This is a genomic window from Endozoicomonas sp. 2B-B, assembly GCF_053470045.1.
Genome location: NZ_JBLZMU010000001.1, coordinates 2,626,291 through 2,683,961 on the forward strand (window position 1 = coordinate 2,626,291; position 57,671 = coordinate 2,683,961).

The window sequence follows — 57,671 nt, forward strand, 5'->3', positions numbered from 1 at the left end:
ATAGTATGAGCCTTTCTGTACTTGGTTTTTGATGTTTTCGAAGGCCTTGGCCTTTGCTTCATTACTTTTGAAGTGTTCTATCTCCCGCTCAAGCTGATTCATGTGATCATTGTGAAAACGTCTTTCATAGCGCGCAAGCCACTCAGTGTAAGAGGAAGATTGCATCGCCATTTGGAGTGTTTCTCTCAAACGTCTGGTTTCTGTTTCATCCGGATGGATGAAAGCAGCATTTTCAGTCGGCGGTTGCTGCACTAATCCAAAATAGATCGCTGCCTGGAAATCTGTGTAGTATGAGTATTTGCTGGCATCTTTTCTATTGTCGATAAACTCACGGCGGCCTGTGGAAGTGGGCACTCTGTTTTTGGATCTGGCAGAGGCAGAACCATCCTGGTGTCTGTCACCGGCATACATCATTTCGACAAGGGCTGCAGCTGAATCCGTCGCGAGTCTGGGATCGGTCGAACGCTGCGAATTCTCAGCGACTACGGATTCGAACAACTGATCTGCGAACATGGATTCGGGAGTTTTAATGTCGGGTCTGGGATGAAACTCTTTATCAGGGTCAAGGGAGTCCAACCCGAACTTGGCTATGTAAGTAACGGTGTCGTCTTCATTCCGGGTAAAAACAATACGGTTGAGTTCAGGATCGGGCGCATCTCTTGAGGTTGACGGCCTGTTAGGATCATCACCGGTGGTTTGCCGTGGAACGCCTGCGGATAAGTATCCCCGAACTGCAACAGCAGAATTTGCACGGATACCTTTTTTGGCCAATTTTCTCAGAACTTCAGGTACAATATAATCTTTCTGGTCAGCATCCAATACACCCTCAGAATCTGGAATGCCTTGTGCAGAGTTATCAAAAGAGAATGCTATGTTTTGTACGGTGGTATTCTCGGGGATCACTGTGCTTAAGATTGTTGATAGCCTTTGCACTAAGGATTGGGAGTGAATAGAATAAAAGTTATCCGATTCGATATCAGGGAAATCAAGACTTCCAGTAATGAAGACTTTAGTGTCTTCGCCGATATTTTTGAATGGTGTTCCTAAAATTGTTCTAATTCCTAGTCTTTGCCTTTTAACAGAATAAAAAAAGTCATACAAGACGTTCTTGCCTGCTGGAGTGCGATACCTATAATATTTTGCATAACTCTGCATTGCCGACTTTCCATCGTCCTCAGTCGGGGGCATATTAATCATTATGAACTTGCCGTATGGTCGCCTGTGCGCCGGATCTGGCAGGTCAGAATCAGAGCTCATGCTATAGAAGGGGTTTTGCTCTGAGAAGCTCTTAATTCGGGAGATTAAAGGTTCTTCTCCGTAATCGGTGCTTTCTATTCTTTCAAAAGCGTCATAACCTAGTTTGGCGAGAATCCGGTGGTCAAGATCCCCGTTATTATATGAAAGCTCCGCTAACATGATTGCAATTTCATTGATTTTTTCGTTGTCGGCAGGATCTTCATATTTAAAGAATTCATTTAAAGTCTTGTTTATCTCCGTTACGCGTCTTTCTTTGCTTATTTCATTATTATTTTTAAATTTTTCTAAAACACTATGGAAAAATGTGGCTTCCTGGATTACTTTTTTGATCAGTGGGTTATTTGGGAAAGCTTCCACCATCATTGGTTTGACTGAATCATCGAGGTGTCCAGCTCTAATCTCGTCTTTAGGAGGTATAACTCTACCGAAAAATATTTTAGAATTACTAGCCCACTTCATATTTTGACGATTACTCAGTCTATGAAATAGATCGCTAATATTGGTTATTTCTACGACAGCTCTAATTCGATTTAATTGTTCTTGTGGCAGGTTTATATCGTCTGTGTTGAAATAACGGTCAGGATCAGGAATGATTCCACATTTGAACATATGTTGCACAATAGCATGTATCTTGGCTCTTTCTAGCTGCTCTCTCTCACTACTGTCCAATCCCCCTTCCGACACAGGCGCGTGCGAAATGCCCATTTGTTCAAAGGGCGCAAGCCTCAGTGCTGGTAGCAGTCCTTCATCAAAATACACCCCTCCATCAGAGAATAAATGAGAAAACCCTATAGCTCTTGCGGTTATCACAGGTTTTTTAAGGCTTAAGGTGTACTTAATATATTCACTGTGTTGTCGTTCAAAAGCAGAAGTATCTCCTCTAACATAAGCCCTGCTAATGGAATTTTGAATTTGATTTAACTCATTGATGGTTTTATTCCATTGGGTGGCAAACGACCTCTTTACACTGTCTGAAAAATCGGCTTTCATTATATCCAATTTTTCTATGTCATCGTTTTCACCCATAAAAGTATCGATTTTTTGCCAGATACTACGCCTCAACCGCGCAATATCAGCGGGGTAATCTGTTTCAATCGTTTGTTGCATTCTCTCAGAATACAGCAACGAATATAAAATTCTTTTGTATATCAAGGCTTTGGGAGCCCATACATAGATGTCATGGTTCGGGTTCGCCCAGGCCCATATTGACAGCCAAATACGCTCCCAACCTTCAGTAGCATCGACAATAGCAACATGTACCTTTTTGGTTATAGATGGCATGATAACTCCTGGTAGATTGAACTGCATGGTTTTCAGAGGGGGGTGATACTTGTCTTTTCACTGGCGTGCTCAGAGGACTTTAAATGTTCAAAGATTGCACCGTGCAGTGTAGTTCGTAATTGAGATGGTGACCTTCTTTTCAGTTATATAAAATAAAAGTGTCGTATTAAATTTTAATGATAGGGAATTTTTAATGTTGTTCAGCCCTGACCCATCGTCGTCAAATTTAGCGGAGTCGTCAGGCTTTGTATTGTTCCCCGATTTGCTGACGGAATAAACGACGGGCTCTCGACACTGTGATTGCCAGTCAGGGCACTGAGGTCCTGAACCAGTCGCTGGTAGTGCTGGTAAAGTTCCGTATTATTCAGGCTTGTTCCTACTGGCCGCTTACTCTCCGACCCAATGTTGTTTTTCTCACCTCCGGCCAGGCTGCACAGGTAATTCACCAGCCGTTGCCCTCTGCGAATGATTTTGTTCAGAAAGGTCACGGCTTCATTCTCTCTCCCGTCACTGCCGTCCATGGCTGACGTACTGTCATTCCTGGTGATTACAGCCATGGGGTTCAGGCTGACTTGTCCACCTTTAAAGTGCAGACTGGCCAGCACCTCCGGTTTCACCAGTGCCAGTGTCTGGTTGTTGCGGGTATTGATGATCCTGAAGGTTTGGCTATCCAATGGCAGGGAGTGGTTGTTGTGGGTGAGGTTCTGCGGGTTACACTGGCTGAACGCCACCTGTTCCGGGGTCAGGTCGGTAAAGAACAGTGCGGTGCTGTTATCACCCGACAAACGTCGTAAATCCGCCTTAGACCCGGACGACAGTAGAACATAATGCTTGCCACGGCTGTCGATTGTGCGGGCTGGCCTGCACGCCCGCAGGTCATAGACGTCATTGCCAACACCGCCGACCAGCGGGCGGGTCCAGTCCAGGATGGCTTGCCACAGGCTGGTGTTGCCGGGCGTATCCAGCCTCCGGTTGTCACACTGGTCGCCCCGGTTTGCCAGCACTTCTGGCCGTGCTGCGATGTTGCCTGAGGTTCCCAGCAGCAGCAGGTCATGACCGCCCCATCCACGGAGTGACCACTGTCGGGCGTCGGCGCCAAGGTACAGAATATTACTGCGGCTATTGCCCCAGAGTCTCGCTGTCCTGTTACCGACGGCGGACGAGCTGATTACGGAGGGTAGAAACGGCCATGACTGGTAACCGCTGTCGGGTTTCGGCCCGCTCACCTGAACACTGCCCGGCTCCCAGCCCCACTGTCCTGTGCCGGTAATAAACACCTGACGTCTGACGTATGTGGCGTTCAGGGGTTCCAGTGTCAGTTTAATCCCGTCCATCGCCTGGTAGGTGACGATTTTTACGGGTTGGTCCTGCTGGATGTACAGGGGGTTGCTGGCTGTGGCGTTGATGAATCGGAGGCGTTCCTTCCTGACGAGGCTGCTCACCGTGAGTGGCAGGACGACCCCCTGACCTGAGTCCGTCACCCGTGCTGCAAGGTCGGATAATGACAGCTCAAGGTCATTGAACACCAGCGTTGTGGGTTGCAGGAACTGGTCGTGCTGTCTGGCCCAGACCTGCTGAATCTCGATCTCGGCATCGCCGGTGGTAAACCGGTTGGACAGCACCAGGTTCTGACCCCGGCGCCAGACAAGGAAGAGGAAGGCCGATACATTCAGTTCAATGCGGGTTTGTGCCCTGTCGTGCTTGGTGATGCTTTCTTCAGCCAGGCCGGGATGGATGAGGATTCGGGTAAAAAATGACAAGTCTGTCTCATCCAGTTTAATCACGTCGGACCCACCCTGGCCCTCCACCATGATCCCGAACCGCTGTCGGGTACCGTTCCGGACAAAGGCCACCTGATGCTCTTGGTAGTAAGTGTCCAGCCGCAACGTTTCCAGTTCGATCTTGTCGGCTCCGGGGGTTCCTGACAGCAGCAGACCCTCGGCCATCACGGCGACCCTGCCAAAGGTGCCCAGTGATTGGTAACCCTTTTGGGTGACCCGGTACAGCGTCTGGTTGTTCCGGTTATAAACGACCGTGCTCGTTGACGGAGGGAACGAGAACTTCCGGACGCTGCCAATCACTTGCTGAACGCCGTGCTCCTTGCCAGGCAAACCGAACAACAGTCTTTGTTTACGGGAACTCTGGCCCTGGTAATCCATCCAGGCTACCTGGGTTGGGGAATAGCCAGGGCGCAGCGTGAGGGCGATCAGTTCGGTGTCAGCCTTCTGGCGTATGCCCGCTGGCAGAGATCCCATGGCCTGGTTAAAATCTTGCCGGGTCCAGTAGACCAGGCCGCCGGTGGTGTTTCTGGGTCCCATCAGGCTGAGGTCCAGCGCCACCAGGGCCAGATGCTCCCGGTTAGCCAGGTATTGGGCCGTCGGTGTCTGGATGCGCCACGCCCGGGCACCCTGTTCCCAGTGGTGGTTACCCCTCAAGTCGATACGCTTAGCCATGTAACGGCAGGGAACGGAGATTTGGTCATCGAACTCACTGGGCATCCCGGTCAGCGAAGCGGCGGCGGCCTCACCACAAAAGGGATGGCCTTTGGCGCCCTGATCAGGCTGTCGGAAAAACTCGAAAGCCTCCTCTTTGCGAGTGTCCGACAGGGCGAGCAGTTGGCCGTCGTCGTTCACCATGACTTCAAACTGGTCACGGGTGTTGGCTGCCAGCAGGGTGTCGCTGTCCAGGTTGTACCAGACGTCCAGTTGCCTGATCGCGCTGAACAGGGGGTGGTCGATGATTGCGGTGATGGGTCTCAGCGGCACCAGCCCCACCTTGGCCGAGAACCCCTCCCGGGCCCCTTTCAGCCGGTCTCGCAGCAGACTCTTGAGCTCACGGATGAAAAAACGGGCACTGGCGGTGGTCCAGGTTGTACCGGGGTGTTCTATGGTCAGTTTGGCGAAGATCAGGTTGACTACCTTGCCCAGGTTCAGGCTGTCCACCATCAGGCCAGACTGGGGGGTGAACTGGTGCACACTCAGGGTATCGTTCGACTTGGCGACGATCTGCCCGGTGGCTTCCACCTGCCAGTTCTTAAAAGGTCCTGACTCCACCGACAGGTTTTCGCTGACCACCCGGGTGTTATCCCAGGCCTTGTCCGGTATCCACAGCCGGTAGCCACCGTTGGTATCGGCCAGGAGGCTGCCGGAGTGCGCCTGCACATGCCTGAAGACGCCGACTCTGGCTATCTTTGCCTTTACTTTTGCCTTTTCCAGCGCTCGCTTCTCACCTGCAGGGCGGATCAAATGGAAACCGGAGCTCAGCCGCTGGATACCACCGGGGCGATTCACGTCGGTGCTGAAGTAATACAGTTTGCCGGAGTGCCGACTGAACAAAATGTAGTAAACAGTCTGGCCCCGAACCACCACCTTGTGGACCGGCAGGTGCTCTTCACGCAGTGCCCTCCGGACACGCTCATTGATCGTCTGTAAACGGCTTCCGTCGTTTCTATTGTTTGGCATGTCGCCATCCAGCAGGCTGCTCAGGAAGGTAATATAGGTTCGGGTGGCGTCGTCATAAAAACCGGTCCTAAGAAGACGACGACTGTCGTAGCTATCGACATCCCGCAAGGGAATCAGCCCATGGTCGGATGTCGTTGTGTCAGATGCCACTGCAGGTGGGGTAGGGGGTACACTGAGCTGGCCATCCAGGGTTTCTGCCGCAATCACCTGGTGAGCCAGCTGACCGGACGGGCTGGCCGTCAACAGGTAATAATAGGGGGCATCAAATACCAGCAATTGTGACTCATCTTTGTTCGGTACTATCTTTGAGACATGGCGGCCAAACGAGCGGGCACTCAACTCATCGAAGTGCCTGATTTCCCGGGTCAGTGCCTCTTTATTCTGAAATAACACCTGGCCGTTGGCGGAGTCAAAAAAATAGTAGCCGGTAGCCGGGTTTCCCTGGACCGGTTGCAGCTGGACCGGTTGCAGCTCGGCACTGGCAGCAATGAGCCGGATTACCTGACGGTTAAGGGTGTCGTACCAGAGTCGGATACGGTCTAATTGATTCCGGTTCGCTTCCGCCAATCCCAGCCTGTCAGGGAAGCAGCGGTAAGGTTTACTGAGATACTCATTGGCCTGTCGGTCACAGTCCTGCTTGTGTTGCAGCCAGGCCGGGTTCTGCTCGACCCGCGAGGGCCGATCGGGTCCCATAGGTGGCGGGTCAAAGGCACTGTTCATCGCCCATGGGTTCGGTTTTTCGGGCGCCAGCCAGATTGTGAGCCACTGCTCCGGCGCTCCGGCCATACAGCGTGCACGGATCTGAGGTGAGAAGTCGCAGTCTTTCAGCTCCAGCGGCAGGAACCGGCTGGCCGCATTGTAACGGCTCATGATTCTGTTCAGTTTCGACGCCCTTGATGGCCCGTCATTCAGTCCGCTATTGTCGTACAAGCGTTGAATCACTTTTTGATCCAGCAGCCGCCACTCAAACTGTGCGTTGGGATCCCGGGCCACTACTTTATACGAGGAAGCCTGTTCATACCAGGAGTGTGGTCTTGGTTCAGGAAATCGGAAAAGGGTCTCACCCAGCTTGAAGTCCCGGTTATCTTCATAGGACAGGCTCACCCAGGACCGACAGTTTTGTACCTGGTCATCCCGCTCAGTAATGCAGGCATAGGGGAGCTTGCCGTCGTAGTTCAACACCCAGGTAGAGGCCGTCTGCCCCTGGGGGTGAAGGTGGATAGTGTGTTTACCGTTGGATATCAGGGCGTAGGTTTTGTTGGCCCCTTCAGGACTATACACGTCATACTTCAGAAGTCGGGAGAATGTCGATGAGACCTCGCGAAAGAGGACGACGTGATCCTTGTTATCGAGATACAGTCTGCTGGTTGACTGACGGTATTTCAAACTGTCGGTATGGGTGAACATCTGGCCAAGGTATTTATAGTCGTAGCTGATGTCATCACATGAGCCAAGCCCGTCGCACTCGGTATACCGGGTGTCTTTCACTTTTTTCTGGTATAACCGTTTCAGCTTGCTGTCGCTGACAGCATCCAGAAGTTTCGCACCGGGGGAACTGTTGTCTGGCGCACTCCCTGGATCGCGCTGGTCAAAGGGAGAGTAGAGGAGCTTGACCTCCCACGGGGGTACAGAAGGCATGAAAATGACCTTTTTATCGCTCATCTGCCCCAGGTTGCGGAATACCCCGTCTGAGCATTGATACCCGGTTAAACGCGACTCCGTCCGGCACAATGTCGCCAGGGCATCGTCGATCAGGTTAAAGGTGTCAGGGGAGTATTCGATCCGGTTGATGTCGCTGGCGCAGTGCCGTAAAGGAGCCTTAGGTACATAGGGTATCTTCTCACAGTTTTTCTGTTTCCAGTTGTCTTTTTTCCCGGCGATTAAGGTGGGCTTGAATGAATAGACGCCACCGTAGGTCAGGGTCTGGTTCACCAGGTTGATAGACCGGATGTTCAGGGTCAGGAGACTTTTGCCATCCCCGCTCATCAAGGCATTGAGGGTCTGCTTGTTGGCCAGGAAGCTTTTGGGGTCCAGCTGGGCGTGGATCAGGTCAAAGATTTTGGCAGCCTCACCCGAGGCATCCTGCAACTTTTTGTAGGCCAGCTTTTCTAACTTCCTTTTATAGTTCTCCTGAAAAATACCCCTGACGTAGTGCATGATCCCGTCAATAAATGCCCCGACTGGCCCGAGGAACTCTGAAATGACGGAGACATAGGTATCCACCCACTCAAAGGTCACCATGGATTCCATGAGTTTCTTGACTTCCGGGTCCTCTTCGTTCTCGTACTCAATGAGGGTCAGGGTGAGACTGGCTCCCGGCACGGCGAGACCCAGTATGGGCACAAAACGACCGACTTTTTTACCCAGCCTGCCGACTTTTTTCAGACCGCCGGGCAACTTGCCCGACCCGGGAATATCGGGTAGCTTTGGTGGTTTCTGACCGGGGGGCAATGACGACCGGATGGCCGGGATGATTGTCTTGATCCCCTGTCGCCCGAGATTGATGATCTCAATCCCTTGCAATGCCACAGCCGTATAAAAAAGCGTCTGGCGCCCGGTATAAATCTGCTGTTGGGTGTCCGTCATATTCTGAGACGGGGGATTTTTGTAATGGTGTCCCACAGGGGAAAGCCCTGCTATCAGGTCGTAAAGGCCTATAAAAGACCTGAGCTTTTCCAGTCCGTTGGTGGAAGATTTTTTTCCTTTGACCCGGAATCCCTGACGACCCGTCCCCTGGAGAAAGCTCCGGAAGCGATCAAAGGCACCGGAGGTAAAGCGGATGTTCTTACGGGTCAGGGTATCGGGTTCCATAAAGTCCATGCGCCAGCCACGGCCATCCCGACGGAGGGTATCCAGTTGGGGAACCATGCTGTCGGCGAGTGAGTGCCGGGCTTTAATGTCCCCCAGGGCGGTGTCAAACTCCAGCAGCCGCTGCCTGAATTCGGCTCGTTCAGAGGCCACACCTGAGAGGCTGTCTTTAGTCCGGAGCGGCACCGGAACCGAAAGGTGGCTGGGCGGCAAATAGCGGAGCGGGGGATTTGAATCCGATGGCCGGGGCGACCTCAGCACAGTCTTTTCGCCAGGAAGCAGGCGGTACTCCGGTTGTCCGGTGCCGGGTGAGCGCAGCACAAGGCTTTCAATCGCCGGGCGGTCCTTCGGCATCAGATGCTGGATATCTTTCACCAGTCGTTTGAAAACCTGGGGGCTGCCACTTCTGGGTTCGACAATCAGCTTGCCCACCAGGGGTTTGCCATGGGTGGGCGAGCGGGTCATAAAGGTTTTCAGGGCGTTCAGGGCTGTGATTCCGCGGGACTGGTTGCTGCTGGCAAGATCGCTGACGGTCAGGGTGGCGATGTAGCGGTCCGGGGTAAAGTCGACCAGTGTCGTCAAAGCATGGGCAATCATTCTGGCTGGCCGACCGAGAACGGTGACGCGGTTGCCGTCTCCCCCGGCGATGGCCGACTGAACCCGGCCATCGGGTGTGAGCAGCGCATAACCGGCAGCGGGGGTAGCTTTCAGCAACAGGGGCTGACCACTCAGGGTCCCGTCTTTTATCTGCTGTTGCGCGCGGGTAAACGAATCTTCGTTCAGGGCAATGACCGAGTGCATGCCCCGGGTGTCAGCTAATGCGTCCTTGGCTTCGAGGCGACGAAACCGGGTGAAAAAATTTTGCAGCCAGCGCTCACCTTCGTTGGTGGGTTTGATCAGGGCAATATCGGTTTTTTTACCTTTGTTGTCTTTTTTGCCATCAAGATTGAGTTGGGTTTTGGGGCCGGAAAGTAACCAGAGCGCATACGCCAACTCTTTGCGTCGAGCGTCGCAGCTGCCGGTATTGGCCGCTCTTCGGCGCCGGTCACAATACAGCGGCAACTCACCTGAGAGAAGATTGAAGTTGGGGAATTCATTTTTGTATATTGCCCTAAGCATGGCAGCCCCCTCTTTAGTGAGGGGATTGAATTTGAAGATATCGAATGAATAGGTCTCTGCCTTTCTTTTGAAGGTTTTGAAGGCCTCGACCTTCTCTTCTTCACCCTGATATTGGTTCATTTCCTGCCGAAGCTGGGTGATGTAGTTGAACTCGGGGAAACGCCTTTCATAGCGGTCAAGCCATTCGGTGTAGGAGGAAGATTCCTTCGCCATGTCGATTGTGTCTTGCAAACGACGCGTTTCTCTCGAATTCGGATGGAAAAAAGCAACTTTTTCAGGGGTCGAGTCTTTGTCTAATCCGAAAAAAATCGCATCTTTGAACTGAGAGGCAAATGAGTATTGTTCAGCATCTCTTCTATAATCGACCTCATTGTGGACGGTGGAAGTGGGTACCCTGTTTTCCGGTCTGGCAGAGGCAGAGGCAGAGGCAGAGGCAGAACCATCCTGCTGCCTGTCACCGGCATACATTTTTTCGACCAGGGCTTCGGCTGCCTCCTTTCCGGGTCTGGGGTCGCCCGAATCCTGCGAATCCTCAACGACTATGGATTCGAACAACTGATCTGCAAACATGGATTCGCGAGTGTCAAGGCCGGTTGTGGGATAAAACTCATTATCAGGGTCAAGCGAGCTCAACCCGAACTTGGCTATATACGTAACGGTGTCGTCTTTATTCCGGGTAAAAACAATACGGTTGAGTTCAGAATCGGGCGCATCTCTCGAGGTTGACGGCCTGTCAGGATCATCACCGGTGGTTTGCCGTGGAACGCCTGCGGATAAGTATCCCCGAACTGCAACAGCTGAATTTGCATAGATACCTTCTTTAGCCAGCCCCCTCAGGACTTCAGGTATAACATAATCTCTCTGACCAGCATCCAAGACACCCTCAACACCTGGAATGTCTTGTGCGGAGTTATCAAAAGAGAATGCTATGTTTTGTATGGTGGTATCCTTGGGGATCACTTCAATTAAAGCTGATAATAGCTTTTTCACTAAGAATCGGGAGTTGATGTGATTAACGGCACTCGACTCGGTACTAGAGAAATCAAGACTTCCAGTGATGAAGACTTTAGTGTCTACGCCAATATTTTTGAATGATTCTCCTGCCATCACTCTAAGTGCTTGCTTTTGCACTGCATCAGATTCAACAAATTCGTACAAAACAGCGCTGCCATCTTGAGTGCGTAACTTATTATAAAGTTCGTAAGACTTTCTCAAAGATTCTTCCCTATTCTCTGGAATCTTAAAAACATTAATCATTATTAACTTTTTGTATGGTCGCTTGCGCTCAAATTCTGGCAGGTCAAAATCATTGTCATAAGAATTCATGTAATAGAAGGGATTGTACTCTAAGAAATTTTGATCATAATTAACTGTGGTCCTTACTCCGGATTGGCTATTTTTTAATCTTTCAAAAGCGTCATAACCTATTTTAGCGAGAATCCTGTGTTCAAAATCCCCATTATGATATGAAAGCTCTGTTAACATCATTGCAACTTTATCGACGTCATCGCTAGAGATATAGAATGCTTTCAAAGCCTCCTGTAACTTTGGTATACGCTCTTGCTTGCTTATTTCATTTTTTTTAAGATTTTCTAAAACCCTGTGGAAATATATGGTTTCTTCCATTATTTGTCCGATCAAGCGGTTATTTGGGGCAGCTTCGAACATTATTGGCTTGATTGAATCACTAAGGTATGAAGCTCTAGGCCGGCCTCTAGCTATAGTTTTACCGAAAAATATTTTATGAAAGGTAACTTTCGATAGTACACGATCACTTAGTTTTTTAAATAGTTTGTCAATACTGGTTTCTTTTACGACTCTTTGAATTCGATCGGAGTCTACTTTTGGCAGTTGTAGGTGTACCTTAAAATAAGGTCCAGGATCAGGAATAATTCCACTTTCAAACATTTTTATCAGAATAGCACGCACCTTAACTCTTTCTATCTCCTCCGTGTAAATAGGCTTACCGCTGCTTCTCGGTATAAGATTTTTCGAAACACCCCCTTTTTTAAAGGTCTCATCGTCCAGTGGTGGTAACAGTCCTTGATCAATATATACCCCTCCATCAGAGAATTGATGAGAAAACCCTATAGCTCTTTCGGCTATCACAGTTTTTTTAAGGCTTAAGGTGTACTTGATATATTCACTGTGTGTTTTTTCAAATTCAAACTCTAATTCGTTAACAGAAACCGTGCCAATTTCATTTCGGATTTGATTTAACAGATCGTTGGTTTTATTCCATTGGGTGGTAAACGACATCTTTACACTGTCTGAAAAATGGGATTTCATGATATCCAATCCTTCTACATCACCGTCCTCCCCCATAAAAGTATCGATTTTTTGCCAGATGCTATGCCTCAACCGCGCAATATCAATGGGATAATCTGTTTCAATAGTTTGATGTATTCTCTCAGAAAACAGCAACGAATATAGAATTCTTTTGTATCTCAAAGCTTTGGGAGACCATACATGGATTGTATGGTCCGGGTTCAAGCTGGCCCATATTTTTAGCCAAATAAACTCCCAACCTTCGACAGGACCGACAATAGCAACATGAACATCCTTGGGTACAGCTGGCATGATAACACCTCATGGATTGATCTAGATGGCTTTCAGAAGGGTTGTGATATCAGAACGGTTGTGATACTTGTCTTTTCACCGGCGTGGTCGGAGGACTCAGCCCTGACCCATCATCGTTAAATTTAGCGGATTCGTCAGGTTCTGCGCCATTCTTTGGCTTACCGATGGAATAAACGATGGGCTCTCACCACTGCGATTGCCTGACAGGGCGTTGAGTTCTTGAACCAGACGCTGGTAATTTCGGTTCAATTCGGTGTCATTCAGACTCGCTACCTCAGGTCGTTCACTCTCGGCTCCACCTGTGTCAGCGTCGTCTTTCTTACCTCCAGCCAGGCTGCCCAGGTAATTCACCAGCTGTTGCCCCTTGCGAATGATCCTGTCCAGTAAGGACTGGGTTCCGTTGCCTGCTTCCTCAGCGGCCAATGCACCTTCTTCACTGCTCTCACTCAGTGAGCGCCTGCCACGTGACTGTGGGCTGTCCACTTTTGCAAACACCTCGCTCATGCTGAGCACCTTGTTATTGACGATCAGGCGCTCTATGGTCTCGCCTCCCTCACTGAAAAAATTTTGCACCCGAAGGCTCTGGGTGGCATTGATCGGCCTGGTGCTATTTTCACTGTTTTTCAGCAGGTTATGATTAGGCCTGACAGTCAGGATAAGATCCTCGTCCGACTTTTGATAGCGCAATCTCTGGCAGTCATGGGTATTAATTTCGAGCTGGTCAGCCGTGCCTGTGGCGTTTGCCAGAAGCCATTGGTCAGTGTCAGAGAAGTCATCGCCAGCAAAGTGGTAAACGGTGCTTTTTTCATCTATCAGGTACTGATGTCCGGGGATGGTTTGCTTTGAAAGTGAATAACCCGACTCGAGTCGTTGAGCAATTTTTACCTTGTCATCGAGAATGCTGTCATCCAGTTCCAGGCTGTCTGGCCAGCCATTGGCGTAGATACGGTCAGGGTCCTGCCAAGTACCTATTCTCACCAGGGGATCGGCACCGGACGCCATCATTTTTATGCCTTCAGGCGACGGCAGACGCCGGTTGATGATGAGTTTGTCAGCGGCATAACAGTTCAGCGTCCGAATTTTCCTGGCTGGCTTGAAGGCCCGGGTTGCCAGAGCAATCTGGCCATTCCGGTAGATGGTTAGAAAACCACTGTCATTTATAGTCATGACCAGATGCAGGTTGGGGGAGGTAAAAAATGGCCTGACCCTTCGATGGAAGACGCTGGCAGCCTCCGTTAGCCTGATCTCCAGTTTCCCGGGTTTCAGACTCAGGCTGATGACATCAGAGCCGTCAGCCCCGGCAAAATGAATCAGTGTGCTTCCGGCCTGTGTTCGCCTACCCAGCGGCAGGCCCCGGCGAATCCAGGCTGCCAGGATAAAACTGCCGCCGGTGACCGGAGGAGGCACCAGGCGGGATAAGCCCGCTGGGCAGCGAGTCTGGTCACCGCTGTTAGGAGCATTGCGTAGATCCAGCGAACGCCAGCTGGCTGCCTGCACATCCGCAAGGCTGACACCAGCCATTCGAACACGGTTAAACGAAAAGGGAGCAAAAAACAGCTTCACGGCGCGGTTTTCCCAGCCGCTTTCCCTGCCACTATCCCTGCCACTATCCTTTAAATCCCCCAGCTCCAGACTGACAAGGTTATTGCCAGGACCGGGGTGAACACTGGCACCACTGCTTTTGAGGTGGAAAATATCATTTCCCGACTCCCCGAACAGCCCAGCTCCCGGCTTGACAGCACCCGAGAAGAAAAACACGTCATCACCTGGCCCGCCATGCACCGGTGCGGTGATATTGCCAAGCTGATAAGTGCTATCCAGTCGTTTATCCACAGTCAGCTCGGCGTGATAGTAGTCTCGAAGGTTTTTGCCGTTAAGCAGCCTGCTTTCGTTGTTGGCCGGATCAATGGTTGTCAGGCGCCAGATATGCCGTTCCAGGCTGTTGATAAAGTGCCCGGTGACCAAACTGCCATCTTCGCGCACACAGTGGGGAACGTGCCCTAAATCGATGCTGAAAAAGAAATGTCCGTCGTTGTTCACTTCCAGATGGGTATAATTCCCGGTCAGTCGCCAGTCCAGCTTTTCGGGTTGGACTCCGTGCAATATCAGGCTATTTCCGTTGTCCCGGTCGACGATCCGGGTGCCATTGGCCTGTGGATAAATAACGTAAATATCCGGGCCCAGGTTGCCGGAAAGCAGGTCAGGCCCCAGGTTTGCCACCATTCGGTCAGCCTCCCGGCTGCCATAATGCCTGTTGTATCCGGGTCCCCCTATAGTGGAGGAGATTGAACTGTTGCTCTTGATGCGGGGAGAGGAAATTCTGAAAGTATCATTGCCACCTCCGCCATCAACGGTAATACCGGCAAGGGCCGGAATGTTGAACATATCGCCGGAATCGGGGCCCTTGAAAATCTCAAAATTACTGATAGCTGTCGACCATGTTTCGAAAATGCCCTTGGATTTGGGTTTGGGTTTGGGCGACCTTTCCGTAAAAGACATATGACCTTTGACGTTTTTATCAGGAGGGCAGGATCCCGAATCGCTTGCATAACAGGCAAAGCTCACTGCTTTTTTTCTTAAAGACAGATTGAGCCGGACAAAATGCGGCTCGATGGTCATCTGGCTGAAATCTATCGTGTCGGTGCCCGGACCACCGTTTAAATGGGTGACCTTCGGCTGCTCCAGAAGAAAAAGGTAGTCATCTCCTCCCCTGCCATTAAAACTGTACAGAGAACCTCTGGACACATAAATGTTATCTTTATCGTCACCGGAAAATTTTATCCTGCCCTTCCCGGTGTCCTCCAGGATAAAGTTCCTGACCGTTAAACTATTTCTCAGGTCGACAGATACACGACGACTGCTGGGCAAATCAAAGAGCAGTGTATTGGCACCGCTGCCGCCGTCCAGGGTAGTACCATTTTGCCAGCGGGCGTTAATGATGACCCGGTCGTTTCCGCCCCCCATGTGCACCTTGTCCAAACCGCCCCCGGTGCTGAAAATATCCGTACCATTGCTGCCAAAGTAGGTATCATCTCCCGAAGTCCCGTCAATCTGGCTGATGCCATTGAATAGGGTCTGGTGATAACGCCAGCTGTCCGTTTCCTTATTTCGCCATCGGGTCTGTGCGATCCCCCCCGTGACATTGACGCTCATCCCATCCAGCTCATACGTTGAGACGACCTTGATACTGAGATTCCTGGCGCTTTTGTGCAGGAGCCGGGCACCATAAAGTACGGCAGACTTGTCGTGTATTAGCCGATTGTGTCCCTTTCCGGCAGCCATCACGGTGGTATTGCCCATGCCGACAATAAACTGATTATTGCCACCCATATCCTTCAAAATGTCGCGCCCTCCCTTGCCAAGCAATATGTTATCCGTGGCGGGATTACCTGTTAGCCGATCATTGCCCGGACCACCGATAATGATAGGAACGCCAGAGTGTGAGTCTGAAGACAGGTCAAGGTGAGCACCCGGTAGGATCGCAGAGCTGGTAAACGGCCTGGAGGCTTCGCATAGCTTAAGAAAAGTCGTATTCCTGTGAAAGGTATGATGTATCTCCAACATGCTCAAGGCTTTCGCCACTGGCTGACCGGGAAACATTTCGTCCCATTGTTTTGAGACCGGTTTTATTTCTGATACCTTATGGCGGCCAAGATGCTGCCTGCGACCGTCTGCACGGGTGTTAACCAATTTTAAAGTCAGTGTGTGATTTGCTTTAAAAGCGATAATGGCATCTTCGTTCATGAAGGACATGACCCGCTTCTTCACTTCCGGGATTACGCCTTCAAAGAGCACCTGTTGTTGGTTCGGCTTCAGGGTCAGCTTGCGTAAAGGACCAGTACGCGGGTTGCAACTGGGAGAGTCGAAACGAAACTCAATACCCAGGCTGATATTATTACTTTCCTCACTGCTAATGCGGTGCAGGCCGACGCCCAGGTTTTTTCCTTCGTTAGCCAGGCTCTCCAGCTCAGTCTTGTCAGGCCACTGGAATTCACCTAAAGGTTTTCCGGGGTAGCGATTCAAAAATGCCAGCATCTGTGCTCTGGAAAAGGTATGGGTGTCCACTTCCCTGGTGACCTTGCAAACATCTTTTCCTGAATCAAAACCAGTTAGGGTCGTGTTGCCCAGCTTCATCACATCCCCGTCAATGAACTGCCAGCGGCCCGTTTTGGCCAAATCCTCCCGGTACCAGTGGGTATTAACCTGGCTGACTGTGACAGACGGGATATTGGGGGTGTTAAAGTCCAGAGTGACGTTAGCATTGGGGTTCTGTTTGCTGAAAACCAGATCCATGCGCTCGCTGAACGGGTTGACTGTCAGGCTGGCCAGCTGTTTGTGCTGCCGGATGCACCCGGCACCAAATCGTCCCCAGCGGATGACCAGGACCGGCCATTTTCCTGTCGAAGGTTCCTGAGGTTTGTGGACGTAAAATTGTTGGTTAACAAGGTTGTTGCCACTCACCCTGATTGAGTCGGCATGAATGCCCGTGTGAACCTTGTGGTGACCATCGCCCAGTAGCACGGAGTTAAAACCGCTTCTCAGCCAGACAGACGTCTTTCCGCCGTTAGTGATGACCGTGTCGTTACCAGCTCCGGCGTCCAGGATATTGGTGCCACCGGTGGTCATGAAAACCGTATTCTCATGGTTTCCTTTGATCCTGTCATCCTGGGGGGAGTCCTGTATGACCTCGACACCGGTCACCACCTCTCCCGATGACGGATCCCGGTTGGTCATATCCAGCCAAAGATTTTCCTTTCGAACCACGTAGGAAATGGTGTCTGTGCCGGGGCCACCGTGCACCGCATTTTGATCGCTCAACACCGCCCGGTCATTGCCCGCCCCCAGTTTTATTACGTCTGTGCCATTGCTGGCATAGACAAAATCGTCACCACCTCGCGCATTCACTATGTTGTTACTATTTTCATCGCCCCTGAGATAAATGTTATTGCGCTGGTCAGTCCCGTAAACTTCTGAGCCGTCTTCGGAACCCACCAGATTTTCCATACCCTGAACAAGGCCCCCGGTCACCAGGCAGTCCAGGAGGGTGGCGAAGAATTTAATGGCTTTGTTACTTTCACTGGCCCTGAGCAGGCTGTCCTTTTTGAAAAACAACAGGGAACGGTCGGCTTTCATCACGAAAACGCCTTTGAGCGAAAAATAGAGGTGAACTTGCTCTCGCGCGCTGCCGTACGGAACTTTGCCGAGGTAAAAGTAAGGCTGCCTACCGTAAATATCAGAAATTCGATTGATGCCTGTGTGACTGGCGTCGGGTCTGAGCTGGTTCATCAATTCCTTAGTCATCGATGACTTAGCGAAAGGCCATACATGAAAAACATCGAAAACGGATTTTTTGCCTGTTTCCTGGCTATCCGGGTGGTCGCGGTCCAACCCCTGAAAGTCGAGATAACGATAAAAACGGTTAAGCCAGTTTCCGTTTTTCAAGTCAACCCAGACTAATGGCTTAGAGTAATCATGACGGTAGTGAAACTTGATACCCGAGGTTTTAGATGATTGCTCACCGAGCCCCAAGGTATAACGACCAACACTATAGTGAGCCGTGAAATTGCCTATTATTGGTCCCTGGCTGAAAACAGGAAGCGAGAAGCTGGGCAGGACAAGCGTATCATCTCCGGGTCCGCCAAAAAGCCGTGCATAGCCTAACCCCGGCGAAAGACGGTCATTACCTGTACCACCGTATTGGTCGACTGCGCCGAGCTTGTCAATAAGCCGGTCATCACCCGAGTCGCCATACTGGGATTTGCCGTAATAAATCTGATCGTTTCCTGGCCCGCCATAGCCAATGCCACCGATCTTTGACAGGTAGAGAGTGTCGTCCCCGTATCCCCCATAAGCCTTACCTGAGTGCCCAATCCAGATAACATCATTGCCACTGTCACCGTGACCCGTACCTGATTTTTCAATCCGGATAATGTCGTTGCCACTGCCCCCGTAAGCAGTACCCGTCTTTTCAATCCGGAGAACGTCATCACCACTGTCCCCGTGGGCAGAACCTGACTTTTCAATCCGTATATCGTCATTGCCACTGCCCCCTTTTGCCACGCCTTTTTTCAGGATCAGCCGGTCGTTGCCTGTACCGCCATACAGCTCTCCCTCGTTAATGATCAGGATGTCATCACCACCCAGCCCATAAAACACCTTGAACCCTTTCTCGGCGTACATGGTGTCCGTCAGCGACGTTCCTCTTGTGGTTCGCCTTTCGTTGGTAAAATCATTAAGGGCAAGCCCTTTGTCTCCTTTGCTACCATCCAAAAACCGGAGAAAGGATTTCTTCAACGTCTCAAGGTTCTCCTTGTAATTATCCTGGTCAAGCCAACCCGTGGCATCCTGGTGGAGCACAAAATACCGGTAGCCCTGTTTCTCAAAGTGAGCGGCCTGTTCATTAAGATATTCCTTGAATTTATCGCTCTCCAGTACAACGCTGAAATCCTCCCTGGCGTTGGGAGGCGGCGCCAGGGCCGCCAGGGCCGTTTGCAGAAAACCCAGCAGTTGACTGATTACGTCCACAATAATACCCAGCTTTGGATTGATGAAGTCCAGCGCTGTACTGAGAACATCAAGGCCAATGGTAATGGCATCCAAAGCGGCCATTGCACCAAAAATAGCCGCCCGTTTATGGTTGCCAGATTTTCTTGCCGCATCGGCGCTGCTGGCATTGGAGACCAGTGAAGAAGCGCCAAGCATCACCGAAACGACACCGCCTATAACGGGTATCGCCCTGGCCACATTTCGTGACACTTTCGGGCCCAGCTTTAACGCGACGCCAATGGCCCCTACCGGATTGTTGGTCTTGACCAGGGTTTTGCTCAGCGCCCAGTTAGCGCTCATGGTAATGCCGTAGACCGAATTGACGGTGCCCAGGCTCGCACTTGCATAGGCCATGTTCCTGGCCCCAGCAGGCATCTCGTCTCCGTATTTTGCCAGGTTATTCAGTGACACCGAGGCCATGGCCAGGCCATAGACGGAACTTGCTCCGCCGAACATCACCCTGCCCGCATTGAATTTTGTACTGCGATCCAGCTTATCCAGCATGCGCATGAACTTCCCTTGCACTTTTTTCGACCCGCCTCCCAGTCGGGTGTCACCCGGGCTGCCGGGCTCAGGGCCATCCTCGACCTGGCCTTTTCGGGTCCGCAGGCTCGCCATGAACTCCGGGTTGCCAAGCAGCTGTTGCTTGACAAAGCGGGTGTCGTCGACACTGTAGCCCGAGTCATTGAGCAAAGTGGCCACCCGATCAATGACTTGCTCCGGATTCAGCTCCTGCTTTTGCGCCAGTGTCTGTCGTAAGAGTTCAAGAAGCTCCTTGCGCAACGCCGGGCTGTCCATAATGTCTTCGGTGACCACCGCCGCAAAACGCTCCTGCTCCAGCAGCAGGAAGGCGTCTGCCAGCAACCCCTTGTCACCGGCACTCTGTTTGACATGGGTGAAGCGATCACTGGCTTCAATAGCATCCAGGTGACTGCTGACCCGGTCTATCAGGGCTATCGCGGTCTTGACCGGTCCGGAGCCGTCGCACAGCACGCAGTTTGCATCAGGCAGTCTTGTGGCCTGACCGGCTGGCAAACCGGTCTTGTCCAGTGCCTGCAAGGTCCTCCTAAAATCACGCTCGGTGATATCAACCAGCTCAGCCATCTGGCCAAAATCAATATCACGCCTGAGTGCGGCAACGCCGTCGGCGACGTTCTGGCGAATCTTTCTGGCCAGATTAAGGGCTCCGGAGGAGCCCTCCCGCTTGAGTCCGTTCGCCAGCCCGATAAAGCTGGTCAGACGTTCCAGCAGGCCGGAGAGTGCCAGCTTGCCTTCCTTAACCGTGAACTCGCTGACCAGCGACTCTGGTGACAGGCTTTCCACACCCTTTGGCAATCGGATTCGCTTCTGATGCAGGGCCAGGAATGTTTTTGCCTGATCCTCCGGTTTCCGGGCTTCCCATGCCTGCAGCAGAGCCATTGCTGCGGCGGCGGTCAGCGGGCTGTCAGGGTCACCATTGCCCAGCATCAGCGTGCCTTGGGCAGGCATCAGGTAGGAGGCATCGGCGGTGATTGAGGGATTGGTCAGCACCCGAATATTCAGGTCGCCAGAGGTCAGTGAAAATTCCTTTTTCCCGGTCAGGTTCAGCAGCCCGTTGAGCCGCTGATAAAGCCCGGTAGAAATCGTTTCAGGCAGAGAACCCAGGGCGCTGACCTCTGCCGCAAGTAACTTCCCGGCGATGGTTTCAGCCAGACCTGCCGGGATGGCTGACTGCCGGGCATAGTGCAGGAAACCATCGGCAAACTGCTGCCGGGTGACATGGTCCATCTTGTCAATAACGCCATTGACCTGGCCGGTCATGTTAATGTCCTTCAGTTCACTAAAAGCCTCATAATGGCGTGCCAGCTGTGACAGGTAAGCCTGAGTGGCTGCAGCGTTTTTGCCCGGATTAAGAGGCCGCCATAACAGCCTCTTCAGGCCATCCTGTGACTGGGGTGACATGAACGGGAAAGGATTGCCCGGGCCCGCCGGAGTTATTTTCAGATAACGCCTTTTACCATCCGCCATAACCGCATAACGAGGGCTGCTGGCGAAGGTTTCAATGATCTGATCCTGCCCCGCTAAAGCCTGCACAGACGTGGGCTCTTTACCCCGGGCGTCCGGTTGTTGATTAACAGGCAACTGGAACGGCCTTCCGACGCGCCGTCGCAGTGCTACCGCCTTACGGAATACGGTGTCCACATCTTGCTTCAGATTGGCCAGCAGGCCAGTGTCAAAAGACTTCCAGCCGAGTCCCCGGGCAACAAAAGTGCAGGCTTTTTCCAATGCGACGAGAGTGGATATCCTCGGACTCTCTGGCGTATTTATCTCCAACCAAAGATCAACGTACATCAGTTTTGCGATGTCATCGATATCGCCGTCAGGCAGTATGGTCGTTACCGCATCGGTCACTCCCAAGTGTATCCGGCTGGCTGGCTGGCCGGTGTCACCCAGAACCTGCTCCATCTTCCAGTAGATAAAATGAACCAGCAGTGACTTCAGGTAAGTGCTGGCAACGACTTTTAGTCTGAAATGCTTTTTAGCGACCTCTATCTGTTGGGACAGGAAATTTTCTGCCGCCGCCCGACTTAACCCCAGCAGTCTGGCGTCGAGCAGGGATTCTATACCGGAACCGACGCTCCAGAGGGCCCGGTAATCCACGTTGACCAGCTTGGAGGTGGAGGGCAAGGCCTTGTAGGAGGCAATGGTATTATCAGAGCCATCTGGAACCAGGGGCGGCGCTGAGGATTGTTTATCATTGACAACCTCGTTGAAAAGTTTTTTCTCACGGTCACTGGCTGTAATTTCCCCTTTAGCAAGGCTATCCCTTATTGCCTGAATCCTGGTCTTATCATGCAACTCTAAATACGCCAATGCCCGGCGATAATCGGCTTTCGTACCTTTGGCTAACAGCAGGTTATGATGGCCTGCGACCAGTTGCCGATAGAGGCTTGTGCCTGAAGGGTCAACCGCCAGAGTCAGTGCGTATTGACGGGTCAGTCCCAAGGGACGCGACTCCTTGTCAGGCAGTGTCGCGGTGTTGATCCCGAACTGCTGGCGCACCTGCTGGCGCAAGGCTGTCAGCGACCCTCCACCACCTTCAAGGGCCTTCAACAGACTGGCACCCACCAGGTTGGTCAGGGTTTCCCGGAAAATAAATGGCCTGTTCCTGTTCTTCGTGCCCAGCAATAACAGGGCGTGGGCACTGTTTTCCTCACTCACCTCGACACGACTGTCCACCAACGGCCAGAGCGGCCTGGGGCTGATTTTTATTTTAAAAGGGCTAATATCGGCAATGCCTGCATCCCTGACGGGTTGCACCAGCGCCTGAAGAAGCTGCGATAGACGAGGCTCCCCCATCCCCCGGGCAATGAACTGAATGTCGTTCTGTAATTGCTCTTTGCCAATTCTGCCCTTGCGTTGCAGCTTGCGATAAAACTCCATGTGGACAACCAGCCTGATCGGCAAAAGACGGTCTGGCCAGCCATCAGGAAGCTGGAGGCGAAAGACCTGCTTGCGGTCGCCTTCGCTGTGAGTCAGGGTGTAGCCGGGCCCCCGGTTGGAAAAAGCCAGGTCATCCCGGCGACCCAGCGTGAACGTTTTTTGCCCGTCCTTGGTTTGAACCTGAGCCTGGTAACGGCCCAACCCGGTATCGAGGGTGAAAGCCGGGGGCTCCCAGCCGGGTCCCGGAAGCAATGGCGGATTTTTTTGCAGGAGATCAAGCCATTTATTGGCCCGCAGGGCATCCGCCCGCAACCCGGCTGGGTCTGTGGGTTCCAGCCCCCTGAGCCGCCGGTGAAAAAAATACTCTGCCAGCAGCGACTCACCGTCGGTCAGGGATGGCTTTTTGAGCACATCAACAAGGGTGTCGTCCAGGTTGTTGACCTGCTGTGGGGACAGTGATAACAGAGTACGCTTGATCGCGTCCCGGTAATAGTCGGGGTCGGTAACTGCTGGAGCCCAACCAAGCTCGGTCCTTAAAGCAGCGACAGCCTGCGGGCTGTCAGGTGACTCCTGTCTCAACAGGGCCAGCAAACCGCTAAGCTCATCGCCTGCCGGAGCGGACAGGGGGCCGTTCTGGCTTTCAATAGCAATGAGAGGCTGATCATTCAGCCGGGTGACCGGTTGCCGCCCGGTGCTGGTCAGGGCAAGGGTTTTTCGGTTACCAGTGGTGACCGGTACATTGCCGCGGGAATCCGCAGCGAGGGGAAGTTGTCCGGGGTCAGCCCATTCCTTGCGCACGGCCTGTGCGTCCGTAAGAACCGCCTCTGCACGGCTTAGCCAGCGCAATAATCCCTGTTGTTCTGCCGCTGTGAAGGCGATGCCCCGTCGGTCTTTCAGAGCATCGGTCAACACCTTTTCAAGCTGCCCGGCGAGGTTGTTGATCCCGGCCAGTGCTTTCAGCTCACTGTCATCAAGCACGGCTGTGACCACGTCCGCCGGATCAGCCAGCAGTGCAGGCTGCGATGTCACCATGCGCTGGCTGACCAGCCCACTCCAGGCCAGCTGCGTTAACAGTGAGCGGAGATTTCCCAGCTTCAAACGACCAGCGTCGGATAACCGGTCAACCCGTTGGTTGCAATAATACTGAACCCGCTGAAACAGTCGACGGGTTTCCATATCTCCTACCAGCCGACCAAAGCCGGACAGAGGCTCGGCAATCGCTTTATAGGCAATCCGGACCCGCTGGCGGTTTTTCACAGTCGTTATCCCGCCCGCTGAGGTGACCTCCTGAACAGGGGTATGGGCTGATGCCGTGGCCAGCACGGGCAGCAGGCCATACTGCTTACGAAGCTGGTTTTCCAGTTGCAGCAGCGTCCGGGCACTGGTGATTTTGGCCCCCTGCAACCAGGTCATGGCGATGGCTGGTGAGTTCGCCTGATCAGTACTGACCAGTGCTGCCCGACATAAATCCTTCAGGACAGAGGCCAATGCCCCCAGGTAATTACTGGTGGAACTGCGTTGCCCGGTCAACACCGCCGGGTCAACCTTCAGCACCACAAGCCGGTTGCCACTGGTGTCCCCGCTGTCCCCGGAGCGATAGGGTACCACCCGGTCAGCAAGAGCCTGTTTGCCGAACCTGATCACCAGCCTGAGAGGGGCAGGGGGCTTCATACCGGGCAGCAGCTGACTGTCCAGCTCAGTCATAGTGGCGGGTTTGATGAAGCTGCCGGGGAGCCCCAGGGCATTGACCAGACGCTGTCCGGCGGAGCTGGCAACAAAGACTCTCAGTTCTGACAAGAGCCGTTCGGCCTGATTCGCCAGTTTCTGGCCGGGACGGTAGTCGGCAGGAAGGATCACGGCTATTCTGTCGTCTGTGCCCGTCAGAGTCCGTAGCTCGGAACTGCTCGCTGACAGCCAGTGGCGGGCGGCGGCTAACTGATCCTTCAGCGATTCCTTCGGGGTGAGTTTGAACAGCCCGTTTGTCCCTGCGGCGGCGTCGTCCAGTTTCACGCCATAAATCGTCTTTCCATGGTCGTTTTTTTCCAGTACCGGAATAAGGGTTTTGCTGTTACTGTCGTACGACGCTAACAGCTTATCTCCGGATTGCAAACTCACTGCCCGGTAGTGACCGTCAGCTTCCGAAATCAGCTGATAAACCTTGCCATCGGAACGCCTGACCGCCACCGACGTGGTGGCCAATGTTGGGTCTGAAAACACCCGCTCAGCTGGGGAGTCGTTGCTATCGTGGATGCTGTCATAAACGGAAGCCTGGCCCAGGGGGGTGGCAGTGATATCCTTGTCTGAGCGCCTGAGCACCCGGTACAGCTCATCGTTGTGGTTAAGGAACTCAACTTTGTAATAAGGTTTGTTGGTATCGGTGTTACTGATATCCGTGCTGTCAATGTCCAAAAAGGGGCGGTCCGCCAGATTTTCTGCTGATAGCAGGCGAGTTCTGCACCCGTCGACCCCACGTCGGCAGCGTTTGTTGTCTTGCGCCTCAGGGTCCCAGATGACAATCCTCAACTTCCTGCCACCGTCGTTGTCACTGTCACTGTCGCTGCCAGACTCAACCAGCCGGTAGGTCGATGACTTAAACCCGTCAGCATCGGTTACCTGGGCTTGCGAATCGAACGTTGTTTTAAGTGTGTCTATGTAGTCAATCAGTTCCCACTGCTGAGGGGCCTGGTGAGTCAGGGCACCCTTCAGAAATTTGATCTGCCTGGGAGTGAAAGCCTCCCTGAACAGGACTCTGTCACCATCAGGCAGGTTGCGGTCAAACTCATACAGCGCCTCGGCAAAGGTTTGAACAGCCGGGTTATCCTGGTCCCCCTGAATTTGGTCAAAGAGCTGTTCAAGGCCCAATGAAATTGATTCAGGCTTCTGACCGAACAGCCATTTTAGCGTCCGTTTCACGCCTTCCTGACTGACGGATCCAGCATAAAGTTTTGGTAAATCCGGGCTGTTGTCTCTCGGAAGGGTATTATCCAGGTGCCGCGCCGCAGGCAGGGAATCCCATCGCTGGACAGAATCAAAATCAACAGTGTCGCCCAGTTGACGCAGTCGCTCCGCCTCCTCTGGCCAGACCGACTGGAACAGACTGGCATCAACAGCCTCTACACTCTTGGCCAGACCCATGGCGTAGAACCGGCCAACCACTTCGTTAAAGAATCTGTAATTCAGCAAAGGGTTATCCTTCATCCCAAACTCAATCGTTACAGCGGCATCCCCGACCTGCAACCGGGACTTCTGCAGGGGAATATGGGGATTTAACTGCCAGTGGAGAGGCCGGCCCGCACTCAGGTCAAGCGCCCCCCCCTCCTGAAGTCGTTGGCGATAGATTTCCGGTCCAAAGTCACTGAACGTTTTAATAAGCCACTGGACATCATGCTGGTAACGGTCGGGATGCAGCCGTCTATCCTGCATCGCTTGCCGGTACAGTCTGACGCTGTTGTGCGTATCCAGAAACGACCCTGGAAACTGGCTGCTGTATGAACTGGCGAGCATTAGCAGCCCTTGCGGATACGGCTTGAGTGATGGCTCTCCAGTCACCGGCTCCGGGGAGTCGGCCAGCACAGGTATGATCCCCTCGTCAGTCTCCAGCCTGAAGCCATGACTTCCGTCTTCGGGTAATGTCACACGCCTGATGCGAAACGCCGGCGGTGCCCCGTCCTGATCATCCTGACTGATCTGCTGATTCACTTCCGACAGCTGGAGTCGGGTAAGGGCGAGGGCCAGCTGCTTGATACTGTCCTCTGGATACTGCAAGCGATATTGACCCAGCGCCACCACCACTGCGGAACGCTGCAATTGGGGCAATGAAGAGAAGTACTCCAAAAACTGCGGCCAGTCGGCTTTACCCACCCCGGACATCGCCAATTCAAGAAACGCACGGGTAACCTCTGGATCACTGCCCAGCCAGTCCGGTTTCAAAGCCAATCGGAGCTGGCTCCGGAGGTTATCGGGGGGGGCCGGGTTTCGGAGCAACAGGCGTTTGACCATGCCGCTTTGACCCGGCAAGGCCAGGTCCAGAAGATATTGGCCATCGGCGTTTCTGGAGACAGGTCGCGCTGTGCTGTCCTCTGACATCTGGCCAGTCCAGAGCTCTCGATATTTTTTGTTATCTTTCAGGGGCAGCGAGTAGTAATCCGGCAGCGTGCCGGGCAGCAACATGGCGCCGTTGGCAAGGCGGTAATCCAAAGCCATCCCCAGCAGGTCTTTGATCCTGACGCCCGCTTGCAGATCCGGGGCACCCGGCTTTGCAATGACAGTGAGCTTCGTTTCCAGTTCCTGAGTGACCTGTTGCAGGCCAACACGGTGAATGTAGTCACTGAGTAAGGCAGCGGCACTGTTGGAAAGGCAGGTATGGATATAATCTGCCAGCCTTATTCCCGGAAACAGGGATTTCCCATGGGGGGCGTCCCTCGACAGCCGGTACAACAACAGGGTAAGCAGCGACCTTAACTGAGCATGGATTGCCCTGTAATCGCCTGAGGCCGGGGCAATATTTGTCACGAACTGTTTGGCAGCCTTCAGGCTGGCCAGCAGCCGCTCCCCTTCAGGGCTGTCACTGTCAGCAAACAGGGCAGCGAACACCGGCCTGTCCAGATCCTCAAAGGGCAGCCTCAGGATGATTCCGGTATCTGAGCCGTCGGTGGTTTTTGCCCAGTCAATGGGCTGCCCTTCAGAGCCTGACCGGTCGCTAAAATACTCCTTGTAGACCTCATCGAAATCTTTTGTATTGTCCGGATGAGTCAGCGTCGAGATCATTTTATCCAGCGCATAAAAATCGGCTGCCAGAGAAAGCCTGTGAGTGTCCAGGTCATCCGGGGACAGTGGGGCTGTTACCAATTGCAATCCCGGCTGACCTTCGGCACCAAGCCATTTCAGAGTCGTTAAAGGTGAGCCATTGATCTCTGTCGGGCTCTGCTGCACCGTGCTGTCCCATCCGGCAGGTCGGGAGACAGCGTCGGTTACTCTTTCAAGAACGATCTGGCCAGTTGCACTGTCCTTTTTTACCGCCGCTATTTTGGCAGGCTGCACCAGGGGAGCCAGCCCCATTTCCTGGCGAACCCTTGTTTCAATGTCTTTATCGTCCGGGGCGGCAGGCTGACTGCTATCATCCATGTCGTAGCCGGATTTAACCAGGTCAACAAACACTGGGATCAAGCTGGACAAACGGATCTCTTGACTGGCACCGGGATCAATGGTCACTTGTCTGTCAGCCGTTTTTTCCTCAGTCAGTGTTAACGAAACAACGATTTGCTGCTTTCCATCGCTTGCTTTTGGGGCATCAAAAATCAGGTCCTGATAACGACGAGGTTTGAAATTGTCTGTGAATTTATTCAGGTAATCTTTGCCCTGAGGCGTTGCCAGGAAGCTCCTGATGGCATCGGGTAATAAATGATAATTCGCCCCGGCATAATCGAAGTATTCAGGGGTCGCCTTTAACCGTATCCCCCTGCTCAGTGTGACACCAGGAAAGCTGCGTTTTAAATAGCGAGCACCATAAAGCGCGTCAAGACCTATGGCATCTATGATTGCCTCCAGGCCACTGATTAATGGCGCGCGCTTTTCATTCAGGGTCTGTTTCAGAAAAGTGCAGCCCTCTTTCCCGATGGCCTGACGCAGAGTCAGTGCTGCCCGGTCAGGCAGGTTCCTGTGTGTCTTCACCAGTGCTGAGGCAAAGGTGTCCAGGTGTACTCCGGTGTTTTGACGATGGTAGTTCTGAAGCCGTTGAAAAGCCTCTGTCAGACTGTCCTGATCATAGCGAGTGGACAACCCGTAGAGAACCCGGGCGAAATCCTCAACCGAGCCGGAAGCATACTGCCAATTGTGATCGGGGTTGCCGATTCCATCCACAAACTGTGTGTACAGGGCGTCCTGCTGCTCTGGAAAAATAGCCAGAGTCAGTTCTTTGGTCAGGCCATAGTTGCGGTCAGTCTTGATTGACGACAATCCCCAGATCGCCCGTAAATTCTTTTGCGCCTGATGGAGCGCGGCCACATCGGGATGGTTTAACAGGGCTATTGCGAAAAGTTTTCCTATAGGGGTAGCTTTATGGTTATCTTGCGTCGCGTCTTTTATTCCCACTGTCAGGGTCAGCGGATCCTTATTCAGTTGACTCTGGTACGGGTGCCAGTGGGGGTTAAGGACAATCGTTATTTCCTGCGACACACGGCGCAGAGACATTCCGTACTCGGACAGCACCTCTCCTGATTTAAGCACCGGCTTAATAAAACCTTCGCTTTCATCACCAGAAAACAGTTTCAGAAGTGTATTGAGTTCAGTGGACAGATTAAGCTCTGCCAGCTGTTGCCAGCGGGCCTGACGGTCATTGGCTGCCACAGGAAGCCGTTGCTCCCCGCTGGTTATCCGCTGAAGATCCACGGACACTATTTTTTGCAACTGCACCAGAGTGTCCCAGGCCGATCCTGACGACCCGCCGGTTATTGCCCTGAGATTGGCAGTCAGCAGCAACCGGGCCACTCGTTCCTGCCCGATTGGGTCCTGTGTTTGCTGCGGACGGTTGACGAAGGAGCGGGTTATATGCTCGAGCTTTGCCTGGCTGAGTCGACCCAAACGGTCGAGGATGGACTGCTTCACCCAGCTCTGGTAATGCGAATTTTCGGTTTCAGGGCTGACCAGGGATTGAGCTTTTCCTAAAAAAATCCCGTCAACCTCCGGGTCTGCTCCCAGTAACCCCGGGGTTTGAACGGACTTTATTACCGAAACCGTGAAAGAGTCGGGAGGGGAAAAAGCCATCTTATCGAGATTGGGCCAGAGTTTTCGAACCTCCACTGTCCCGAGGAAATGGGTTTGACCCTCTTCATCGACATAAGAAGTGACGCCATGTCTTGAGGGTGCATTGGTGACATCTACGTAACCCAGCTTCGGGCTTTTGTTCTCGCCCTGGGGTAATTCGAAAAAATCTGAGCCATGGTTATAGGGGATAATCATCGCCCCATGTTCGACACGATGATCCAACATGTCGGTGAACAACAATTTTAACCTGGCTTGCAATCGCTGTTCGGGAACCTTCCACTCCCTGCCAATTCCTTCAGCCTCAGATCCCACCGTGGCCAGATCATTGACCGTTTCCTGCATCAACGAAGTAAAGCTTTGCCAGCCGAAATTCTGGATGGCTGTCTTAAGTTGTTCGGCCTCCGACTCAGAGATGGCAGTCATTAAAAAATCAGCGGTACCCAGTCTCAGTAATCCTCTAAGTTTATTGATAGAGGTACCTGCAAGACTCATTTTCCCCCTCTTGAAATCGTTGGTTGAACTGTCTAATGCCTGCTTGTACAAATGCATGGTAAACATGGATTTCAGCAAGTCAGAATTCAGATTCAGCTTTTCTGAAATGACAGCGGCTTTATACTGGCTCCACTCAAAAACCTGCCTTAATGTGTCGCTTTTATCCGAGACAAAAAGATCGGGAATATAGGAGGTTATATCCCCAATCAAACTAAGGTCGACCCCAATATTGACATGAATACGATAAGGTGGTGACTGTGCTCCTGCCGCTACCGCTGCCCCCATCTTGCCAGGCAACAATGAAATCTGACTGTCTTTAAATTCATCAAAACTGGATAACTTGAAATTTTTTAAATTACCTTCGGGGTTATTGCCAAGTAGCTGATCATTATAAGCCTCAACTAAACCACTGACGGTAACCCCCCCTTCAGGTATGTTCGCTAAAACAGAGGCCAGCGTTTTGGTTGCAAGAAATAAATCTGAGGACTCACTGAGATAAGCCGAGAGAGGTTTGGGGCCGGTAACGATTTCAATGATGGCGCGACCTTCATGGCTATCAGTAGACAGGAGTATATTAGGAAAATCAGAGTTAATACGCTCATCAGGATTAAATTGAGAGTATGCAAGGTTTTTCCTCACTTCAGTGTCCACACTTGTGATGAGATTCTCTATTTCAAGGCCGGCCCGTCCCTTGAAAGGGTCGAAGGGGACAACGATAATGCTTTTCTTTTCTGGTAATGCCTTGATGCCAAATTTACGCAGCATTTTTTTGCGAAGGGTTTCATAATCTCTGTTGATTCCTTTTAGCAGACCGGATGCAACAATATAACGAGCTATCAGGCCTGATAAGGTCTGATGTTGTTCAACCTCTATTTGTCCTTTGATGAAATACTGGCTCGGATCCACTTTCAGAACACAACCGGTATTCTTAACCAGAACCGGCTGCGGCATTTCTGTAGCGGATGGAGTACCCGATGGATCGGGAGGAGTAATGACCAGCAATAGCCGGACAGAGTCGGGTATTTTGACTTGGTCGAAGCCGCTACCGGCAGAACCATCAATAACCCCCTGATCCACCAGCTTCTGGAGGTCGCCAAAGACCTGGCTCCGATCTTTCGCCAGAGCGCCGGAAAAAACCTTGAATTCAGGGACGGTGCTGAGCCATCTAAGGCTTTTGATAATCTTACTGTGTATTGAAAACAGGTGTTCGGAAGGAGCATTCTGTTCAAGAGCATTCTGATCACGAACATATTTGATAAACCCGGCAGAGAACAAGATCGCGACCTTGGTCTGCGAACCATTATCGCCATAGGAGCCTGGTGTTACTTCACTGATAATTCCGGGACTGTTCTCCTTTATGCCTTTGCTATAGACGTCCATGTAATGAGAAGGCAGGGTGCCGGTGTACGAAGTTTTGTCTGGCGGGTTTTCCATATTACCCAGACTTGACAATAACCTGCTCCTGGTATTGACGGGTAAATCGGAGCTGGTTAATCGTTGTTTCAATATCTGGTATTGCGATGCCTGCAACTGCAGCACCGACCGCAGTTGTGCATCCTGCATCTCTTTCCAGAAATTTGTGTATACCTTAACCAGAGCTTCTACAAAAGTATTAACAGAGGTCGCCGGATTCATTGCAATGCGGCTAATAACGTTTCTGACCGAATCGCTGAGTTTCCCTTCCGAATCCAATACCTCCATAGCCCGCTGGAAATCATCTACAGAACCCTCGGCAAACTTAAGATCATGGTTCTTACTGTCACGGATCAGTGCCCGGTAAAGCGGATCGCCAGTGTCCGGTAATTTCCGAAGTGTCAGAGCATTGTCAAAACCGTAATCACCCTCAGGATTATCACGGTAATCCATTTCCCATATCTCCATAGCCCCGATTAGATAGCGAGCATGTGGAGCCATTGCCCGGATTCGCAGACACAGGGCCATCCCGTAGGATTGGGTCAGCACCCGGGCCAGGCGGGCGTCAGACGCCTCTTCTGGTACATCCTTCACTCCAACCCGGACGATGATCGACTTATTTGATTGCCATGGATGGACAATTGCCTCACTGTCCTCGATGAATCGGTCTTGCTCCAGACGAATATCAAGGTTCGGCTTTTTAGCCTCAAAACCAGACTCTATTTCCCATTTTCGCCAGGCCAAAAGGGTATCGACAAATTGATTAGGTTTGCCGAAATAACGAAACACAGGTCCCTGTTTTTTTGGCATTCCATTCAGTTTCATCAGCTCACGCACCTGAGAGCGATAGGTACTGTCCTGAATGGTCGAGATAAAAAGTGGCGAACGAGCCCCCAGAGTGACTCGCGAATGCAAGCCACGATAGTCATTCGTGTCGATGGTCTTCAAAGGGTCCAGAGTAATCGTGCGTTGGTATTTTCCCGATTCTGGGACCAGGACGACAAAGGTCTTTTCTTCGGGGGCCCGGACGAGTAATTCTGCGATCAGAAACTTCTGCTGGTAATCCGGTTTGTGACCGATGTCCAGAGCCGTCACTGCGCTGGCTGCCAGGCGAATCAACAGTCTTCGTATCAGACTCCGAAGAGCCTTAGGCTCCGTGTCGAGGTTAATAACTTCAGTGGCCAGTGTGACTACATCAGCCATCGGCAGCCGGGTTATTTTTTCAGCAAACTGCTCTCCTGCCAGGAAGTCTGAATGCCGGGAATAGGCTAACTCAATGGTATTGATCAGCGTCTGGGCATTACGCGGCCCCAGCGGACCTGAGGACTGAAGCATAAACAGGATATTGCGCAGATTATCCGGAAAAGCTGCGCTGTTACTTTCTGGCAGGTCCAGCAGAACATAAGTTACGCCCGAAGGGTCGGTGACAACAGGCAGGTATTTGCTGTCATCAAAAGCCTCTCCGTGAATCCTGGTCACAGGGTCTGTAAAACCGACAGCGTCATGGGGAACTCTTTTATTAATCCCAAGGGAAAGTGTTTTTTGCAGCCACTGTCCCTGCTCATGCCATTCTCTGGCGTTCAGTCTCGGTATTTTTTCGTCTGCTTTGTCCGCCAGAAAGTGACCCAATAACTTTTTCAGAGACTTGATATACCACTGGCTCAAGTCGGCAAAGTCATTTTGCAACTGCTGGCCACGGAGAGCCTGCAGGTCACCTTTTCCCAATACCGAAGTCATCAGCTCAAGGCTGGAGACCCGGAACGGATCTATGTCATTGCCTCCGGGTGCCACAATGTCCTGCACAGACCCAAGCAACAGGCGGGTAAACAATGCAGCCATGACCTCGGATGGCGAGTTTGCAACTCCCATGGCCAGCAGATACCCCTCCTGCTGGATCCGGGCAAAATTCTCTTGCGCCAGGGGATCGTCATAGGCCAGCTGACCCACTCCGGAAAACGGGTCACCGATTGAGTCTGCGCGGACAAAGGCGCTTATCTGACGTCTTTCTTCTGGCTGAGGCTCTTTTGAGGCAAGAGGAAGCTCGACATCGGCAACCGGCAAAGGCATCAACCGGTAAGGGGAAGAGTCATCACGGGTGATTTGTTGCAGCCGAAGGTTGTAATGCTCAATCAGGTCGGAGAGTTTCTGCCTGCCATTGTTTTCGATCATCGTTTCAAGCAGTAAGTGTCTGGCCCGATCGAAATGACGGTCATTCTTGCCCAGATAGGCATAATCCCTGCCGGGGGGCAAAGCGGACAAATTGTGGAGTTTTTTCACCAGTCCTTCTGCAACCGGAAGCTGGCGGGCCACGAACTGCCCCTGTTTGTCCTTTTCAAGCACCAGCTTGAGGCGATGGTCTGACTGTGACCAGAGGACATCGCCAGCAGCGGGCAGGGTGCCGGTCCATTTACGGCCAAGCATATCCACCGCCACCAGTGCGTTGCGGGCAGTGATTCGTTCTGTCCGGATTTCAGCAAACAGTGTTCTGGCGAAGGCTTCTACAGGGTAATGCTCGCCGCCGGCATCAGCACCACAACCCACCAGACTGACAGTCCTGACAAACCGATCGCCGGTTATGCGCCCAAGCACTTCGGCCAGCTGCTTAGCTGTCTTCCCGCCCAGAAGAAACTTGTCAGAACCGGTCTTTTTATCCTGAACCTTGGAACCATGACCAACAACAATAATACGTGTGTCGTCTGTAATAAAACTGGCTTGCACAATCCTTGATTCAATGATGTAACCTGCTTTCTGATCAATCAGCGAGCCATCAGGCATCAGTCGTATAAGACGGCTGAAATCGGGCTGGTATTTATTTCTCAGGTATGAGCTGGCTCTGGCTTCATTGTCGCTGTTACCGAGCTGGAGAATGACCTGGTTTTTATAATGGCTGTCTCGCTCATTGGTCAGTTCATAACGCACGATTTTATCAGTAAAGGTAAGCCAGCTACTGGGCTGTTCATCCGTATCAACACTCACTGAATCAATCCTTGCCAGTGGGTTAATTTGCGTGAAATAGGATTTTAATTTGTAATCAAAAAGATCCTCTTCTGGAAGCAAAGCAAAGACAGATCTTCTGATGACGTGAATAATCAAACCCGGCCCGGTTAAATGCAACGTCGATCCAGATCTTCTAACTAATCCATCAACTCGATAGTTAATTATATCTTTGGCGAAATCGTTATTGATCCCCAATTCATTGACGATTGACTCTTTTATTTGCTCATCTGTATCGACATCGATACTGTCGTCATAAGAGTTTTCCGTGTCGCCTATTCCCAGCCGATCAATCAATTTGTAACGCCTTATTATTTCTCGATTAACTGCCTCGAGAACTTCACTGTCTGGCGGCGCCATAATAAAGCAGTTGCCGCCATTGATTCTTTCTACAAATTCTAACCTTATTTCTATTGAGCCAGGAATAGCCTTGACTGAGCCTGGAAAAGTAAAAAGAGGCTCTTTCCCATGATTAACGATGGCTTCTTTGACAGCCTTAAAAAAATCAGGGTATATTTCTTTGAATCTGTTATATTCTCTCCGTATTTCTGGATCAGGTGTTCTGTTAAAAAACAGTTGTTCCGGGCCTGGGTCAGCAAAATAATCCATAATCATATGGTTAATTAAATGATTCAGTCTTCCTGAATGTAAAATTTCACTTGGGATTTCAATCCCTTTAAACAATTTTTCATTATAATGAGGCAGCGTGTCGACATCCAAATAGACACCTCCCCCCTTCAGCAGTACCACTCTTACCAAATCAGAGGCTGCAGCTAAAATCCCTCTCAAGCCAAGTTCTCTCACGTACAACGCTTTCATGCTGGTTTCATCGCCTGACTGCCAGAGTTGATTGATATCTGCCAGCATGAATCCCCCGGATCCGGTGTTGCCCCGGAGCCCGGTCAGCTCTTTGGCGAGATCTGTGAACTCCTGCAGACTTTGCCTTTGTATTTGTGTTAATTCTTCTTGATCCATCCCCAGGTGGTTGACTAAAAATATCTTCGCCATGTCGTCAAAGGTTTTGCCCTGGGCGATGCCTTTTTTTATAGCGCTGTAGGCCAGATCTTGTAGATGGCACAAACGCGTCAAAAACTCCACTTTGGCTTGTTCATGTACCAGGAATGACTCGGCTATTTTCTCATCGGCAACAGCCTTATATATTTCCCGGGTAAGCACGGGCGCCAGAAATGCCTGTGGATCGTACCAGAGCGTTTGCGACCAGGAGGGAACCATCTTACTCCAGACTCTGAGATGGTCTTTGACCCCTTCGTTGAGACGACCAATCCAGATAAAGTTAAGCTTTTCAGGAACCTCCACCAAAGCATCCAGCAGGTACTGATTTATTGCTCCAGCCAAGTGGGAAGCCGCTGATTCCCCACTCAGAATTGCGGGCAGGTTTTTCTGCATCCGATAGACAAGCATGTATTTTTTCAGGGCACTTTCACTTCCCTCCTGGCGAAGTTGGTCAAATTCTGCAATTTTCGTCTCCAGTGCTTGTAAATCATTCGGTTTCAGAACACTCAGTAGACCCGGCTTCAAACTGCGGCTGAACATCGCCAGAGTTGGCACCAGGTCATCGGGATTGGCGGTGGGCCCCAGCAACCCGCTGTCCTGTGATAACACAGAGGGCAGCCGCCGGAGTCCAGTGGCACCTTCAGCCAATGTGTCTTTTTCAGTCCAGCGTTCGACGGTGATTTCACCGTCACTCATACGACGCGCTTTCAGCTTGTCAGAGTGGTCGGCCAGTGACCAGGTGACCGGATCTGTTTCTGAGACCAGGCCAACCCATAGGCGCCCCCAGATATCGACTCTCAAAAGACCGTCACGGGCAGTCACTGCCGAGGTTTTTGTTGTTTTCAGGATTTCTTTCAGGTATTGGGTTACAAGTCCGTTGTCGTCAATGCCTGAGCCAACCAGGTTAATGGTTTTAACCGGTGTATCAGCGGTCAATTCATTGATTTTTTTTGACAGTGCTAACGCGGTTTGGCCACTCAGGGTAAATTCCCCGTTCCCTGAGTCACCCAGACCTACTATATGAATTCGGCTTTTACTGTCCAGAAATCTGCCAATATCGGCATTGTTGACCTTTGCGCCTGTCTCTCCATCTGACCAGGCATCGTTATTCTTGACCAGCCTACGGATTGAACGATAACTACCTCCCGCCAGCTGACCATTGTTGTGTTTGCGAAACAGATAACGGCTGGCCCTGGCAATCGGGCTATCATCACCAGGCTCCATCTGGATAACCAATTGTTGGCTGTATTGGCTTCTGCTCTGTGGATCGGTGTTGGTATTGACTGCGATATCGTTTTGATGCTTCCGGACAGCCAGTGCCCGGCTGGAAATCGTATAGTATTCGCGGGAAGACAATTCAGGAATATCCAGCGAATCTCTATGGCTTCTAGTCCAACCCATTGCACTATTGCTTTGCTCCAGTGCATCATCACCACTCAGTATTTGATAGCCATCTGCAAATGTTGATATACCCCCGAGTCGATAATGAACCAATAACCGGGAAGCTATCTTATGCCAGGTGAAAAACGTTCTTGTATCCTGGATAGTTTTCCAATCTGTCACGTCGAACAACTTATATTGATCAATCGTCTGATAAGCGGCTAAAAGGTGGTTTTGGACCATCTGCATGGTCTTGCTGCCCTGTGATGCTGCAAAAAATAAACTTGGGGCTTTTTCCAATGGCAGGTATATCTCACTGGGAATGACTTTAACTTCTCCCAGTGGCTTAAATAGTTGCGACGGATCAGAGTTCGTCAGGCTCCGTTCAATATCGCCTTTAAACTCGGGGTATTTTTCACCGAACCAGACGAGATCATCTGAAACCTTCTGTTCTATTGCAGGATCCTGATCTTCGGGAAGGAATTCCCTGCCGAACCTTCGGATGACAAGCTCTGTCAGTGCCATCCGTATCCTATCCCAATCTGTTTTGATGAGGCCTGAATGGTCAATATCCTTGAAAAGATCCTCAATAATGGCAGGTGAAAAGTTCGTGTCAGAATAAACGCCACCGAGAGCGCCAATTACCCTGGCTTTTACCAGTGCAATGGCAGCAGGCAGGTGGCCACGCAACCCCAGCTCCCTGAGATAGTAACTTTCGGCCTCCTTACCCTTTTCCCCGAAGGCATCGCTCCAGACCTTATTAATGTCTTCGTAGGAAAACTTCGCCCCGGGATAAGAAGACGCTATCTTCTTTTTAAATCGCCGGTAGGCTGACATCATTTGGGCTTTTTTCTTATCAATATCCGATGATTTATAGTTGAGGTGGCCTACCAGAAAATTCTTCACCGCCAGATCAAATCCCCGGCCCTGTTCCATGTCTGACGCTATGGATTTCCAGGCCTGATCCTGCAGCTCCATGAATCCTCTCGTTAAATCCGATTCAAAATTAGACGGATCACCGGGACCAGATTGACGGGTCAATTGACTGGTCACTGCTTTTTTAAGGGCTTCAGAAAGCAGAGTGGCGAGCATTGCGTTTTGATCATACCAGAGGTTTATCTGCAAATCGGACTTTGAATTAGCTGCAATCCATAACCTGATAGTGTTCAGCTCTGCGACGGTTGGGCCGATGCTGACAAAATGCAGCTTTTCAGGGACTGGCCTAATGGCGCCATCTAACCAGCGACGAAAGTTTGTAGTCAGTTTCGCAAATTTTTCGCCGGCTTCCCCTTTCATCGGGTAACTCTCGTTGAGGGCGATGAGTTTTTCGTAGAACTTTACCGCTAAAGCATAAGTTGATGAAGAATTCACACGACGGTAGCCATCAAATATCTTAAAAGCCCTGAACAGATCTTCAAAACGTTCGTACAAGTCTGCATTTATGGCGCGTTGATATTGTAATAACGGCCAAAATTCCCTATAGAACGTGATAACGTCAGGAATCAGTTGATTCATTAATTCGAAGTCTGAACTTGCAACAGGAGCAGGAGCAGATTCAGAATCAGAATCAGAACGGCGAACCCTGTGCCTCGTCGCCGGTCTGGTGAGTGCGGGATAGTGGTGCCAGAGGGAAGGTGGCAGAAGACCGCCATCTGCGGTCATTGTGCCAATGGCAGCCAGTTGCAGACGATAAGTGCCGTTCCTGTCAGGCTCTGCTGTCAGTTTCAGATGACGCCCCAGGGAGCCATATCCGGTCACTGCCAGAGGTACGGGTTTTCTACTGTCTGTCGCTGTCGTTTGATTAAACCTTACCTGCACCGGCAGGGTCTCTTTGAGTATCACCTGACGGGGGTTTACTACCGGTAACGGCAGTCTGTCCTGTCCGGGGTAGTACCGTGGCAAACCAAGCTCAGTACGAATCCTGTTTTTGGCCGCATTGGCATCTTCTTCTGGTGCCAGCCCAAGGGCCAGCCGTAATGCTTCCCCCAGCTGGTAAAAGAACGAAAGATGGCCTGCCAGCCACCCGGAGCCGTAGGGTAAGTCCCCCTCATCCGGATCAAAAGGGATAAGCGTGAAGGTGCCGTTATTGACTGTCTGGTTAACCGGAGCAAGATCATGGATGGTGTCATTTTCCGCACTATGACGAATGGGCTGGTAGGTCAGCGGGCCTGACTGACTGGCAGTGGACGCGCCATTGCGACCTGGGATAATCAAACTGACATATTCCCCGGGGATCGTCCTGTTGCGCTCATCGGGGGGTATTTTCAGTAAACCTTGGTCGTGTATATCGCCAAGGGTGTCAGGTCTTATCGGGGTTGTTACGTTGCCCGACAGCATCCGTAACCCTTCGGTATTGTTCAACCGGTGTCTGAACAGGTCGCTGGCATCCACCAGTTGCCGCAGGTCACTGGCGAGGGTCTGATGACTGGAACTGGCCAGATAGTCCGATGTCAGATAAACCCCAATCCAGTCACCCAGAGCCTTGAGGGTAAGGAATCTGCCCCGAACGCTGCTGGTGGCATTGTTGCTGGTAGAATTGTTTAAGAGCGGCGCCTGCTCCGGCTCGAACAGACCATCGTATTCATCCTGTTGTGCCTCGTCATTTTTTTTTAGTTGCTGAAGGTTTGCCAGGAACGGGTTGTCGGGGTCTCTGGCAGTCAGCCAGTCCAGACTGGCATCAAGTGCCCTGCGGAAAAACCATTGTTCACTGCGCAGCGGCTGTTCGCCATAAACTGTGACAATGGCCTCGAGCAAATCCGCCATTTCCCCGGCTGTGTGGTTAGTCTCAGCTAACGCCTGCCAGTCTCCCATAACGCTGGCAAGTGCTGGCGCCAGCCCGTCACCTTGATAAAGTTCCCGGACGGCATCAACAAAGTCTTCCGCTGTGCCACCTCGTTTCCTGAGATCATGGCGTTGGCCTGACACCAGTCGCTGGTAGAGATCGCCGGACTCTTGTGGCCATTGCCGGGCCTGGTAGCGTTCATCAAGCCCATAATGCGGTTGCAGTGCTTTCAGCCTGTTGTCAGTGATTCCCCAGAGCTGTTCAATACCGGCCACAGCCACGGCATTGTCGGTCAGGGTTTTTCGCCATGCAGGTACCAACAGGGATGACAGTCCGTGTCCAAGAGCCTCGTCAGAGTGCCGGGAAAGATCAGCGGCCCCCAGACGAATCAGTGGCTGACTGTCGTTTGTGAAGGTTGCGTCACTGTCAATAAACAATCGGTCGGACTCTGCCTTGATAAGAGGGACCTTGTTATCCGGGCCACCCGGATCACTGGCAATCTGCAGTCCGTGAAGAAAAGTCAGCAATTGCCGGTTAAAACCACCGTATAGAAACAGTCCTGCCAATTTCTTGAGGTCAAAAACCAGCCGCTGGAGCGTTTGTGCCGGATCCTTGTAACCGAGTGAATGGTAGCTTTCCACATCAAGGGTGATGTCGGCCAGTCGCAGTGGCGGAGCGGCGTCGCCCTGGGGGTATACCCTGATGCCTATTTCTGTTCCGTTAACCCGGGTGCGGTAACCATCGCCAAAAGCAGGACAGGCTATTGTCTCGTCGATGCGCAAAAGAGGCGCTACGGGTGTGAAAGCAAAAAAACTGTCAGGCACTGGTCTGGTAACATTGCCTGTTGGAGGGATCTCCTCGCTTTTGAGCCAGGCAAGTGTTTGACCAAGATCGTTTTTAGAATGCCAGTGTCTGGCTTGCAGTTGGGCACTTAGAGGAGTTGGCGGCTTCCCAGGATTTTTTGGGGCATTGAACAGATCAGGAAGCAAAGACTCCAGCCAATAGAGTGAAACCGGTGATACTTTCTGATTCAACCATTTGGCAGCCAGGGTTTCAGAGATAAAGTCGAGCTGTGTTTGAGTGGCTATAGCGGAAACCACGTCATCAGTCTGGCTGATGGGAGACGGGATTAAACCGCCACCATTTTCTGTGGAACCATTCTGACGTGCCTGAAATTCTGACCAGAAGTTATTGGGATCACAGGCCTCATAAACGACCATTGCTATATTGTTTAGCAACTTGGCAACGAGCCGGTCAGTTCCAAGAGCATCGGCTATACCGGCAGCTTTGCCCGAAGCCTGGGGCAATAATGACGGATTGATGATCGATTGCCCGATTAACAATGTCACGCCATCGTCGTCATAATAGATATTCTGCCCCGGCAAATCAGGGTCAGACAGGATAATACTGATATTCCGATGCATGTAGTGAGGAAAAAAACCGGACTGCTCGATTAACCAGAAGGCTCGGTCAATGGCTGTCCTGACAGTAAGAATGTGTTCTGGTGTGGCAAAGACCGACTCCGGGTTGGCCGGGTTCGCCGACAGTCTGATGGTAAAACTATCGGTATGAACAGTGGCCGAGTAAAACCAGTCATCTCCGGTATCAATCCACTGTCGCTTATAAGTAGGATTGAGAGGGACTGTGTCGGTCAGATTTGCAGACATAAGAGAAGATCTCCGCAACTAACAGGTCGTTTAGTCTTGACCAATCCTAGTCGAAGGTTGCGGAGTCGTCAGGTTCTGCATCGATCTTTGGCTTGCCGATGGGGTAAACGACGGGCTCTCACCACTGCGATTGCCTGACAGGGCGTTGAGTTCTTGAACCAGACGCTGGTAATTTCGGTTCAATTCGGTGTCATTCAGACTCGCTACCTCAGGTCGTTCACTCTCGGCTCCACCTGTGTCAGCGTCGTCTTTCTTACCTCCAGCCAGGCTGCCCAGGTAATTCACCAGCTGTTGCTCCTTGCGAATGATCCTGACCAGTAAGGACTGGGTTCCGTTGCCTGCTTCCTCAGCGGCCAATGCACCTTCTTCACTGCTCTCACTCAGTGAGCGCCTGCCACGTGACTGTGGGCTGTCCACTTTTGCAAACACCTCGCTCATGCTGAGCACCTTGTTATTGACGATCAGGCGCTCTATGGTCTCGCCTCCCTCACTGAAAAAATTTTGCACCCGAAGGCTCTGGGTGGCATTGATCGGCCTGGTGCTATTTTCACTGTTTTTCAGCAGGTTATGATTAGGCCTGACAGTCAGGATAAGATCCTCGTCCGACTTTTGATAGCGCAATCTCTGGCAGTCATGGGTATTAATTTCGAGCTGGTCAGCCGTGCCTGTGGCGTTTGCCAGAAGCCATTGGTCAGTGTCAGAGAAGTCATCGCCAGCAAAGTGGTAAACGGTGCTTTTTTCATCTATCAGGTACTGATGTCCGGGGATGGTTTGCTTTGAAAGTGAATAACCCGACTCGAGTCGTTGAGCAATTTTTACCTTGTCATCGAGAATGCTGTCATCCAGTTCCAGGCTGTCTGGCCAGCCATTGGCGTAGATACGGTCAGGGTCCTGCCAAGTACCTATTCTCACCAGGGGATCGGCACCGGACGCCATCATTTTTATCCCTTCAGGCGACGGCAGACGCCGGTTGATGATGAGTTTGTCAGCGGCATAACAGTTCAGCGTCCGAATTTTCCTGGCTGGCTTGAAGGCCCGGGTTGCCAGAGCAATCTGGCCATTCCGGTAGATGGTTAGAAAACCACTGTCATTTATAGTCATGACCAGATGCAGGTTGGGGGAGGTAAAAAATGGCCTGACCCTTCGATGGAAGACGCTGGCAGCCTCCGTTAGCCTGATCTCCAGTTTCCCGGGTTTCAGACTCAGGCTGATGACATCAGAGCCGTCAGCCCCGGCAAAATGAATCAGTGTGCTTCCGGCCTGTGTTCGCCTACCCAGCGGCAGGCCCCGGCGAATCCAGGCTGCCAGGATAAAACTGCCGCCGGTGACCGGAGGAGGCACCAGGCGGGATAAGCCCGCTGGGCAGCGAGTCTGGTCACCGCTGTTAGGAGCATTGCGTAGATCCAGCGAACGCCAGCTGGCTGCCTGCACATCCGCAAGGCTGACACCAGCCATACGAACCCGGTTAAACGAAGAAGGAGCAAAGAATAGCTTTAGCGTACCCTTTTCTTTTGCATTCTCCAGCTCCAGACTGACAAGGTTATTGCCAGGACCGGGGTGGACACTGGCACCACTGCTCTTGAGGTGGAAAATATCATTTCCCGACTCTCCAAACAGCTCAACCCCCGGTCTGACAGCACCTGAGACGAAGAACTCGTCATCACCGGGCCCGCCGTGTACAGGCTCGGTAAGATTGCCAAGCTGATAAGTGCTATCCAGTCGTTTATCCACAGTCAGCTCGGCGTGATAGTAGTCTCGAAGGTTTTTGCCGTTAAGCAGCCTGCTTCCGTTGTTGGCCGGATCAATGGTTGTCAGGCGCCAGATATGCCGTTCCAGGCTGTTGATAAAGTGCCCGGTGACCAAACTGCCATCTTCGCGCACACAGTGGGGAACGTGCCCTAAATCGATGCTGAAAAAGAAATGTCCGTCGTTGTTCACTTCCAGATGGGTATAATTCCCGGTCAGTCGCCAGTCCAGCTTTTCGGGTTGGACTCCGTGCAATATCAGGCTATTTCCGTTGTCCCGGTCGACGATCCGGGTGCCATTGGCCTGTGGATAAATAACGTAAATATCCGGGCCCAGGTTGCCGGAAAGCAGGTCAGGCCCCAGGTTCGCCACCATTCGGTCAGCTTTCTGGCTGCCATAATGTTTGTTGTATCCAGCTCCTCCTATAGTGGAGGTGATTGAGCTATTGCCCCAAGTGTCGGAAGAGGAAATTCTGAAAGTATCATTGCCACCTCCGCCATCAACGGTAATACCGGCAAGGGCCGGAATGTTGAACATATCGCCGGAATCGGGGCCCTTGAAAATCTCAAAATTACTGATAGCTGTCGACCATGTTTCGAAAATGCCCTTGGATTTGGATTTGGGTTTGGGTTTGGGTTTGGGTTTGGGCGACCTTTCCGTAAAAGACATATGACCTTTGACGTTTTTATCAGGAGGGCAGGATCCCGAATCGCTTGCATAACAGGCAAAGCTCACTGCTTTTTTTCTTAAAGACAGATTGAGCCGGACAAAATGCGGCTCGATGGTCATCTGGCTGAAATCTATCGTGTCGGTGCCCGGACCACCGTTTAAATGGGTGATCTTCGGCTGCTCCAGAAGAAAAAGGTAGTCATCTCCTCCCCTGCCATTAAAACTGTACAGAGAACCTCTGGACACATAAATGTTATCTTTATCGTCACCGGAAAATTTTATCCTGCCCTTCCCGGTGTCCTCCAGGATAAAGTTCCTGACCGTTAAACCATTTCTCAGGTCGACAGATACACGACGACTGCTGGGCAAATCAAAGAGCAGTGTATTGGCACCGCTGCCGCCGTCCAGGGTAGTACCATTTTGCCAGCGGGCGTTAATGATGACCCGGTCGTTTCCGCCCCCCATGTGCACCTTGTCCAAACCGCCCCCGGTGCTGAAAATATCCGTACCATTGCTGCCAAAGTAGGTATCATCTCCCGAAGTCCCGTCAATCTGGCTGATGCCATTGAATAGGGTCTGGTGATAACGCCAGCTGTCCGTTTCCTTATTTCGCCATCGGGTCTGTGCGATCCCCCCCGTGACATTGACGCTCATCCCATCCAGCTCATACGTTGAGACGACCTTGATACTGAGATTCCTGGCGCTTTTGTGCAGGAGCCGGGCACCATAAAGTACGGCAGACTTGTCGTGTATTAGCCGATTGTGTCCCTTTCCGGCAGCCATCACGGTGGTATTGCCCATGCCGACAATAAACTGGTTGTTGCCACCCATATCCTTCAAAATGTCGCGCCCTCCCTTGCCAAGCAATATGTTATCCGTGGCGGGATTACCTGTTAGCCGATCATTGCCCGGACCACCGATAATGATAGGAACGCCAGAGTGTGAGTCTGAAGACAGGTCAAGGTGAGCACCCGGTAGGATCGCAGAGCTGGTAAACGGCCTGGAGGCTTCGCATAGCTTAAGAAAAGTCGTATTCCTGTGAAAGGTATGATGTATCTCCAACATGCTCAAGGCTTTCGCCACTGGCTGACCGGGAAACATTTCGTCCCATTGTTTTGAGACCGGTTTTATTTCTGATACCTTATGGCGGCCAAGATGCTGCCTGCGACCGTCTGCACGGGTGTTAACCAATTTTAAAGTCAGTGTGTGATTTGCTTTAAAAGCGATAATGGCATCTTCGTTCATGAAGGACATGACCCGCTTCTTCACTTCCGGGATTACGCCTTCAAAGAGCACCTGTTGTTGGTTCGGCTTCAGGGTCAGCTTGCGTAAAGGACCAGTACGCGGGTTGCAACTGGGAGAGTCGAAACGAAACTCAATACCCAGGCTGATATTATTACTTTCCTCACTGCTAATGCGGTGCAGGCCGACGCCCAGGTTTTTTCCTTCGTTAGCCAGGCTCTCCAGCTCAGTCTTGTCAGGCCACTGGAATTCACCTAAAGGTTTTCCGGGGTAGCGATTCAAAAATGCCAGCATCTGTGCTCTGGAAAAGGTATGGGTGTCCACTTCCCTGGTGACCTTGCAAACATCTTTTCCTGAATCAAAACCAGTTAGGGTCGTGTTGCCCAGCTTCATCACATCCCCGTCAATGAACTGCCAGCGGCCCGTTTTGGCCAAATCCTCCCGGTACCAGTGGGTATTAACCTGGCTGACTGTGACAGACGGGATATTGGGGGTGTTAAAGTCCAGAGTGACGTTAGCATTGGGGTTCTGTTTGCTGAAAACCAGATCCATGCGCTCGCTGAACGGGTTGACTGTCAGGCTGGCCAGCTGTTTGTGCTGCCGGATGCACCCGGCACCAAATCGTCCCCAGCGGATGACCAGGACCGGCCATTTTCCTGTCGAAGGTTCCTGAGGTTTGTGGACGTAAAATTGTTGGTTAACAAGGTTGTTGCCACTCACCCTGATTGAGTCGGCATGAATGCCCGTGTGAACCTTGTGGTGACCATCGCCCAGTAGCACGGAGTTAAAACCGCTTCTCAGCCAGACAGACGTCTTTCCGCCGTTAGTGATGACCGTGTCGTTACCAGCTCCGGCGTCCAGGATATTGGTGCCACCGGTGGTCATGAAAACCGTATTCTCATGGTTTCCTTTGATCCTGTCATCCTGGGGGGAGTCCTGTATGACCTCGACACCGGTCACCACCTCTCCCGATGACGGATCCCGGTTGGTCATATCCAGCCAAAGATTTTCCTTTCGAACCACGTAGGAAATGGTGTCTGTGCCGGGGCCACCGTGCACCGCATTTTGATCGCTCAACACCGCCCGGTCATTGCCCGCCCCCAGTTTTATTACGTCTGTGCCATTGCTGGCATAGACAAAATCGTCACCACCTCGCGCATTCACTATGTTGTTACTATTTTCATCGCCCCTGAGATAAATGTTATTGCGCTGGTCAGTCCCGTAAACTTCTGAGCCGTCTTCGGAACCCACCAGATTTTCCATACCCTGAACAAGGCCCCCGGTCACCAGGCAGTCCAGGAGGGTGGCGAAGAATTTAATGGCTTTGTTACTTTCACTGGCCCTGAGCAGGCTGTCCTTTTTGAAAAACAACAGGGAACGGTCGGCTTTCATCACGAAAACGCCTTTGAGCGAAAAATAGAGGTGAACTTGCTCTCGCGCGCTGCCGTACGGAACTTTGCCGAGGTAAAAGTAAGGCTGCCTACCGTAAATATCAGAAATTCGATTGATGCCTGTGTGACTGGCGTCGGGTCTGAGCTGGTTCATCAATTCCTTAGTCATCGATGACTTAGCGAAAGGCCATACATGAAAAACATCGAAAACGGATTTTTTGCCTGTTTCCTGGCTATCCGGGTGGTCGCGGTCCAACCCCTGAAAGTCGAGATAACGATAAAAACGGTTAAGCCAGTTTCCGTTTTTCAAGTCAACCCAGACTAATGGCTTAGAGTAATCATGACGGTAGTGAAACTTGATACCCGAGGTTTTAGATGATTGCTCACCGAGCCCCAAGGTATAACGACCAACACTATAGTGAGCCGTGAAATTGCCTATTATTGGTCCCTGGCTGAAAACAGGAAGCGAGAAGCTGGGCAGGACAAGCGTATCATCTCCGGGTCCGCCAAAAAGCCGTGCATAGCCTAACCCCGGCGAAAGACGGTCATTACCTGTACCACCGTATTGGTCGACTGCGCCGAGCTTGTCAATAAGCCGGTCATCACCCGAGTCGCCATACTGGGATTTGCCGTAATAAATCTGATCGTTTCCTGGCCCGCCATAGCCAATGCCACCGATCTTTGACAGGTAGAGAGTGTCGTCCCCGTATCCCCCATAAGCCTTACCTGAGTGCCCAATCCAGATAACATCATTGCCACTGTCACCGTGACCCGTACCTGATTTTTCAATCCGGATAATGTCGTTGCCACTGCCCCCGTAAGCAGTACCCGTCTTTTCAATCCGGAGAACGTCATCACCACTGTCCCCGTGGGCAGAACCTGACTTTTCAATCCGTATATCGTCATTGCCACTGCCCCCTTTTGCCACGCCTTTTTTCAGGATCAGCCGGTCGTTGCCTGTACCGCCATACAGCTCTCCCTCGTTAATGATCAGGATGTCATCACCACCCAGCCCATAAAACACCTTGAACCCTTTCTCGGCGTACATGGTGTCCGTCAGCGACGTTCCTCTTGTGGTTCGCCTTTCGTTGGTAAAATCATTAAGGGCAAGCCCTTTGTCTCCTTTGCTACCATCCAAAAACCGGAGAAAGGATTTCTTCAACGTCTCAAGGTTCTCCTTGTAATTATCCTGGTCAAGCCAACCCGTGGCATCCTGGTGGAGCACAAAATACCGGTAGCCCTGTTTCTCAAAGTGAGCGGCCTGTTCATTAAGATATTCCTTGAATTTATCGCTCTCCAGTACAACGCTGAAATCCTCCCTGGCGTTGGGAGGCGGCGCCAGGGCCGCCAGGGCCGTTTGCAGAAAACCCAGCAGTTGACTGATTACGTCCACAATAATACCCAGCTTTGGATTGATGAAGTCCAGCGCTGTACTGAGAACATCAAGGCCAATGGTAATGGCATCCAAAGCGGCCATTGCACCAAAAATAGCCGCCCGTTTATGGTTGCCAGATTTTCTTGCCGCATCGGCGCTGCTGGCATTGGAGACCAGTGAAGAAGCGCCAAGCATCACCGAAACGACACCGCCTATAACGGGTATCGCCCTGGCCACATTTCGTGACACTTTCGGGCCCAGCTTTAACGCGACGCCAATGGCCCCTACCGGATTGTTGGCCTTGACCAGGGTTTTGCTCAGCGCCCAGTTAGCGCTCATGGTAATGCCGTAGACCGAATTGACGGTGCCCAGGCTCGCACTTGCATAGGCCATGTTCCTGGCCCCAGCAGGCATCTCGTCTCCGTATTTTGCCAGGTTATTCAGTGACACCGAGGCCATGGCCAGGCCATAGACGGAACTTGCTCCGCCGAACATCACCCTGCCCGCATTGAATTTTGTACTGCGATCCAGCTTATCCAGCATGCGCATGAACTTCCCTTGCACTTTTTTCGACCCGCCTCCCAGTCGGGTGTCACCCGGGCTGCCGGGCTCAGGGCCATCCTCGACCTGGCCTTTTCGGGTCCGCAGGCTCGCCATGAACTCCGGGTTGCCAAGCAGCTGTTGCTTGACAAAGCGGGTGTCGTCGACACTGTAGCCCGAGTCATTGAGCAAAGTGGCCACCCGATCAATGACTTGCTCCGGACTCAGCTCCTGCTTTTGCGCCAGTGTCTGTCGTAAGAGTTCAAGAAGCTCCTTGCGCAACGCCGGGCTGTCCATAATGTCTTCGGTGACCACCGCCGCAAAACGTCCCTGTTCCAGCAGCAGGAAGGCGTCTGCCAGCAACCCCTTGTCACCGGCACTCTGTTTGACATGGGTGAAGCGATCACTGGCTTCAATAGCATCCAGGTGACTGCTGACCCGGTCTATCAGGGCCATCGCGGTCTTGACCGGTCCGGAGCCGTCGCACAGCACGCAGTTTGCATCAGGCAGTCTTGTGGCCTGACCGGCTGGCAAACCGGTCTTGTCCAGTGCCTGCAAGGTCCTCCTAAAATCACGCTCGGTGATATCAACCAGCTCAGCCATCTGGCCAAAATCAATATCACGCCTGAGTGCGGCAACGCCGTCGGCGACGTTCTGGCGAATCTTTCTGGCCAGATTAAGGGCTCCGGAGGAGCCCTCCCGCTTGAGTCCGTCCGCCAGCCCGATAAAGCTGGTCAGACGTTCCAGCAGGCCGGAGAGTGCCAGCTTGCCTTCCTTAACTGTGAACTCGCTGACCAGCGACTCTGGTGACAGGCTTTCCACACCCTTTGGCAATCGGATTCGCTTCTGATGCAGGGCCAGGAATGTTTTTGCCTGATCCTCCGGTTTCCGGGCTTCCCATGCCTGCAGCAGAGCCATTGCTGCGGCGGCGGTCAGCGGGCTGTCAGGGTCACCATTGCCCAGCATCAGCGTGCCTTGGGCAGGCATCAGGTAGGAGGCATCGGCGGTGATTGAGGGATTGGTCAGCACCCGAATATTCAGGTCGCCAGAGGTCAGTGAAAATTCCTTTTTCCCGGCCAGGTTCAGCAGCCCGTTGAGCCGCTGATAAAGCCCGGTAGAAATCGTTTCAGGCAGAGAACCCAGGGTGCTGACCTCTGCCGCAAGTAACTTCCCGGCGATGGTTTCAGCCAGACCTGCCGGGATGGCTGACTGCCGGGCATAGTGCAGGAAACCATCGGCAAACTGCTGCCGGGTGACATGGTCCATCTTGTCAATAACGCCATTGACCTGGCCGGTCATGTTAATGTCCTTCAGTTCACTAAAAGCCTCATAATGGCGTGCCAGCTGTGACAGGTAAGCCTGAGTGGCTGCAGCGTTTTTGCCCGGATTAAGAGGCCGCCATAACAGCCTCTTCAGGCCATCCTGTGACTGGGGTGACATGAACGGGAAAGGATTGCCCGGGCCCGCCGGAGTTATTTTCAGATAACGCCTTTTACCATCCGCCATAACCGCATAACGAGGGCTGCTGGCGAAGGTTTCAATGATCTGATCCTGCCCCGCTAAAGCCTGCACAGACGTGGGCTCTTTACCCCGGGCGTCCGGTTGTTGATTAACAGGCAACTGGAACGGCCTTCCGACGCGCCGTCGCAGTGCTACCGCCTTACGGAATACGGTGTCCACATCTTGCTTCAGATTGGCCAGCAGGCCAGTGTCAAAAGACTTCCAGCCGAGTCCCCGGGCAACAAAAGTGCAGGCTTTTTCCAATGCGACGAGAGTGGATATCCTCGGACTCTCTGGCGTATTTATCTCCAACCAAAGATCAACGTACATCAGTTTTGCGATGTCATCGATATCGCCGTCAGGCAGTATGGTCGTTACCGCATCGGTCACTCCCAAGTGTATCCGGCTGGCTGGCTGGCCGGTGTCACCCAGAACCTGCTCCATCTTCCAGTAGATAAAATGAACCAGCAGTGACTTCAGGTAAGTGCTGGCAACGACTTTTAGTCTGAAATGCTTTTTAGCGACCTCTATCTGTTGGGACAGGAAATTTTCTGCCGCCGCCCGACTTAACCCCAGCAGTCTGGCGTCGAGCAGGGATTCTATACCGGAACCGACGCTCCAGAGGGCCCGGTAATCCACGTTGACCAGCTTGGAGGTGGAGGGCAAGGCCTTGTAGGAGGCAATGGTATTATCAGAGCCATCTGGAACCAGGGGCGGCGCTGAGGATTGTTTATCATTGACAACCTCGTTGAAAAGTTTTTTCTCACGGTCACTGGCTGTAATTTCCCCTTTAGCAAGGCTATCCCTTATTGCCTGAATCCTGGTCTTATCATGCAACTCTAAATACGCCAATGCCCGGCGATAATCGGCTTTCGTACCTTTGGCTAACAGCAGGTTATGATGGCCTGCGACCAGTTGCCGATAGAGGCTTGTGCCTGAAGGGTCAACCGCCAGAGTCAGTGCGTATTGACGGGTCAGTCCCAAGGGACGCGACTCCTTGTCAGGCAGTGTCGCGGTGTTGATCCCGAACTGCTGGCGCACCTGCTGGCGCAAGGCTGTCAGCGACCCTCCACCACCTTCAAGGGCCTTCAACAGACTGGCACCCACCAGGTTGGTCAGGGTTTCCCGGAAAATAAATGGCCTGTTCCTGTTCTTCGTGCCCAGCAATAACAGGGCGTGGGCACTGTTTTCCTCACTCACCTCGACACGACTGTCCACCAACGGCCAGAGCGGCCTGGGGCTGATTTTTATTTTAAAAGGGCTAATATCGGCAATGCCTGCATCCCTGACGGGTTGCACCAGCGCCTGAAGAAGCTGCGATAGACGAGGCTCCCCCATCCCCCGGGCAATGAACTGAATGTCGTTCTGTAATTGCTCTTTGCCAATTCTGCCCTTGCGTTGCAGCTTGCGATAAAACTCCATGTGGACAACCAGCCTGATCGGCAAAAGACGGTCTGGCCAGCCATCAGGAAGCTGGAGGCGAAAGACCTGCTTGCGGTCGCCTTCGCTGTGAGTCAGGGTGTAGCCGGGCCCCCGGTTGGAAAAAGCCAGGTCATCCCGGCGACCCAGCGTGAACGTTTTTTGCCCGTCCTTGGTTTGAACCTGAGCCTGGTAACGGCCCAACCCGGTATCGAGGGTGAAAGCCGGGGGCTCCCAGCCGGGTCCCGGAAGCAATGGCGGATTTTTTTGCAGGAGATCAAGCCATTTATTGGCCCGCAGGGCATCCGCCCGCAACCCGGCTGGGTCTGTGGGTTCCAGCCCCCTGAGCCGCCGGTGAAAAAAATACTCTGCCAGCAGCGACTCACCGTCGGTCAGGGATGGCTTTTTGAGCACATCAACAAGGGTGTCGTCCAGGTTGTTGACCTGCTGTGGGGACAGTGATAACAGAGTACGCTTGATCGCGTCCCGGTAATAGTCGGGGTCGGTAACTGCTGGAGCCCAACCAAGCTCGGTCCTTAAAGCAGCGACAGCCTGCGGGCTGTCAGGTGACTCCTGTCTCAACAGGGCCAGCAAACCGCTAAGCTCATCGCCTGCCGGAGCGGACAGGGGGCCGTTCTGGCTTTCAATAGCAATGAGAGGCTGATCATTCAGCCGGGTGACCGGTTGCCGCCCGGTGCTGGTCAGGGCAAGGGTTTTTCGGTTACCAGTGGTGACCGGTACATTGCCGCGGGAATCCGCAGCGAGGGGAAGTTGTCCGGGGTCAGCCCATTCCTTGCGCACGGCCTGTGCGTCCGTAAGAACCGCCTCTGCACGGCTTAGCCAGCGCAATAATCCCTGTTGTTCTGCCGCTGTGAAGGCGATGCCCCGTCGGTCTTTCAGAGCATCGGTCAACACCTTTTCAAGCTGCCCGGCGAGGTTGTTGATCCCGGCCAGTGCTTTCAGCTCACTGTCATCAAGCACGGCTGTGACCACGTCCGCCGGATCAGCCAGCAGTGCAGGCTGCGATGTCACCATGCGCTGGCTGACCAGCCCACTCCAGGCCAGCTGCGTTAACAGTGAGCGGAGGTTTCCCAGCCCTGCACGACCAGCGTCGGATAACCGGTCAACCCGTTGGTTGCAATGGTACTGAACCCGCTGAAACAGTAGCCGGGTTTCCATATCCCCCAGCAGCCGGCCAAAGCCGGACAGAGGCTCAGCAATGGCTTGATAGGCAATGCGGACCCGATGGCGGTTTTTCACAGTCGTTATCCCGCCCGCTGAGGTGACCTCCTGAACAGGGGTATGGGCTGATGCCGTGGCCAGCACGGGCAGCAGGCCATACTGCTTACGAAGCTGGTTTTCCAGTTGCAGCAGCGTCCGGGCACTGGTGATTTTGGCCCCCTGCAACCAGGTCATGGCGATGGCTGGTGAGTTCGCCTGATCAGTACTGACCAGTGCTGCCCGACATAAATCCTTCAGGACAGAGGCCAATGCCCCCAGGTAATTACTGGTGGAACTGCGTTGCCCGGTCAACACCGCCGGGTCAACCTTCAGCACCACAAGCCGGTTGCCACTGGTGTCCCCGCTGTCCCCGGAGCGATAGGGTACCACCCGGTCAGCAAGAGCCTGTTTGCCGAACCTGATCACCAGCCTGAGAGGGGCAGGGGGCTTCATACCGGGCAGCAGCTGACTGTCCAGCTCAGTCATAGTGGCGGGTTTGATGAAGCTGCCGGGGAACCCCAGGGCATTGACCAGACGCTGTCCGGCGGAGCTGGCAACAAAGACTCTCAGTTCTGACAAGAGCCGTTCGGCCTGATTCGCCAGTTTCTGGCCGGGGCGGTAGTCGGCAGGAAGGATCACAGCTATCCTGTCGTCTGTGCCCGTCAGCGTCCGTAGCTCGGAACTGCTCGCTGACAGCCAGTGGCGGGCGGCGGCTAACTGATCCTTCAGCGATTCCTTCGGGGTGAGTTTGAACAGCCCGTTTGTCCCTGCGGCGGCGTCGTCCAGTTTCACGCCATAAATCGTCTTTCCATGGTCGTTTTTTTCCAGTACCGGAATAAGGGTTTTGCTGTTACTGTCGTACGACGCTAACAGCTTATCTCCGGATTGCAAACTCACTGCCCGGTAGTGACCGTCAGCTTCCGAAATCAGCTGATAAACCTTGCCATCGGAACGCCTGACCGCCACCGACGTGGTGGCCAATGTTGGGTCTGAAAACACCCGCTCAGCTGGGGAGTCGTTGCTATCGTGGATGCTGTCATAAACGGAAGCCTGGCCCAGGGGGGTGGCAGTGATATCCTTGTCTGAGCGCCTGAGCACCCGGTACAGCTCATCGTTGTGGTTAAGGAACTCAACTTTGTAATAAGGTTTGTTGGTATCGGTGTTACTGATATCCGTGCTGTCAATGTCCAAAAAGGGGCGGTCCGCCAGATTTTCTGCTGATAGCAGGCGAGTTCTGCACCCGTCGACCCCACGTCGGCAGCGTTTGTTGTCTTGCGCCTCAGGGTCCCAGATGACAATCCTCAACTTCCTGCCACCGTCGTTGTCACTGTCACTGTCACTGTCACTGTCGCTGTCAGTCTCAATCAGCCAGTACGCCGATGAAGCAAACCCGCTGGCATTGGTTGGGGCCTGCGAATCGGGCGTTGTTTTAAGTGTGTCTACGTAGTCAATCAGTTCCCACTGGTGAGGGGCCTGCTGCGTCAGAACATCCTTCAGTAATTTGATCTGCTGATCAGTGAAAGCCTTCCTGAACAGGGTTCTTTCACCATCAGGCAGGTCGCGCTCAAACTCATAGAGTGCTCTGGTAAAGGTTTGAATACTCTGGTCATTCTGATGCCCCTGAATCCACTCAAAGAGCGCTTCAAGTCTCAATGATAATGATTCAGACTTCTGATTGAACAGCCATGTCACCTCTTGTTTAATTTGTTCCCGAGTGATGGATGATCCAGCGGGGTCAGGATAAAGTGCAATTGAATCCCGGTTCATTGCCGCAGGCAGGAAATCCCATTGCCGGACAGAATCATAACCAATAGTGTTGCCCAGTTGACCCAGTCGCCCGGCTTCCTCAGGCCAGCCAGACTGGAACAGGGCAGTATCAACAGCCTCTACACTCTTGGCCAGACCTATGGCGTAAAACATGCTGACGACTGAGTCAAATAATCCGTGTCTTAGCGAAGGGTTATCCTTCATCCCAAGCTCAATAGTTACAGCGCTATCACCGACCTGCAACCGGGACGCCTGCAAGATAATATGGGGATTTAACTGCCAGTGAACAGGTAGGCCGACACTGAGGTCAAGCGAGTGCTGCTGTTGGAATCGCTGGCGATAGATGTCCGGTGAAAAATCACTGAAAATTCTAATAAACCGCTCGACATCATGCTGGTAACGGTAGCGGTAGGGATCCAGCTGGCTGTTCCGCAAGGCCTGTCGGTACAGTCTTTCGTTGTGGTGTGTATCCAGAAATGCCCCTGGGAACTGGCTGCTGTGTGAACTGGCCGACAATAGCATCCATTGCGGATACGGTTTGCGTGATGGCTGTTGAGTCAACAGTCCGGTCACTGGCTCCAGAGAGTCAGCCAGGACAGGCATAATCCCCGCGTCGGTCACCAGCTTGAAGCGATGGCTTCCATCTGCGAGGGGTTGCACACTCCTGATGCGAAAAGCCGGCGGTGTCCCGGCTTGATCATCCTGACTGATCTGCCTGTTCACCTCAGCCAGCTGGATTTTGGTAAGAACACGGGCCAGCTGCTTAATATCTTCCTCCGGATACTGCAAGCGATATTGACCCAAGGCTTCCACCACTGCGAAACGCTGCAATTGGGGCAATGAGGAAAAGTGTTCCGAAAACCACGGCCAGCCGGCTTTACCCACACTGGACATCGCCAGTTCAAGAAACGCACGGGTAATTTCCGGATCATGGCCAAGCCGGTCTGGTTGCAAAGCCAGCCTGAGGCGGCTCTGGAGGTTATCGGGGGTTGCCGGGGTTCCCGGAAACAGGCGTTTCACCATGCCGGTTTGACCCGGCAGGGCCAGGTCCAGAAGATAATGGCCATCGGCGTTTTTGGCGACAGGTCGCGCTGTGCGGTCTGCTGACATCCGGCCAGTCCAGAGTTCCCTGGATTTTTGGTTATCCTTCAGGGGCAGCGAGTACTCGTCCGGCAGCGTGCCGGGCAGCAGCCCGGCGCCGTTGGCAAGGCGGTAATCCAGAGCCATCCCCAGCAGGTCTCTGATCCTGACGCTTGCCTGCAGGTCCGGGGTATCCCGCTGGGCCAGGACAGTGAGCTTCGCTGCCAGTTCTTTGCTGACCTGTTGCAGGCCAACGCGCTTAATGTAGCCACTGAGTGCGGCAACGGCACTGTCGGAAAGGTAGGTATGGATATAATCTGCCAGCCTTATTCCCGGAAACAGGGGTTTTTCGTGAGAGTCGTCGTCCCCCGACAGCCGGAACAATAACAGGGTAAATAGCGATTTTAACTGAGCATGGATTGCCTTGTTATCGCCTGAGGCCGGGGGGATAACCGCTGTCGCGATAACTCTGGCTGACTTCAGGCTGGCCAGCAGCCTTTCTCCTTCAGGGCTGTCACTGTCAGCAAACAGTGCCGCGAACACCGGCGTATCCAGATTCTCAAAGGGAAACCTCAGGATGATTCCGGTGTCTGCCCCGCCGGTGGTTTTTGTCCAGTCAATGGACTGCCCTTCAGGGTTCCCATAAAAGTCGGCTTCCAGAGAAAGTCTGTGGGTGTCCAGTTCATCCAGAGACAACGGGGCCGATAGCCATTGCAATCCCGGTTGACCTTCGGCACCAAGCCATTTCAGAGTCGTCAATGGTGAGCCATTGACCTTTGTCGGACTCTCGTGCATTGTGCTGTCCGATCCGGCAGGTCTGGGAACAGTGTCGGTTATCTTTTCAAGGATGATCCGGCCCGATGCGCTGTCTTTTATCACCGTCCCGATGTCGGTAAGCTGCACCAGTGGAGCAGGCCCCGTTTGCACCTTGCTGTTACTGTCTTGGGGGGCTTGCTGGTCTGGCAAAGCAGCCAGTGTCAGTCCTTTGCTCAGGCCATAACTGCGGCCAGTGATGATTGCTGATAACCCCCAGGTCGCCCGCAATGCTTTTTGGGCCTGCTTGAGCACTGCGACATCGGGATGATTTAACAGGGCTATGGCGAACAGCTTTCCTATGGAAACCGCTTTACGGTGTTCAAGCAGCGAGTCTTTTGTACCCACTGTCAGGGTCAGCGGATTGTTATTCAGGCGACTCTGGTACGAGTGCCATTGGGCGTTAAAGACAATCGTTATTTCCTGAAACACACGACTCAGAGAGATTCCGTACCCGGACAGTATCTCCCCCGATTTAAGCACCGGTATAATAAAAGCTTTACCTTCATCAGCAGGAAACAAGTCCAGGATTGTATAAAACTCAATGGGCAGAAAAAGCTCTGCCAGCTGTTTCCGGCGGGCCTGATTGTCAGTGGTTGCTAAAGGAAGCCGTTGATCCTGGCTTACCCGCTGAAAATCCACCGGGACTATTTTTTGCAACTGCATTTTTTGCAACTGCGCCAGAGTGTCCCAGGCTGATCCTGCCGGCCCGCCGGTTATTGCCCTTAGATTGGCAGTCAGCAGCAACCGGGCCAATTTGTCCTGTTGGATTGTGTCCTGGGTTTCCTGCAGACGGTTGACGAAGGTGCGGATTACATGCTTGAGCCTGGCGTGGCTGAGTTGACCCAGACGGTCGAGGATGGACTGCTTCACCCAACGCTGGTAATCCGGAGTTTCGCTTTCAGATTTGACCAGGAATTGGGCTTTTGTTAAAAAAACCCCGTCAATCTCCGGGTCTGCTCCCAGTAACCCCGGGGTTTGAACGGACTTTATAATCGAAGTCGTGTAAGGCTCGGGAGGGGAAAAAGCCATGTTTTCGAGATTGGGCCAGAGTTTTCGAACCTCCATGGTACCGAGGAAATGCTCTTGACCCTCGTCATCGACATAATAAGTGACATCATGTCTTGAGAGTGGACTTATGACATCTATGTAACCCAGCTTCGGTCCTTTGTTTTCGCCTTGGGGTAATTCGAAATAACCTGAGAAATCACCAGGGGGGATAACCATCTTCCCATGTTCGACACGATGATCCAACAGGTCGGTGAACAGCAATTTTAACCTGACTTGCAATCGCTGTTTGGGAACCTTCCACGCCCTGCCAAGCCCTTCAGCCTCAGATCCCACCGTGGCCAGTTCATTGACCGTTTCCTGCAGCAACGAAGTAAAGGCCTGCCAGCCGTAATTCTGGATGGCTGACTTAAGTTGGGCGGCCTCCGAATCGGAGATGACAGTCATTAAAAAATCAGCGGTACCCAGTCTCAGTAATCCTCTTATTTTATTGATAGGGGTACCTGGAATATTCATTTTCCCCCTCATAAAATTGTCGGTTGAACTGTCTAATGCCTGCTTGTACAAATGCATGGTAAACATGGATTTCAGCAAGTCAGAATTCAGGTTCAGTCTTTCTGAAATGACAGAGGCCTTATACTGGCACCAATGAAAAACTTTCCTTAATATGTCTTTTGTCTTTGAGACAAAAAGATTGGGAATATAGGAGGTAATATCCCCAATCAAACCAAGATCGACCCCAATATTGACATGAATACGATAAGGCGGTATCTGTGCTTCTGCCGCTATCGCTGCCTCCATCATGTCAGGCAGCAATGAAACTTGACTGTTTCTATATTCATCAAGGGTGAGCAACCTGAAATCTTCTGAATTACCTCTGGGGTTATTGCCAAGTAGCTCGTCATTATAAGCCCTAACTAA

General features: G+C 52.3%; 4 protein-coding genes (2 of these 4 only partly in view). All 4 read right to left on the reverse strand.

Going from position 1 to position 57,671, the window contains the following annotated elements:
• Window positions 1–2,538: the 5' portion of a hypothetical protein gene (locus tag ACOMHB_RS10805; protein WP_448216624.1), read on the reverse strand. Its footprint begins 7,215 nt before the window's first position; 2,538 of the gene's 9,753 nt are visible here — the first part of the coding sequence; it begins with the start codon at window positions 2,536–2,538; its stop codon lies off the left edge, out of view.
• Window positions 2,539–2,738: 200 nt separating this feature from the next.
• Window positions 2,739–12,506, reverse strand: a complete 9,768-nt coding sequence (locus ACOMHB_RS10810) for a hypothetical protein (RefSeq protein WP_448216625.1) — start codon at window positions 12,504–12,506, stop codon at window positions 2,739–2,741.
• A 96-nt stretch (window positions 12,507–12,602) separates the two neighbouring features.
• Window positions 12,603–40,979: a TcdA/TcdB catalytic glycosyltransferase domain-containing protein gene (locus ACOMHB_RS10815; protein ID WP_448216626.1), complete on the reverse strand. Its 28,377-nt coding sequence runs from the start codon at window positions 40,977–40,979 to the stop codon at window positions 12,603–12,605.
• Between the two features lie 30 nt (window positions 40,980–41,009).
• On the reverse strand, window positions 41,010–57,671 hold the 3' portion of the coding sequence (locus tag ACOMHB_RS10820; RefSeq protein WP_448216627.1) for a TcdA/TcdB catalytic glycosyltransferase domain-containing protein. 10,848 nt of this gene lie beyond the right edge of the window; the window shows 16,662 of its 27,510 coding nt (coding positions 10,849–27,510); its start codon lies off the right edge, out of view; it ends in the stop codon at window positions 41,010–41,012.

What these genes read in the sequence shown, in the direction of transcription:
- ACOMHB_RS10810 (WP_448216625.1), bottom strand. Translation starts at nt 12,506, where the DNA reads ATGCCAGCTGTACCCAAGGATGTTCATGTTGCTATTGTCGGTCCTGTC.
- ACOMHB_RS10815 (WP_448216626.1), bottom strand. Translation starts at nt 40,979, where the DNA reads ATGTCTGCAAATCTGACCGACACAGTCCCTCTCAATCCTACTTATAAG.